This is a genomic window from Simplicispira sedimenti (assembly GCF_022760965.1).
Classification (GTDB): domain Bacteria; phylum Pseudomonadota; class Gammaproteobacteria; order Burkholderiales; family Burkholderiaceae_C; genus Simplicispira; species Simplicispira sedimenti.
Window position 1 is genome coordinate 510661 of sequence record NZ_JAKVIJ010000001.1, and the last position, 48201, is coordinate 558861.

General features: G+C 66.7%; 43 protein-coding genes (1 of these 43 only partly in view). 29 read left to right on the forward strand and 14 right to left on the reverse strand.

From position 1 onward, the window contains the following. The 8 genes from MJ602_RS02305 to MJ602_RS02340 form a co-directional block, all read left to right on the forward strand. Positions 1–1363: the end of an efflux RND transporter permease subunit gene (locus tag MJ602_RS02305; protein ID WP_243019228.1), read on the forward strand. Its footprint begins 1904 nt before the window's first position; the window shows 1363 of its 3267 coding nt (coding positions 1905–3267); its start codon lies off the left edge, out of view; its stop codon occupies positions 1361–1363. A gap of 57 nt (positions 1364–1420) precedes the next feature. Continuing rightward, entirely contained in the window at positions 1421–1780 is a 360-nt protein-coding gene (locus tag MJ602_RS02310) for a carboxymuconolactone decarboxylase family protein (protein WP_162017724.1), read from the forward strand. 23 nt (positions 1781–1803) lie between these two features. After that, entirely contained in the window at positions 1804–3189 is a 1386-nt protein-coding gene (locus tag MJ602_RS02315) for a TolC family protein (RefSeq protein ID WP_243019229.1), read from the forward strand. An 88-nt stretch (positions 3190–3277) separates the two neighbouring features. After that, complete coding sequence (locus MJ602_RS02320; protein WP_243019230.1) at positions 3278–3691, forward strand: DUF302 domain-containing protein; 414 nt, start codon at positions 3278–3280, stop codon at positions 3689–3691. Position 3692: 1 nt separating this feature from the next. After that, positions 3693–4823 (forward strand): NAD(P)/FAD-dependent oxidoreductase, encoded by a 1131-nt coding sequence (locus MJ602_RS02325; RefSeq protein ID WP_243019231.1) that lies wholly within the window; start codon positions 3693–3695, stop codon positions 4821–4823. An 89-nt stretch (positions 4824–4912) separates the two neighbouring features. Then, positions 4913–6262, forward strand: a complete 1350-nt coding sequence (locus MJ602_RS02330; protein WP_243019232.1) for an NAD(P)/FAD-dependent oxidoreductase — start codon at positions 4913–4915, stop codon at positions 6260–6262. A 27-nt stretch (positions 6263–6289) separates the two neighbouring features. Then, positions 6290–6619 carry a hypothetical protein gene (locus MJ602_RS02335; protein ID WP_243019233.1) on the forward strand — a complete coding sequence of 110 codons (330 nt, stop codon included), beginning with the start codon at positions 6290–6292 and terminating at the stop codon, positions 6617–6619. Between the two features lie 149 nt (positions 6620–6768). Next, a complete protein-coding gene (locus MJ602_RS02340) occupies positions 6769–7338 on the forward strand; it encodes a DUF3617 domain-containing protein (RefSeq protein ID WP_243019234.1) in 570 nt (189 codons plus the stop codon). Between the two features lie 178 nt (positions 7339–7516). Here MJ602_RS02340 and MJ602_RS02345 read toward each other — a convergent pair whose 3' ends face one another. Both MJ602_RS02345 and MJ602_RS02350 read right to left on the reverse strand, forming a co-directional pair. Beyond that, positions 7517–8239: a 16S rRNA (uracil(1498)-N(3))-methyltransferase gene (locus tag MJ602_RS02345; RefSeq protein ID WP_243019235.1), complete on the reverse strand. Its 723-nt coding sequence runs from the start codon at positions 8237–8239 to the stop codon at positions 7517–7519. A gap of 70 nt (positions 8240–8309) precedes the next feature. Then, on the reverse strand, positions 8310–9437 hold the full coding sequence (locus MJ602_RS02350) for an aminoglycoside phosphotransferase family protein (RefSeq protein WP_243019236.1): 1128 nt from the start codon (positions 9435–9437) through the stop codon (positions 8310–8312). An 88-nt stretch (positions 9438–9525) separates the two neighbouring features. On the opposite strand from MJ602_RS02350, the gene MJ602_RS02355 reads away from it, so the two are divergent. The 3 genes from MJ602_RS02355 to rsmA are packed head-to-tail and all read left to right on the forward strand — an operon-like array spanning position 9526 to position 14116. Beyond that, complete coding sequence (locus MJ602_RS02355) at positions 9526–11970, forward strand: LPS-assembly protein LptD (protein WP_243019237.1); 2445 nt, start codon at positions 9526–9528, stop codon at positions 11968–11970. Positions 11971–11987: 17 nt separating this feature from the next. Next, positions 11988–13361 carry a peptidylprolyl isomerase gene (locus MJ602_RS02360; RefSeq protein WP_243019238.1) on the forward strand — a complete coding sequence of 458 codons (1374 nt, stop codon included), beginning with the start codon at positions 11988–11990 and terminating at the stop codon, positions 13359–13361. Continuing rightward, a complete protein-coding gene (rsmA, locus tag MJ602_RS02365; protein WP_243019239.1) occupies positions 13358–14116 on the forward strand; it encodes a 16S rRNA (adenine(1518)-N(6)/adenine(1519)-N(6))-dimethyltransferase RsmA in 759 nt (252 codons plus the stop codon). The genes MJ602_RS02360 and rsmA overlap by 4 nt, the downstream gene beginning before the upstream one ends. 51 nt (positions 14117–14167) lie before the next feature. Here the strand turns inward: rsmA and MJ602_RS02370 are convergent, their stop codons facing one another. Next, on the reverse strand, positions 14168–15205 hold the full coding sequence (locus MJ602_RS02370; RefSeq protein WP_243019240.1) for an FAD:protein FMN transferase: 1038 nt from the start codon (positions 15203–15205) through the stop codon (positions 14168–14170). Between the two features lie 16 nt (positions 15206–15221). Further along, complete coding sequence (locus MJ602_RS02375) at positions 15222–15719, reverse strand: c-type cytochrome (RefSeq protein WP_243019241.1); 498 nt, start codon at positions 15717–15719, stop codon at positions 15222–15224. Positions 15720–16071: 352 nt separating this feature from the next. On the opposite strand from MJ602_RS02375, the gene MJ602_RS16780 reads away from it, so the two are divergent. Genes MJ602_RS16780 through MJ602_RS02410 form a run of 8 tightly spaced genes read left to right on the forward strand, consistent with a single transcriptional unit; the run spans position 16072 to position 25262 of the window. Next, complete coding sequence (locus MJ602_RS16780) at positions 16072–16380, forward strand: hypothetical protein (RefSeq protein WP_341474718.1); 309 nt, start codon at positions 16072–16074, stop codon at positions 16378–16380. Next, positions 16377–18308, forward strand: coding sequence for a TAT-dependent nitrous-oxide reductase (nosZ, locus tag MJ602_RS02380; protein WP_243019242.1), 1932 nt, complete (start codon positions 16377–16379; stop codon positions 18306–18308). The genes MJ602_RS16780 and nosZ overlap by 4 nt, the downstream gene beginning before the upstream one ends. A gap of 60 nt (positions 18309–18368) precedes the next feature. Then, positions 18369–20993 (forward strand): NosR/NirI family protein, encoded by a 2625-nt coding sequence (locus MJ602_RS02385; protein ID WP_243019243.1) that lies wholly within the window; start codon positions 18369–18371, stop codon positions 20991–20993. Further along, positions 20990–22267, forward strand: a complete 1278-nt coding sequence (locus MJ602_RS02390; protein WP_243019244.1) for a nitrous oxide reductase family maturation protein NosD — start codon at positions 20990–20992, stop codon at positions 22265–22267. The genes MJ602_RS02385 and MJ602_RS02390 overlap by 4 nt, the downstream gene beginning before the upstream one ends. Beyond that, complete coding sequence (locus tag MJ602_RS02395) at positions 22242–23186, forward strand: ABC transporter ATP-binding protein (protein ID WP_243019245.1); 945 nt, start codon at positions 22242–22244, stop codon at positions 23184–23186. The genes MJ602_RS02390 and MJ602_RS02395 overlap by 26 nt, the downstream gene beginning before the upstream one ends. Before the next feature lie 10 nt (positions 23187–23196). After that, entirely contained in the window at positions 23197–24012 is an 816-nt protein-coding gene (locus tag MJ602_RS02400) for an ABC transporter permease (protein WP_162017688.1), read from the forward strand. Then, positions 24009–24566, forward strand: coding sequence for a nitrous oxide reductase accessory protein NosL (locus MJ602_RS02405; RefSeq protein ID WP_243019246.1), 558 nt, complete (start codon positions 24009–24011; stop codon positions 24564–24566). Before MJ602_RS02400 ends, MJ602_RS02405 begins: the two co-directional genes overlap by 4 nt. Before the next feature lie 21 nt (positions 24567–24587). Continuing rightward, positions 24588–25262, forward strand: a complete 675-nt coding sequence (locus MJ602_RS02410; RefSeq protein WP_243019247.1) for a nitrous oxide reductase accessory protein NosL — start codon at positions 24588–24590, stop codon at positions 25260–25262. A 27-nt stretch (positions 25263–25289) separates the two neighbouring features. Here the strand turns inward: MJ602_RS02410 and MJ602_RS02415 are convergent, their stop codons facing one another. From MJ602_RS02415 to MJ602_RS02435, 5 genes are all read right to left on the reverse strand, one after another. Further along, positions 25290–25592 (reverse strand): hypothetical protein, encoded by a 303-nt coding sequence (locus tag MJ602_RS02415; protein ID WP_243019248.1) that lies wholly within the window; start codon positions 25590–25592, stop codon positions 25290–25292. Continuing rightward, on the reverse strand, positions 25589–27085 hold the full coding sequence (gene creD, locus MJ602_RS02420) for a cell envelope integrity protein CreD (protein ID WP_279235675.1): 1497 nt from the start codon (positions 27083–27085) through the stop codon (positions 25589–25591). Before creD ends, MJ602_RS02415 begins: the two co-directional genes overlap by 4 nt. Positions 27086–27398: 313 nt before the next feature. Then, on the reverse strand, positions 27399–28844 hold the full coding sequence (creC, locus tag MJ602_RS02425) for a two-component system sensor histidine kinase CreC (RefSeq protein ID WP_243019249.1): 1446 nt from the start codon (positions 28842–28844) through the stop codon (positions 27399–27401). A gap of 58 nt (positions 28845–28902) precedes the next feature. Continuing rightward, the gene (locus MJ602_RS02430; RefSeq protein WP_243019250.1) at positions 28903–29604 is read right to left on the reverse strand and encodes a winged helix-turn-helix domain-containing protein; all 702 of its coding nucleotides are present in this window, start codon (positions 29602–29604) and stop codon (positions 28903–28905) included. A gap of 25 nt (positions 29605–29629) precedes the next feature. Beyond that, entirely contained in the window at positions 29630–30265 is a 636-nt protein-coding gene (locus MJ602_RS02435; RefSeq protein WP_243019251.1) for a MarC family protein, read from the reverse strand. Between the two features lie 171 nt (positions 30266–30436). On the opposite strand from MJ602_RS02435, the gene MJ602_RS16710 reads away from it, so the two are divergent. Continuing rightward, on the forward strand, positions 30437–32080 hold the full coding sequence (locus tag MJ602_RS16710; protein WP_341474717.1) for a methyl-accepting chemotaxis protein: 1644 nt from the start codon (positions 30437–30439) through the stop codon (positions 32078–32080). Positions 32081–32107: 27 nt separating this feature from the next. Here MJ602_RS16710 and MJ602_RS02450 read toward each other — a convergent pair whose 3' ends face one another. From MJ602_RS02450 to hemB, 5 genes are all read right to left on the reverse strand, one after another. Beyond that, a complete protein-coding gene (locus tag MJ602_RS02450; RefSeq protein ID WP_243019252.1) occupies positions 32108–33751 on the reverse strand; it encodes a methyl-accepting chemotaxis protein in 1644 nt (547 codons plus the stop codon). Beyond that, a complete protein-coding gene (locus MJ602_RS02455; protein ID WP_243019253.1) occupies positions 33748–36009 on the reverse strand; it encodes a putative bifunctional diguanylate cyclase/phosphodiesterase in 2262 nt (753 codons plus the stop codon). Before MJ602_RS02455 ends, MJ602_RS02450 begins: the two co-directional genes overlap by 4 nt. 293 nt (positions 36010–36302) lie before the next feature. Next, on the reverse strand, positions 36303–36926 hold the full coding sequence (locus MJ602_RS02460; RefSeq protein WP_243019254.1) for an ANTAR domain-containing response regulator: 624 nt from the start codon (positions 36924–36926) through the stop codon (positions 36303–36305). Further along, positions 36916–38817, reverse strand: a complete 1902-nt coding sequence (locus MJ602_RS02465) for a PAS domain S-box protein (RefSeq protein ID WP_243019255.1) — start codon at positions 38815–38817, stop codon at positions 36916–36918. Before MJ602_RS02465 ends, MJ602_RS02460 begins: the two co-directional genes overlap by 11 nt. Positions 38818–38875: 58 nt before the next feature. Further along, positions 38876–39886: a porphobilinogen synthase gene (gene hemB / locus MJ602_RS02470; protein WP_243019256.1), complete on the reverse strand. Its 1011-nt coding sequence runs from the start codon at positions 39884–39886 to the stop codon at positions 38876–38878. A gap of 225 nt (positions 39887–40111) precedes the next feature. On the opposite strand from hemB, the gene MJ602_RS02475 reads away from it, so the two are divergent. The 9 genes from MJ602_RS02475 to MJ602_RS02515 all read left to right on the forward strand — a co-directional run. Further along, complete coding sequence (locus MJ602_RS02475) at positions 40112–40540, forward strand: CopD family protein (protein ID WP_162017674.1); 429 nt, start codon at positions 40112–40114, stop codon at positions 40538–40540. 286 nt (positions 40541–40826) lie between these two features. Further along, entirely contained in the window at positions 40827–41924 is a 1098-nt protein-coding gene (locus tag MJ602_RS02480; RefSeq protein ID WP_243019279.1) for a VanZ family protein, read from the forward strand. 10 nt (positions 41925–41934) lie between these two features. Next, positions 41935–42285: a (2Fe-2S) ferredoxin domain-containing protein gene (locus tag MJ602_RS02485; RefSeq protein ID WP_162017672.1), complete on the forward strand. Its 351-nt coding sequence runs from the start codon at positions 41935–41937 to the stop codon at positions 42283–42285. An 83-nt stretch (positions 42286–42368) separates the two neighbouring features. Next, entirely contained in the window at positions 42369–42998 is a 630-nt protein-coding gene (locus tag MJ602_RS02490) for an alpha/beta hydrolase (RefSeq protein ID WP_162017671.1), read from the forward strand. 43 nt (positions 42999–43041) lie between these two features. Further along, positions 43042–44211 (forward strand): D-alanyl-D-alanine carboxypeptidase family protein, encoded by a 1170-nt coding sequence (locus tag MJ602_RS02495; protein ID WP_243019257.1) that lies wholly within the window; start codon positions 43042–43044, stop codon positions 44209–44211. A 148-nt stretch (positions 44212–44359) separates the two neighbouring features. Continuing rightward, positions 44360–44737, forward strand: a complete 378-nt coding sequence (rpsL, locus tag MJ602_RS02500; RefSeq protein WP_162017669.1) for a 30S ribosomal protein S12 — start codon at positions 44360–44362, stop codon at positions 44735–44737. A 168-nt stretch (positions 44738–44905) separates the two neighbouring features. After that, positions 44906–45379 carry a 30S ribosomal protein S7 gene (gene rpsG / locus MJ602_RS02505; protein ID WP_162017668.1) on the forward strand — a complete coding sequence of 158 codons (474 nt, stop codon included), beginning with the start codon at positions 44906–44908 and terminating at the stop codon, positions 45377–45379. Between the two features lie 152 nt (positions 45380–45531). Continuing rightward, positions 45532–47634 (forward strand): elongation factor G, encoded by a 2103-nt coding sequence (gene fusA, locus MJ602_RS02510; RefSeq protein ID WP_243019258.1) that lies wholly within the window; start codon positions 45532–45534, stop codon positions 47632–47634. A 168-nt stretch (positions 47635–47802) separates the two neighbouring features. After that, positions 47803–48201 (forward strand): GTP-binding protein (locus MJ602_RS02515; RefSeq protein ID WP_243019259.1); only part of this gene is annotated, 399 nt, incomplete at its 3' end.

Below are 48201 nucleotides of genomic sequence, written 5' to 3' on the forward strand. Positions count from 1 at the left end.
TGCCGGCACGGCTGCGCCCATCAACTTCAACGGCCTGGTGCGCCAGTACTACTTGCGCAGCGGTGGCAACGTGGGCGACATCCAGGTCAACCTGGTGGCCAAGGGCGAGCGCAAGCTGCAAAGCCACGCCATCGCCATGCGCGAGCGCGCGGCGCTGCAGGCCATTGGCCAGCGCTTTGGCGCCAACGTCAAGGTGGTGGAGGTGCCGCCCGGCCCGCCGGTGCTCGCGCCTATCGTGGCCGAGGTCTATGGGCCCGACGCCGAAGGCCGCCGCCAGGTGGCCCAGGCCGTGCGCAAGGCGCTGGCCCAGACCGAGGGCCTGGTGGACATCGACGACAGCAGCATTGCCGACGCTCCGCGCACCCTGCTGCTGGTGGACCGGCGCAAGGCCGCGCTGCTGGGCGTGCCGCAGCAGGCCATCGTGACCACGCTGCGCGCAGGCCTGGCCGGTGAGCAGGCCGCCTACCTGCACGACCAGAGCAAATACCCCGCCGCCGCCACGCTGCAACTGCCGCCCACGCTGCACGGCGACCTACAGGCGCTGCTGCAACTGGGTGTGCGCACGGCCAGCGGCGCGCTGGTGCCGCTGCGCGAACTGGTGACCGTGAGCGACAGCCTGCGCGAGCAGCCCATCTATCACAAGGATTTGCTGCCGGTGAACTTTGTCGTGGCCGACATGGCGGGCCGCGTGGACAGCCCGCTGTACGGCATGTTCCAGGCGCGCAGCGCCATTGCGCAGATCACCGCACCCGACGGCGGCAAGGTCGAGGAGTTCTTCATCCGCCAGCCCAGCGACGCCTGGCGCGGCTACGCCCTCAAGTGGGACGGCGAATGGCAGATCACCTACGAGACCTTCCGCGATATGGGCGCCGCCTATGCCGTGGGCCTCATCCTGATTTACCTGCTGGTGGTGGCGCAGTTCGGCAGCTACCTCACGCCGCTGATCATCATGGCGCCCATCCCGCTGACCATCATTGGCGTGATGCCGGGCCACGCGCTGCTGGGAGCGCAGTACACGGCCACCAGCATGATCGGCATGATCGCGCTGGCGGGCATCATCGTGCGCAACTCCATCCTGCTGGTGGACTTCATCAACCTGCAGGTGCGTGAGGGTGTGCCGTTCGAGCGCGCCATCGTGCACTCGGCCATCACGCGCGCCCAGCCCATCGTGCTGACCGGCCTGGCGGCCATGGTGGGGGCGTTCTTCATCCTGGACGACCCCATCTTCAACGGCCTGGCGATCTCGCTGATCTTCGGCATCGCCGTATCCACCGTGCTCACGCTGGTGGTCATCCCCACGCTGTACTACATGGCCTACCGCCACCGGCTGGATCGCCTGCGCCCGGCCAGCATCGCCCAATAGCTATAAAAACAATAGCAGTTTGCGCACTACCCATAAGCCATAGAAGCCAAAAACACCATGACCAGCTACCAGGACATCACCCGCACCACCTCGGCCCAGCTTGCCAGTCTGCGTGCCGACATCCCCGACACGATGCGCGGCTTCTCCGCCATGGCCCAGGCCGCCACCAAGGACGGCGCGCTCGACAAGACCACCAAGGAGCTGATCGCCATGGCGCTGTCCGTGGCCGCGCGCTGCGACCCCTGCGTGGGCTACCACGCCAAGGCGCTGGTGGAACTGGGCGCCTCGCGCGCGCAAGTGGCCGAGGCGCTGGGCATGGCCGTGTACATGGGCGGCGGCCCCTCGCTCATGTACGCCGCCAAGGCCAGCGCCGCGTTCGACGAATTCAGCCAACTCAGCGCCCAGGCCACCGCCTGAGCCCGTGGACAGAAAGGCTCCCAATGCAAGCCCTCTGGCGCACCTCCCTGCTGGCCCTGGCACTGGCCGCCCCCACAGCCCGGGCCACCGACCTGCTGCAGGCCTGGCAGGCCGCGCAACAGAACGACCGCGAACTGGCCGTGGCCCGCGCGGCCCAGGCCACGGCGCAACCCCTGCGCGACCAGGCGCGCGCCCTGTGGCGCCCCGGCGTGGCGCTCACCGCATCCGCAGGCGTGGCCACGGGCGAGAGCGACATGCGCGGCGCGCAGTTCTCGGCCCCCGGCATGGGCACGTCGAACGGCGTGAACTTCAGCACCTCGGTCACCGGCGGCACGGCCACGCGCTGGGCGCTGCAGGCGCGCCAGCCCCTGCTCAACGCCGAGCGCCGCGCCCAGCAGCAGCAACTGGGCCTGCAGGCCGACAGCACCGAGCTGCAATGGCAGGCCGCGCAGCAAGCGCTGATGCTGAGCACCGCGCAGCGCTACTTCGAGCTGGCCGTGGCGCAGGAATCGCTCCAGGTGCTGCAGCGCCAGTACGAGGCCGTGCAGCAGGCCGCCGCCGAGGCGCAGGACCGCTTCGCGCTGGGCGCCGCCCCCATCACCGCCACGCACGAGGCGCGCGCGCGCCAGGGCGCACTGCGCGCCCAGGTGCTGGCCGCCCAGGTGGCGCTGGACCTGCGCCGCCGCGAGCTGGCCGACAGCACCGGCCTGCCCATGGACGGCTTGCAGGCGCACCTGCCCGCAGCGCTGGTGCCCGAGCCCGCGCGCACCCAGGCCGCGCTGGCGCACTGGCAGGCCCAGGCGCAGGACGGCAACCCCCAGATCCGCCTGCAGCAACTGGCCGCCGACATCGCGCAGGCCGAGGCCGACAAGCACCGCCGCAGCGCCGCCCCCACGGTGGATCTGGTGGCGCAAGCGGGCGACGAGCGCCTGCGCGGCAGTGGCGACCACGGCAGTGCGCGCAACCGCAGCGTCAACGCCATGGTGGGCGTGCAGCTCAGCGTGCCGCTGTACACCGGCGGCTGGCGCGGCGCCAAGGAGGCCGAAAGCCTGCGCCGCTGGGACCAGGCCCGCGCCCAGGTCGAGGCCACGCGCAGCCAGGTGGACCGCGATGTGCACGCCGCGTGGCTGGGCCTGCAGGTGGGCGCCGAGCGCGTGCAGGCCCTGGGCCAGGCATTGCAGGCCAGCGAGGCGCGCCTGGACGCCACCCGCACCGGCCTGGAGGTGGGCCACCGCACCGTGCTCGACCTGCTGAACGCCGAAAACGACACCGCCGCCACCCGCCTGTCGCTGGCCCAGGCGCGCAGCAGCCTGGTGCTGGAGCGCCTGCGCCTGGCCGCGCTGGCGGGCCAGCTCGACGAAGCCACGCTGCGCAGCGTGCAGCCGCCAACCCCAGGAGTGGTGCAATAAATGCTATCAAAATAGTAGCTACTTGCGCTTGATGATATTGCCCTGCAGTCCAATTGACCCCAAGTTTATTTGAAAGGAAACCCCGCCCATGACCGCCTACGCCTTCACCGCCGAGCTGGCCCAGCCGCTGCCCCAGGCCCTGGAAACCCTGCGCTCCGCCCTGGCCGCCGAGCAGATGGGCATCGTCAGCGAGGTGGACATGCAGGCCACGCTCAAGGCCAAGCTCGGGCTGGACAGCCCGCCCCAGCGCCTGCTGGGCCTGTGCTCGCCGCGCATTGCCCATGCCCTGGTGAGCGCTGAGCCCGACATCGCCGCGCTGTTGCCCTGCGGCGGCAGCATTGCCGAGCCCACACCGGGGCGCACGCGCATCGTGCTGCAGGACCCGCGCGTGATCCTGCAGGCCAGCGGCAGCACCCAGGCCGAAGTGCGCGACGCGCTGGAGCAGGCCCGCACCGCCGTGCAGCGCGTGGCCCAGCGCCTGGGCGCAGGCCAGGAGGCCTGACGTGGCCGCGCGCATCACCATCCTGGGGGCGGGCTTCGGCGCGCTGTCCGCGGTGCGCGCGCTGCGCCACCGCGACCCGCGCGCCGAGATCACCCTGGTGTCCCCGCGCGCCGAACTGCACTACCTGCCCGGCATCATCTGGATCCCCAGCGGCCTGCGCACGCGCGAGCAACTCATCGTGCCGCTGGGGCCATTCTTCCAGCGCATGGGTGTGCGCCATGTGGCGGCCGAGGTCACCGGCCTGCAGGATGGCGGGCGCACGGTGCTGACCAGCGCGGGTGCGCTGCCCAACGATGCGCTGCTCATCGCCACGGGCGGGCGCTTCATCAAGAAGCTGCCGGGCATAGAGCACGCCATCACGCCCTGCGAGGGCATCGCCGCTGCCGAGCAGATCCGCGACCGGCTGCGCGCCCTGCAGGGCGGCACCATCGCCGTGGGCTTTGCGGCCAACCCGCAGGAGCCCCAGGCCGTGCGCGGCGGGCCGATGTTCGAATTTCTGTTCGGCATCGATACCCAGCTGCGCCGCGAAGGGCGGCGCGACCGCTTCGAGCTGGTGTTCTTCAACCCCAGCACCGAGCCCGGCAACCGACTGGGCCCGGCCACCGTGCGGCACCTGCTGGCCGAGATGGCGCGCCGGGGCATCCGTACCCACCTGGGGCACAAGATGCAGCGCTTCGAGCCGGGCAAGGTGGTCACCGAGGGCGGGGAGTTTGCGGCCGACCTCATCCTCTTCATGCCCGGCATGACCGGTAACGCCTGGTTCGACCAGACCGACCTGCCGCGCTCCCCCGGCGGCCTGCTGCAGGCCGACGAACACTGCCGCGTGCCCGGTACCGAGCATGTGTGGGTGGTGGGCGACTCGGGCAGCTTCCCCGGCCCCGACTGGATGCCCAAGCAAGCCCACATGGCCGACCTGCAGGCCCGGGCCGCCGCCGCCAACCTACTGGCCGCCCTGGCCGGGCGCAAACCCACGGCCCGCTTCAAGGTGGAGCTGGCCTGCATCATCGACAGCCTGGACCAGGGCACCCTGGTCTGGCGCACCCCCACGCGCCAACGCCTGCTGCCGCCCCTGCGCGCCATGCACTGGGCCAAGCGCGCCTTTGAATGGAATTACCTGCGCCCGTACCGCTAGCCCCGCCCCCTGTGGTGCGCCCCAGGCCCGCGCACCGCAGCCATTCCCCCGGCCCAGCCCATGCCCTACACAAACCACAGGAGACAAGCATGAAGCGAGACAAACCCACCACCCACCGCGCACCCCAAGGGGCGCCCACACGCCGTGCCTGGCTGGCCGGTGCGGCTGGCGCCAGCGCCGCCGCAGGCCTGGGCCTGCAGCCCACCGCAGCGCAGGCAGCACGCCAGCCCACGCAGGCCCACATCGTCATTGCGGGCAGTGGCCTGGCGGGCCTTGCCGTGGCGCACCGGCTGCAGGGCCTGCTCGACGGCGCCAAGATCACGATCATCGACGCCAAGCAAGTGCACAACTACCAGCCCGGCTACACCCTGGTGGCCAGCGGCGTGTGGCCGGTGGACAAGGTGATCGACAGCAACGCCAGCCTGCAACCGGCGGGCGTGCAGTGGTTGCGCGAGATGGTGGCCGAGTTCGACCCGGCCGCCAACACCGTGGTTACCGCAGGCGGCCAGCGCATCCGCTACGACTACCTGGTGGTGGCCGTGGGCACGCACCAGGACTGGGCGCAGATCGAGGGCATGGACACCAAGGCCATCGGCCAGGACGGCCTGGCCAGCGTGTACCCCAGCTCCGACGCCGCCGTGGCCACCTGGGCCGCCATGGACCGCTTCCGCCAGAAGGGCGGCCAGGCCGTGATGACGCTGCCCGCCACGCCCCTCAAGTGCGCGGGCGCGCCGCTCAAGATGACCTTCATGGTGCGCGACCGCCTGGCCCAGGCGGGCACGCTCGGCAAGTCACAGGTCACGTTCTACTCGGCATTGCCCAACGTGTTCGGCGTCAAGGCCGTGAACGACAACGTGCTGGAGCGCTGGCAGGCCCTGGGCGTGCAGGTGCAGTACACGCAAAAGCTCAAGGCCATCGACATCGGCGCGCGTCGCGCCACCTTTGTGAACCCCGAAGGCGCAGCCACCGAGGTGCCCTACGACTTCATCCACGTGGTGCCACCCATGCGCGCCCCCGACGCGGTGAAGAATTCCGACCTCGCCTGGAAGGAAGGCCCCATGGCCGCAGGCGGCTGGCTGGAGGTGGACAAGGACACGCTGCAGCACCGCCGCTACAAAAACGTGTTCGGCCTGGGCGACATCAACGGCACGCCGCGCGGCAAGACGGCGGCCACGGTCAAGAAAAGCGCCCCCATCGTTGCGCAGCACCTGGCCGATGTGATCGCCGGGCGCGCGCCGGGCGAAAAGTTCGACGGCTACACCTCCTGCCCGCTCATCGTGCGCGAAGGCTCGGCCATGCTGATCGAGTTCGACTACGACGGCAAGCTCACCCCCTCGCTGCCCATGATCGAGCCGCTGCAGGAAAGCTACTTTGCCTGGCTCATGAAGGTGCGCTTGCTCAAGCCTGCCTACATGGCGGTGCTCAAAGGCCGGGTCTGACCACCACGCAACCCAAGGAGACACACCATGTACGAAATCTGGCTGGCAATGAACATCGTCTATGAAATCGCCCTGGGCATCTGGCCCCTGCTGGCGCTGCTGCTTGCCGTGTGGGTGGCCCTGCTCGTGGCCGCGCGCGGCCGCCTGGGGGCACGCCAGGTGCGCCAGGCGCTGCTGCTGGGCGCGCTGGTGGCGGTGGCGCTGTTCTTCAGCGTGCCCACGCTCACCCAGTCGTCACTGGCCAACATGGGCTACTGGGTGGACTGGGCCAACTTGCTGGCCATTGCGCTGGGGTTGGGCGCGCTGGCGGCGGTGTTCAGCGTGCCGATCCTGGGGCTGGCAGGCGGGCGCAAGTAGCGAGGACCACTGGCGCGCGTGCACCCCGTCACGCAAGTCGTGGGTGCGTGCGGCCGTGGGGCTTGCTGAGAGGTGCCCGTCATGCGATGCTGCGCGCCTGACGCCGCGCTGCAGTGTGCGGCCCCTTCCCCACGAAAGGACAACCACCCATGCGCATCGCACCCTGGACCCTGGCCCTGGCGGCCGCAAGCGTTTTTGCCACTGCAGCCGCGGCACAAGCCACCAAGCTGCGCCCCGGCCTGTGGGAGCACAGCGGCACCATGAAGAGCCAGAGCGGCCAGATGGAAGCCGCCATGGCAGAGATGCAGAAGTCGCTGGCCAGCATGCCGCCCGAGCAGCGCAAGCAGATGGAGCAAATGATGGCCCAGCAGGGCGTGGGCATGACGCCCGGCGGCGGGCATGTGGTGCGCATCTGCATGACGCAGCAGGACGTGGACATGGACCAGCTCCCTGCCCAGGAAGGCTGCACGCAAAAGGTGGAGCGCGTGGGCGCCAACACTGTCAAGGTTGCGTTCCAGTGCAAGGGCGGCAAGGGCCAGCCGCCGTCCTCGGGCGAGGGCACGGTCACCATTGAAAGCCCCACGGCCTACAGCGGCAAGCACCGCTTCAAGACCACGCAGGAAAACGGCCGCCCCGAGCAGATCGACATGGTGCAGAAGGGCCGCTGGCTGGGGGCAGACTGCGGGCAGGTCAAGCCCTTCAATCAGCCCCGGCGCTGAAATGAAACACCCCCTGTGGCGCTGCGCGCCTCCCCCCCGCTCTCGCAGCGCTGCGCGCTGCTGGCAGGGGGACGCTCCCAGCGCGGCGGGGCGGCCCTTGCGCGGGAGCGCTGGCCTGGGGTGCGTCGGTTGCATGCATCGCGGATGCCGCGTTCGCGGAATGGATCACTGAGTCGTTTCAGACCAGCAACGCCGCCAGCGCTGCCAGCGGCGCGGTCTCGGCGCGCAGCACGCGCGGGCCCAGGGTCACGGGGGCAAAGCCGTGGGCCAGGGCCAGGTCTTCCTCGGTGCCGCTGAGGCCACCCTCGGGGCCGGACAGGAACACCAGGCCTGTGTGGCCTGGCGCTGCGGCGTGCAGTGGCTGTGTGCCGGGGCGCAGCGACAGCAGCAGGCGCTGGCCGTCCTGCGGCGGGGCCTGCAGCCAGTCGGCCAGCGTTTGGGCGGGGTGCAGGGTGGGCACGCGGTTGCGGCCGCACTGCTCGCACGCGGCCACGGCCACGGCCTGCCAGTGGGCCAGTTTTTTGTCGGCACGCTCGCCCTTGAGTTTGAGCACGCTGCGCTCGGCCAGCAGCGGGGTGATGCTGACCACGCCCAGCTCGGTGGCCTTTTCCACCAGCCAGTCCATGCGCTCGTTGGCGGTGATGCCGGCCAGCAGGTGCACGGCGCGCGCAGCCTCGCGTTCCACGGCGTGGTGCGTGCCGATGCGCGCCAGCACCTCGCTGCGGCCCATGCGGGTGACGGTGGCCTCGAACTCGCCGCCGGGGCCGTCAATGCTGCCGTGGAACAGCGTGATGGCATCGCCCGGCTGCATGCGCAGCACCTGCACATGGCGCGCGGCGCCAGGCGGCAGGGCGATTTCTTCGCCGGGGGTCAGCGGGACAGGGCAGTGAAAGCGGGGCATTTGCTATGAAAATAATAGCTATTGGCGCCCGTATTCATTGCGCTGGAGGCCAATTTTGCTTAAGGTTTTGCTAGACGCGCCCGTAGGCGAAACCTGTGATTTCCTGCACCTGTTCCACCTCGTTGACCAGGCGCAGCAGTGGCGCCAGCTCGCGGTAGCGGCTGGCCGTGGAACGGATGTATGCGATGAAACGGGGCGTGTCTGCCAGGTACTGCGGTTTGCCGTCGCGCAGCGTGAGGCGCGCAAAGATGCCGGCCACCTTCAGGTGGCGCTGCAGGCCCATCCATTCCACGCTGCGGTAGAAGTCGCCAAAGTCCGCGCCCCAGCCACTGGCGCTGTGGGCGCCCAGCAGACCGGCCTTGCGCGCCTTTTCCCAGTAGCGCACGGTGATGTCGATGACGAAGTCCTCGTCCCAGCTCAAAAAGGCGTCGCGCATCAGGCTGGCGATGTCGTAGGTGATGGGGCCGTACACCGCGTCCTGGAAGTCGAGCACGCCCAGCGGCGCGTCCGGCGTCACGGGCTGCATCAGGTTGCGCGGCATGAAGTCGCGGTGCACGAAGACCTGCGGGGCCGCCAGGTTGTTGGCCACGATGGCCGCGAAGCTCTGCGCCAGCGTCTGCTGCTGGGCGTCGGTCAGCGTGATCTTGCGGTGCTGGGCCAGGTACCAGTCGGGGAACAGTGCCAGCTCGCGCCGCAACAGGGCTTCGTCATAGGGCGGCAGCACGCCGGGGCGCGAGGCCTTCTGCCAGTCGATCAGCAGGTCGGTGGCCTGCTGGTACCAGCGAAAAGCGTCCTGAGGCGCCTGGGGGTCCAGGGCCTGCATGAGGGTGTGTGGCCCCAGGTCGGACAGCAGCATGAAGCCGTGCGTGGCGTCGAAGGCCAGGATGCGCGGCACGTTCAGGCCGGCCTGCTGCATCAGGGCTTGCACCTGCACGAAGGGAGCGCAGTTCTCCTTGTCGGGCGGCGCGTCCATCACGATGCAGCTGCCGCCCGGCGTGGTGGTGTCGATGCGCAGGTAGCGCCGGAAGCTGGCGTCGGCCGAGGCGGGGCGCAGGCTGGCGGGCAGCAGGCCGTTCGCTGCCACCAAGGGGGCCAGCCAGGCGTCAAAGGCGGCGTGGCGGGCGGGGTCGGTCCAGACCACGGGGGCGGACGGGGCGCCCGCCGGGCTGGGGGATGCGGAAGAAGCAGGGTGGCTCATGGATAATCGGATTCTACAAACCCGGCCTTTGGGTTCTGGTGGTTTCAAGGGGCGCTCATGGGCGCGCCGCCATCCGGGCCTGCCACCGATGAAGCCTTTGCATCCAGTGCCTTTGCGTCCAGCGCCCTTCTTCCTGTTGCCCGCCCCTGTGCTGGGTGCGGCAGCGCCTGTGCCTGCGCTGGTGCCCCGTGCCGTGGCGCGGCTGGTGGCGGCGCTGTGCTGTGGTGCGCCGCTGGCAGCGTTGGCGCAGGAGCCCAGTGCTTGGGACGCACCCCCCGTCCTGCGCAATACGCCCTTGCTGGCCGAGACCATTCCACCAGAGGTGCGCTCGCAGTTGCCGGTGTTCGTGCAGGGCGATCGCATCACCGGTCAGCCCGATGTGCGCGCCGAGATCGAAGGCAATGCCGAGCTGCGCCGTGGCGACACCGTGATCCGCGCCGACCGCATGGAATACACCGTGCCTGACGACCAGGCCACGGCCACCGGTCGGGTGCGCATTCACCGCGCGGGCAATGTGTACCAGGGAACGCAGCTGCAGTTGCGCGTCAACGCCTTCGAGGGTTTCTTTACCGACACGCGCTACCAGCTGCTGGCCAACGGTGCCCATGGCGATGCCCTGCGCGTGGATTTCATCGACCGCGACCGGACCCAGGTGCACCAGGCCACCTACACCACCTGCACGCGCGAAGAGAGCGAACAGTGGAAGCCCGACTGGGTGCTGCGCGCCGACCGCATCGACATCGACCAGGCCGAAGAGGTGGGCAGCGCACGCGGTGCGGTGCTGGAGTTCCAGGGCGTGCCGCTGCTGCCGGTGCCGGCCATCAGCTTTCCGCTGTCCGACAAGCGCAAGAGCGGGCTGTTGCCGCCGACCTTCGGGCTCGACAGCACCAATGGTTTTGAGTACGCCCAGCCTTATTACTGGAACATCGCTCCGAACCGCGACGCCACCATGCAGGCGGCCCTGATGGCCAAGCGCGGCGTGCAGTTGGGTGGCGAGTTCCGCTACCTGGAGCCCAGCTACCAGGGCCAGGTGCGCGCCGATGTGATGCCCAACGACCGCTTGCGTCAGCGCACGCGCTGGAGCTATGCGCTGGAGCACAACAGCGCCATTGGCGTGCCGGTGGGAGCGCTGGGCCTGCAGGTCAATCTGCGCCGCGTGAGCGACGATGACTTCTGGCGCGATTTCTCGCGCGATGTGTCATCGGATGCGCAGGTGGTGCGCCAGCGCCTGCTGCCGGGCGATGCCTTGTTCACCTGGGGCCTGGGCGACATGAGCATGCGCCTGCGCACCCTCAAATGGCAGACGCTGCAGGATGCCTCGGCCCCCATCGTGCCGCCGTACGACCGCCTGCCGCAGTGGCAGTGGCGCTATGCGCCGCAACAGTTGGCGGGCGGCCTGGATGCGAGCGTGGAGCTCGACGCCACGCGGTTTCGGGCCGACACGGCGCTCACCGGGCAGCCCAATGCGCAGCGCAGTTACCTGCTGGCGCAGGTCAGCCGCCCGTTCCTGGCGCCGTCGGGCTTTGTCACGCCGCGCCTGCAGTGGCATGCCAGCAACTACCAGTTCGACGGCCTGCTGCCCAGCGGTGTGCGCTCGGTCCATCGCGCCCTGCCCACCTTCAGCGTGGACAGCGGCCTGTTCTTCGAGCGCGATGCGCAGTACTTCGGCCGGGCCTTCGTGCAGACGCTGGAGCCGCGCGCCTTCTACACCTACACGCCGTACCGCGACCAGAGCATGCTGCCCCTGTACGACACGGCGGCCAACGACTTCAACTTCGCCACCATCTACACCGAGAACGCCTACGGTGGCCAGGACCGCATTGCCGACAACAACCTGCTGACCCTGGGTGTGACCACGCGCCTGCTCAACCCGACCACAGGTGCCGAGGCTGCGCGCTTCGGCATTGCCCAGCGGCTGCGTTTTTCGGACCAGAACGTCACCCTGCCCAGTGAAACGCCGGTGAGCGAGCGCCTGTCGGACGTGATGTTGGGTGCGGCCGTCAACTGGACGACGCAGTGGGGCATGGATTCCACCGTGCAGTTCAACCCCAAGACCCGGCGCTCGATCCGCTCCACCCTCAGCGCCCGCTACCAGCCCGGCGCCTACCGCGTGGTGAGTGCGGCCTACCGCCTGCAGCGCGGTACCAGCGAGCAGGTGGATGTGGGCTGGCAGTGGCCGCTCGACAGCCTGTGGGGCGCTGCGGACAAGGCCTCCGGCACGTCGGGCCCCAAGCAGGCGCGCTGGTACAGCGTGGGCCGCCTGAACTACAGCCTGCAGGACCGCAAGCTGGTCGATACGGTGGTTGGCTTCGAGTACGACAGCTGCTGCTGGATTGGCCGCGTGGTGCTGGAGCGCCTGCAGAACAGCCGCAGCACTTCCAACACGCGCCTGTTGTTCCAGATCGAGTTCGTCGGCTTCTCGCGCCTGAGCCTGGGCTCCAACCCCTTGTCCAGCCTCAAGCAGAACATTCCCGGCTACCGCTACCTGCGTGACCAGGTCAGCACCCCCAGCCGTTTCAGCAACTACGACTAACGCACCGCATGCTCACCATGAAACCTCGTGCCATTGCTGTGGGCCTCATGGGCCTGGCCTCCCTCGTGCCGCTGGGCGCCGCAGCGCAGGGCGTGCGCCTGCCAGGGGCGCAACGTCCCCAGTTGTCGGCCCCTGTGGCAGCGCCATCCAACACCCAGCGCCAGGCCGACTTCATCGTGGCCGTGGTCAATGCCGAACCTGTGACCAACAACGAGGTGCGCGCCCGCATGGCCCGCGTGCTGCGCCAGATCCAGCAATCCGGTGGCGCGCAGCCGCCCCTGGACCTGCTGGCGGCGGAGGTCATGGAGCAGCTCATCGTGGAAAAGGCGCAAATGCAGTTGGCCAAGGAAGGTGGCATCACGGTGGATGAGCTGGCCATTGACCAGGCTGCGCAGACCATCGCGCGGCGCAACGAGGTCAGCATGGAAGAGATGCTGCGTCGGTTGTCGGCGGAGGGTGTCTCGCGCGAGCAGTTCCGCCTGGAATTGCGTCGCCAGCTCACGCTGCAGCGCCTGCGCGAGCGCGAGGTGGACGCCCGCGTGCGCGTGAGCGAACCCGAGATCGATCAGTTTCTGCGCGAACAGTCCCCGCAGGGCGCCGACCTGGCCCGTACCGAGCTGAACATCGCCCAGGTGCTCATCGCCGTGCCCGAGGATGCGAGCGAGGCCCAGGTGGCAGCAGCCCAGGCGCGTGCGCAGGGCGTGGCCGACAAGGCGCGCGCCAATGGGGACTTCGCCGCCCTGGCGCGCGAGTTTTCCGACGCGCCCGGCGCCACCAATTCGGGCGGCCAAATGGGCCTGCGCGCTGCGGACCGCTACCCCGAGCTGTTTGTCTCGGCGGTGGCCAGTCTGCCGGTGGGTGGCGTGGCCGGACCGGTGCGCTCCGGCGCGGGTTTCCATGTGCTCAAGTTGATCGAGAAAAGCCGCGCCAGCCTGCCCGCCACCGTGGTGCAAAGCCGCGCACGCCACATCCTGCTGCGTACCAGCGCCCAGCTCAGCGAAACCGCCGCGGTGGAGCGGCTGGCAGATTACCGCCGCCGCATTCTTGCGGGCCAGGCCGACTTTGCCCAACTGGCGCGCGAGCATTCGCAGGACGCCAGCGCCAAGCAGGGCGGTGACCTGGGCTGGGTCAATCCGGGCACCTTTGTGCCCGAGTTCGAAGAAGTCATGGACGCCCTCAAGCCCGGCGACCTGAGCCAGCCGCTGATTTCGCGCTTTGGCGTGCACCTGATCCAGTTGCAGGAGCGGCGCGAGCAACGCCTGTCCGCGCGCGAGCAGCGTGAGGTGGCGCGCCAGGCCGTGCGCATGAAGAAGACCGAAGACGCCTACGCCACCTGGATGCAGGAAGTGCGCGGCCGCGCTTACGTTGAGTACCGCGACCCTCCCCAATGAAGCACGTTCCAAAAAAGCGCTTCGGCCAGCATTTCCTGTCCGATCCGGCCATCATCGATGGGATCGTGCGCGCCATTGCGCCGCAGGCGGGCGAGCCCATGGTTGAAATCGGGCCGGGGCTGGCGGCGCTGACGCAGCCGCTGGTCGAGCGGCTGGGGCGGCTCACCGTGGTCGAGCTGGACCGCGACCTGGCGCAGCGCCTGCGCCAGCATGCGCAGTTGCAGGTCATCGAATCCGATGTGCTGAAGGTCGATTTTGCGCAGGTGGCACAAGCGCTGGGTGCTACCAAATTGAGAGTGGCTGGCAACCTTCCGTACAACATCTCCACGCCCATCCTGTTCCATCTGTTGCAGTATGTGGATGTGATTGCCGACCAGCACTTCATGTTGCAAAAGGAAGTGATCGACCGCATGGTGGCAGCGCCCGCCACGGCCGACTATGGGCGGCTGTCCGTCATGCTGCAGTGGCGCTACGCCATGGAGAACGTGCTGTTCGTGCCGCCCGAGAGCTTTGATCCGCCTCCGCGCGTGGACAGCGCCGTGGTGCGCATGGTGCCGCACCCACTGCCTGTGGCACTGGACGCGGCTGTGCTGGAGGAACTGGTGCAGGTGGCCTTCAGCCAGCGCCGCAAGCTGTTGCGCCACACCCTGGGCCGCTGGCTGGAGGCGCGTGGTTTTGCGGGCAACTTCGATGTGCAGCGCCGCGCCGAGGAAGTGCCGGTGCAGGAATACACGGCGCTCGCTGCGGGTCTGTAAAAAAAGGCCCTGTCGTTCAAAAAGGGCCTTGGTGCCAAGGACGGCAGAGGCTCAGGCAGTGCGCAGCACGGCCGCCATGCCAGGTGTTTGCCAGATGCTGTGGTCGCGCTCGACCACCAAGGCCTGCACGCCAGGGCGCTGCTGCAGCAGCGCGGGCGCGGCAGCGCTGCCCATCACCATCAGGGCGGTGCCCAGGCCGTTCACGCTGGCCGCATCGCGTGCCAGCAGGCTCACGCCGCGGGGGCCCTGCGTGGGACGCCCAGTGGCCGGGTTCAGGATGTGGTGCTGGCGCTCGCCCTGGGCCATGAAGAAGCGCTCGTAGTCGCCCGAAGACGCCACGATGGCCTGGCCCTCCAGCGCGAGCACGCCCAGCAGGCGCTCGGGCGCACGCGGGTCGCGCAGGCCCACACGCCAGGGGCGACCTTGCAGGCGCCCCGCCACCAGCACATCGCCGCCGCCGTTGAGCATGGCATGTTCCACGCCTTGGGCGCGAAGCGTGCGCATGCCTGCTTCGAGGATGGGGAGCTTGGCGATGCCGCCCAGGTCCAGTGCCATCCCGCGCTGTTGCAGGAAGGCGGTGCCGGCCTTGGCGTCGATCACCAAGCCCCGGTAGCCCACCAGGCGGCGCTGGGTGTCGATGTCCTGGGCGCTGGGCAGGTGCTGCTCGGCGGTACCGAACTGCCAGGGCAGTGCGCCCACGGTGGCATCAAAGGCCCCATGGGTTTGCACTGCAATCGCCTGCGCGGCCTGGAGCACGGCCAACACCTCAGCGGGTACGGGCACAGGATGCCGGCCCGCTGCGCGGTGCAGGGCGCTGACGGTGCTGTCCGGGTGGTAGCGCGTCATCAGCGCGGCAAGGCGCTCCATCTCGCTCCATGCACGGTCCATGGCACTGCGCAGGGCGCCAGCGTCAAGACCCTGGGCCACCATGTCCACCTGCGTGCCCATGAGCGTGCGCTGGCTGCGCTCCACCACGGCAGGCGTTGCCGCCTGCAGTGCGGCGGGCGCCAGGGCAGCGGCGCCCAGCAGGGGCAGTGCCATGGCCAGGCGGCGCCGGGTCAGGCCCTGGGGTGCAAGCGGCTCGTGCATGAAGCGCTCCTTTCGATCAGCTTGACAGGCCGACCATGTAGTCCACGGCGGCCTTCACGTCCTCGTCGGACATCTTGGTGTTGCCGCCGCGTGCGGGCATCATGCCCTTGGCGCCGGTGTAGCCTTCGATGGCGTGCTTGTACAGCGTGTCCTTGCCCTGGGCAATGCGCGGACCCCACTCGGCCTTGTCGCCGGGCTTGGGTGCACCAGCTACGCCAGCGGCATGGCACATGGCGCAGGTCTTGTTGTAGGCCGACTTGCCCGCTTCGGGGTTGGCAGCAGGTGCTGCAGGAGCGGCCGGGGCGGCGGCGACTTCAGAGGCTGCGGGCGCGGCAGGTGCTTCCGAGGCCGCAGGCGCTGCGGCGGGGGCGGGTTCTGCAGGGGCGGGTGCGGGTGCGGGGGCTGCGGCGGGAGCCGGTGCTGCGGCAGGGGCTTCGGCGGGCTTCTTGTCACCGCAGGCGGTCAGGAACAGGGCCAGAGCGCTCAGCGCGATGACGGAAGAGGTCTTTTTCATGGTCGTGGATAGGAAGTGGAGAATGAAAGAATCAAGGGGCTACGCGCCTTGGATGCAGCCGCTCCCCAGCCCGAAACAGAAGATCTGCTCCTCGCATGGCGGCAGTCGGGGTGGGCGGACCACAAATCATAGCGCCCTCGCCGGGCGTACGTTGTCTTACCCACACTGCGTGTCCCATAATGTAATCGGCATGGCTGGATTGCCAAGCCGTCAGTGCGGCGGTAGAGCATGACCAAAATCAACCTCGGCCCACTTTGGCTCCCTATACTTGCCATCCATGAAAACCCTCAGATCCATTCCATGGCTTCGGCGCTTGGTCGCAGCATGGTTCATTGTGAGCATGGGGGTGGCGATGGCATCGCCACTGGTTCAGCCCCGGGCGATGGAGTTGGTGTGCTCCGCGTCGGGCTTGACAAAAATCATCATCCATTCAGCACAAGGCAATGCGGTCGATGCGTCCGACATGGGCATGGACTGCACCCTGTGTTTGTTGGCCAACACGCCTCCAGATCCTCAGCAAGCACGGTTGCCGGCCCTGTCGCCGGCGGCCCAGTTGCGTGCCACCCAATCCCTTGATCACATTCCAGCCGCAATGGGGGCTCCGCCACCAGCGCGAGCCCCTCCGTTTTTCACACGCCTTAACCAAGAGAGGTCAACATGAGCGACAAGAAACTGGATACACCCAATGAAACCGTAGGCCTCGGCCGTCGACGTTTCATCAACACCGCTGCGCTGGCGGGCTTGACGGTAGGCGTTGCAGCCTGCAATGACAAGCCGGCGGCAGCTCCTGCAGCGGCCCCTGCGGCACCTGCACCCGCACCTGCACCGACAGCCCACGCCGGTGCCAATGTCCACCTGAAACCCGGCGAACTCGACACCTACTACGGCCTCTGGAGCGGTGGCCACACCGGTGACATGCGCGTTCTGGGCCTGCCTTCGGGTCGCGAACTTCTGCGCATCCCCTGCTTCGTGCCCGACGCACTGGTCGGCTGGGGCATCACCAACGAATCCAAGGCCGTCATGGGCACCAAGCCCGATGGCCACCTGCGTTACACCGTGGGCGATACCCACCACACGCACGCCTCCTACAAGGATGGCAACTACGACGGCCGCTACGCCTGGATCAACGACAAGATCAACAGCCGCATTGCGCGTATCCGCCTCGACTATTTTGTCTGCGACAAGATCACCACCTTGCCCAATGTGCAGGGCTTCCACGGCATCTTCCCCGACAAGCGAGACCCGGTCGATCCAGCCATCAACTACACCACCCGCGTGTTCTGCGGTGGTGAGTTCGGTATCCCTCTGCCCAACACCGGTACCGAAGACCATACCAAGTACCGCTCGCTGTTCTCGTGCGTGGACGCCGAGACCATGGAAGTGCGCTGGCAGGTGCTGATCGACGGCAACTGCGATCTGGTGGCCACCTCGTTCGACGGCAAGCTCGCCGCCACCAACCAGTACAACACCGAGATGGGTGCGCATTACGAAGACATGATGTCTGCCGAGCGCGACGCCTGCCTGTTCTTCAACATCGCCCGCATCGAAGAAGCCGTCAAGGCCGGCAAGTTCAAGACCATTGGCAGTTCCAAGGTGCCCGTGGTGGACGGCACGATCGAAGCCAACAAGGACCCCAAGACCGCTCTGACGGCCTACGTGTCCGTGCCCAAGAACCCCCACGGCGTGAACGCCAGCCCCGACCAGAAGTACTTCATCTGCGCCGGCAAGCTCTCGCCGACCGTCACCGTGATCGAGCTGGCCAAGGTGCTTGACTGGTTCGACGGCAAGTCGGAAAAGCTCGACGACGCCATCGTTGCCGAGGTCGAAGTGGGTCTGGGCCCGCTGCACACTGCTTTCGACGGTCGCGGCAATGCTTTCACCACGCTGTTCCTGGACAGCCAGGTGGTCAAGTGGAACATCGACAAGGCGATTGCCTTCCACAAGGGTGACAAGAACGCCAAGTATGTGGTGGACCGTCTGGACGTGCACTACCAGCCCGGCCACATCAACGCCTCGCAATCGGAAACGATTGCCGCCGATGGCAAGTACCTGGCCGTGGGTTGCAAGTTCTCCAAGGACCGCTTCCTGCCCGTGGGCCCGCTGCACGCCGAGAACGAGCAGCTGATCGACATCTCTGGCGAGAAGATGGTGCTCCTGGCCGACCACCCGGTGCGTGGCGAGCCGCACGACTTCATCATCTTCAAGCGCGATCTGGTCAAGCCCAAGCAGGTCTATGATCTGGATCACCACCCGCTGGCCATCAAGGATCCCAAGGAATCTGGCGTGTTCCGCAGCGGCAAGAAGGTGACGGTCAAGCTGACCTCGCAAGCGCCGGCCTTCAGCATGCGCGAGTTCAAGGTGAAAAAGGGCGACGAAGTCACCCTGATCCTGACCAACCTGGACAAGATCGAAGATTTGACGCACGGTTTCGCCATTCCGAACTACAACGTCAACTTCATCGTCAATCCGCAGGAAACGGCCTCGGTGACCTTCGTTGCCGACCAACCCGGCGTGTTCTGGTGCTATTGCACCCACTTCTGCCACGCGCTTCACCTGGAAATGCGTACGCGCATGATCGTTGAGGCCTGATAGGCAGCCAACCGGAGGCGCTCGCACAGGGGTGCGGCGCCTCCTTGATAGGAAAGTGTGATGTTTCTGCTCGGTCATCGGTTCGCGATCCTCGGGGTCGCTTTTTTTCTGGCGCTGTCGCTTTTTGCTCCGCAAGTCCATGCGGGCGCTTACGAGGCCGAGCTACCGGAGGGTGCCAACACGGCGCCTGATATGTGTGCATTGCTGCCCTGCGCCGAGGTGTTTCCGGGCGCAGGGCATTTTTCGCAGCGCAAGGGGCAGCCACCGTATGTGGAGGCCTATGACAATGATTCGGCCCAGAAGAAGTTGCTGGGCTATGTGATGCTCTCGACCGACATCACCGACACGCCCGCCTACTCGGGCAAGCCGGTGGTCACATTGATCGGGATGGACACCCAGGGGCGCTTCGTGGGCGTCAAGGTGCTCAAGCATTCCGAGCCCATTTTGTTGCTCGGCATCCCGGAGTCGGCGCTGGTGAATTTCAACAACCAGTACCTGGGCAAGTCCGTCACCGACAAGCTGGAGGTCGGTCCCTCGCGCCCCGAGGAAGAAGTGATCGGTGTGGACGCCATCTCCGGCGCCACCGTGACCGTGATCGCGCAAAACCAGGTGATGATGCTTTCGGGCTCCGCCGTGGCACGCCAGACCGGCATCATCGCGCCCACGGTGCGTGATCCCGCGCGTTTTGCGACCAATGGCCAGCGTTACGACTGGGCGCAGCTCGTCGAAATGGGCGCGGTGCAGCGATTGCTCGTCAAGCCCGAACAGGTGGGGCTGGAGCGCAACCCCGAACCGTTCATCGAACTGTGGTTTGGCGATCTCAACCACCCCGATGTGGGTCGCAGCCTGCTGGGCAACCACGGCTTCGATAACCTGCGCTCGCGCCTCAAGCCGGAGGAAAGCGCGTTCTTCATCGTCCGCACGGGAGGGGCCGAGTCCTTCAAGGGCTCGGGCTTTGTGCGCGGCGGTATCTACGACCGCGTGCAGGTCAAGCAGGGCGCGGATTCGTTCACCTTCCGCGATCTGGATTCCTACAACCTCTATGGTCTGGAGGCCGCAGGTGCGCCGCGCTACACCGAGTCGGCCATCTTCGTGATCCGCTCCCAGTCGTTCTCGGCGGCCTACCCCTGGAAGCTGGCCTTCCTGGGTAACCGCGTGGACCGTGCCACCGGGCATCGCAGCTTTGCCGTCTTTGAATCCAAGTACTGGTTGCCCGCTGCCATGCTGGAGGGCGGACGGCCCAAGGTGGACGAGCCGGATGCGCCTTGGGTGCGCGTGTGGAAGTCCCAGGCGGTCTCGATTGCCCTGTTCGCGCTGGTCCTTGTGGCAGTCACGGTGGTGTATGCCTACCGCGAGAAGCTCACGCGACTGTCCACCCACAAGAACAAGTGGCCGGTCAACGGCTTCAAGTACAGCTTCTGGGCCATCAGCATGGCCTGGGTGGGCTTTGGCCTGATGGCGCAGCCCTCCATCACGCAGGTGCTGACCTGGTTCCATTCGATCCTGTTCCAGTGGACCTGGTCCTTGTTCCTGTCCGATCCGTTCATCTTCCTGTTCTGGATCTTCATCATCGTCACCGTGTTCCTGGTTGGGCGCGGCCTGTTCTGCGGCTGGATGTGCCCGTTTGGTTCGCTGCAGGAATCCATTTACAAGATCGCGCGTCTGGTGGGCCTGGGGCGCTTCCAGACCAAGCTGCCGCAAAAGTGGCACGACCGTCTCAAGTGGCTCAAGTACGCTGTCTTCTTTGTCTTGCTCGCGGTGTCGATGTTCTCCATGGGCATGGCCGAGAAGCTGGCCGAGGTGGAGCCGTTCAAGACCACCTTCCTGGTCGGTGTGATGAACCGCGCATGGCCCTACGGCCTGTTCGTGGCGGCCATCCTGGGTGTGTCGATCTTCATCGAGCGGCCGTACTGCAAGTACATCTGCCCGCTGGGCGCGTCGCTGGCCATGCCCAGTACCTTCCGCTGGTTCGGCCTCAAGCGCAAGCAGGACTGCAATAGCTGCAAGGCCTGTGCCGTGGGCTGCGGCGCGCAGGCCATCGATGCCGATGGCCGCATCGACCACCGCGAGTGCCTGCACTGCCTGGACTGCATGGTGCTGTACACCGATGTGAAGGGTTGCCCGCCCCTGGCCAAGGAGCGCAAGCGCCGCGAGAAAGACGGTCTGGAGATCACTCCCATCGGGGCCAACGGCTATTTCATCCCGATCCATCCGGACACCAGCTTTGAGGCGCAGATCAGCGCCAAGGCCGCGAATGGCCCCGACCCACGCATGCCTACCGAACCTGTGGCACCCTTCCACAAGGCGGGTGAATCCCGCCTCAGGTGGATCATGCTGGAGGTACGCGATCACCTCTGGCCCTGGAGCACGGAAGGCTGGCACAGCCAGCGCGCGCTGCAGGTGGCGGGCTTCTCGCTGGCGGTGGCTGCCACTGTGGCCTGGGTCATGGCGGCCCTGGGGCATTTGTCCTCGGGCGCCATCATCGGCTGGTGGTTCGGCTGGAGCGTCTATGAAGTGCTGATCCGGTTGTCAGGTCGCCGCTATGTGAAGGACGGTGTCTGGTGGCGCGGCAACTACCGTGCGGCCAGCGTGATGGACATGATGAGCTACGTCGGATTCAAGAATCTGCTGATCGGTGCAGCACTGTTCCTGGCGCTCAAGACGCTGGGTCTGCTGATCCTATGACAGGTGTCCTACTGCGCACGGCCTGTGCCGTGCTGCTGGGCTGGTGGGGTGCGGGCATCGCTTGGGCGGCCACCGTATCGGTGCAACCGGGCCAGGACCTCGCGGCTGCCGTCAAGGCCGCCGCGCCGGGCGACGTGATCGAGGTGGCGCGGGGCATGTACCACGTCAACCTGCTGATCGACAAGCCACTCACGCTGCGCGGCATTGACCGGCCCACCCTCAGCGGGGGCAACCAGGGCGACACCATCCGGGTCACGGCACCCGACGTGGTGATTGAGGGCCTGATCGTTCGCGATTCCGGCGACAGCCTGAAAGACCAGAACGCGGGCATCTATCTCTACCCCGGCGCCCACCGGGCGGTGGTGCGGCGTTGCGATCTGACCTACAACCTGTTCGGCCTGTGGATCGAAAAGGCCGATGACGTGCTGATCGAAGAGAACCTCATCACGGGCAAGCGGGAGTACGCATCGTCCCAGCGCGGCAACGGCATCCAGCTCTACAACACCAAAGGTGCGCGCATTTACCGCAACAACATCAGCTTCGTGCGCGATGCCTTGTATGTGGACGTGTCGCACCATGCCGTCTTCAAGGGCAACAAGCTGCACCGCAGCCGCTATGGCACGCACTACATGAACTCCTACTACAACCTGTGGGAGGACAACGATACTTTCTACAACCGCGGTGGCCTGGCCCTCATGGAAGTGCGTGAGCAGGTGGTGCGCAACAACCGCGCTTGGGGCAACTCCGACCACGGGATCATGCTGCGCACCCTCCAGGATGCGGTGATTGAGAACAACATCGTGGCCGGCAACAACCGGGGCTTCTTCATCTACGACGTGGAGTACATCAAGCTCAACGGCAACCTGGTGGTGGACAACGTGGTGGGCGTGCACCTGTCGGCGGGTTCCACGCGCAATGAGGTCGAGGGTAATGACTTCATCGGTAACCGCGAGCAGGTGCGCTATGTGGGCTCGCGGGACGAGCGCTGGGGCGTGAAAGGCGGCAACCACTGGAGCAACTACCTGGGCTGGGACCGTGACGGCGACAGCCGGGGCGATGTGCCCTATGAGGCCAACGACATGGTGGACCGTCTCACCTGGAAGCACCCGAGCATGAAGCTGCTGCTGGCCAGCCCAGCGGTGCAGGCGCTGCGCCTGGTGGGCCAGCAGTTTCCCGTGCTGCGTGTGCCCTCGGTCGTGGACCCCAAACCCCGCATGCAACCAACCCACCAACAATGGAGCGAATGGCGTGGCAAGCATTTCCCCAGCCAGTGACACTGCAGCGCAGGACGCCGCAGTTGCACTGCGTGGCGTGAGCAAACATTACGGCGCACTGCACGCCGTCGATGGCGTGGACCTCGACATCCCGCGTGGCGAGATTTTTGGCCTCATCGGCCACAACGGTGCAGGCAAGAGCACGCTGTTCAAGATGATGCTGGGCCTCGTCCCCGCCACGCAGGGCAGCATCATTGTGGGTGGTGCCCAGGTGGGTGGGCGCGACTTTCGCGCAGCCCGACGCCACCTGGGCTACCTGCCCGAGAACGTGGTGCTGTACGACAACCTCAGCGGCCTGGAGACGCTGCGCTTTTTCGCGCGCCTCAAACATGCGCCCCAGACGCAATGCCAGGCCGTGCTCGAGCGCGTGGGCCTGCAGCATGCAGGGCAGCGGCCCGTGCGTGAATACTCCAAGGGCATGCGCCAGCGCCTGGGTTTTGCCCAGGCCCTGCTGGGCCAGCCGCGCGTGTTGTTCCTGGACGAGCCCACCAACGGCCTGGATCCCCAGGCCATCCGCGACTTCTACGCCACGCTGCGCGGCCTGCAGGCCGATGGCGTGACGGTCATCATCACCTCACACATCCTGGCCGAACTGCAGGAGCGTGTGGACCGCCTGGCCATCATGGCCGCGGGCAAGGTTCAGGCCGTGGGCAGCGTGCAGGCGCTGCGCGAGCAGACCCAGATGCCGCTGTGCTTCACCATCGACCTGGCGCCACAGGACGCCACCGAGGCCTGCCGCCTGCTGGCGCAGGCCACGGGGATCACGCCCGAAGTGCTGCCCACCGGCCTGCGCCTGCGCTGCCCGCGCACGCACAAGATGGCGGTGCTGGCGGCCCTGGCGCCACTGGGTGCGCGCGTGCAGGACCTGAAGATGCTCGAACCCTCGCTCGAAGATGTGTTCTTCGGCTTTGCAGACTGAAAGACGGCCCATGGAACTGACGCAGATCTTCACCATTGCCGCCAAGGAATTCCGCGACCGCATGCGCAACCGCTGGGTGCTGGCGGTGGCGCTGGTGTTCACCGTGTTCTCGCTCGTCATCGCCTATTTCGGCGGCGCGCAGCAGGGCGCCGTGGGCTTTCGCTCCATCGAATTCACCATCGCCAGCCTGGTCAGCCTGGTCATTTACCTGATTCCACTGATCGCGCTGCTGCTGGGCTTTGACGCCATCGTGGGCGAGCGCGAGCGCGGTTCGCTCGACCTGCTGCTGTCCCTGCCCATCACCCGCCTGGAGCTGCTGCTGGGCAAATACCTGGGCCTGGCGGCGGCGCTGGCGCTGTCCACCCTGGCGGGCTTCGGCATGGTGGCGGTGCTGCTGTCCCGGCAGATGAGCTGGGCCTCGATGTACCACTACTTCGGCTTCATGCTCAGCTCGGTGCTGCTGGGCCTGGCCTTTCTGAGTCTGGCGGTGCTGCTGTCGGTGCTCGCGCGCGACCGCACGCGTGCCTCGGGCCTGGCCATCGCCACCTGGTTCTTCTTTGTGCTGGTGTTCGACCTGTTGCTGCTGGGCGTGCTGGTGGGCAGCGGCGGGCGCTTTGGCGGCGAATCCTTTGCGCTGCTGCTGCTGCTCAACCCGGCGGATGTGTTCCGCATCCTGAATGTGTTTTCGCTGGAAGACGTGCGCACGCTGTACGGACTGGCCACCGTGGTGCCCCCCGCCATGGGCAGCCCCCTGAAGATGGGCGGCGCCATGCTGGTCTGGATTGCAGTGCCACTGGCTCTGGCGCATTGGAGGTTCAAGCCATGACATACCACTGTTCCTGCCGCCGCCGCCTGCTGGGCTGGGCGGCCATTTCCGCTGCATCCGCCATCGCCCCGCTGGGCTTGTTGTCCGGCTGCAGCGAGCAGGCCGCGCAGCAGCGCTCGCTGGCGCCGGTCGAGGTCGATCGCTCCACCAGTTGCGAACTCGACGGCATGCTGCTGGCCGACTACCCCGGCCCCAAGGCGCAGATCCATTTCGCGGGCCAGGACAAGCCCAGCTTCTTCTGCGACACGGTGGAACTGTTCAGCACCCTGCTGGCGGGCGAGCAGGTGCGTGCCGTGCAGGCCGTGTACGTGCAGGACATGGGCAAGGCCGACTGGAACCAGCCGCAAGGCCACTGGATCGACGCCAAGACTGCCTTCTACGTGCTGGGCAGCAAGCGCCACGGCTCCATGGGGCCGACCATCGGCAGCTTTGCGCAAGAGGCCGACGCCACCAAGTTCGCCGCCGAGCATGGCGGCAAGGTGCTGCGCTTTGGCGACATCAAGGCCGACATGGTGGACCTGAGCGGCGGCGCGCTGCACGACACCCGGATGTAGGACTTCCCCGCCATTCCCACCATGCCCGCTCGCATCGCCAGCCCTGCCTTGTCTGCCAGCACGCTCCGTGTGGTGGCGGGCGTCGCTGTGCTGGCGCTGCTGCTGGGCTGGGGCGGTTGGCAGGTGGGCGTGTGGCAGGGGCTGGGCGGTGGCAATCCCGAAGCGGCGCTGGAGCCCGATGTCTGCATCGTCGCGCCGCCCACGCCGTATGACCGCGCCTCGGGCCTGCCCATGCACGCCGCGCGGCCGGTGCCTGCCGATGTGCGCTGCCCGGTCTGCGGCATGTTCCCCGCGCGCGCGCCCGACTGGGCGGCACAGGTCATCTTCGACAACGGCGACGCACAGTTTTTTGACTCGCCGCTCTCGCTCTTCATGTACCTGCAGGACGTGGAGCGCTACAGCCCAGGGCGCAGCGCCGCCCAGATCATTGCGCGCTACGTCACCGACGTGCCCAGCCGCCAGTGGGTGGACGCTGGCAGCGCCTGGTTTGTGCACGGCTCCACGGCCAAAGGCCCCATGCGCGCGGGCAACCTGCCGGCCTTTGCCACGCGCGAAGATGCCCAGGCCTTCGCCCAGCGCCGGGGCGGCAGCGTGCTGCCCTTTGGCGCCATCGACGCCGCCCTCATTGCGCCGCTGGCCGGGCAGGGCGGTCACTACCATGCAGCCCACGGAACGGCGCAAACGCTATCAAAATAATAGCTATTTGCGCTTGCATGGTGGGCGCTAGAGCCCTGTTTCATATAAATCTTGGCGCAGCGGCAAGCAGGCCGCCATGTGCCACACCAGCAGCCGCAAGGCCTGGCGCAAGGCCGGGGGCGTCTTGGCTGCATAGGCGCTGCGCAGCACCTCCTGCTGCGTGGCGCGCAGCGCGCAGCGGTCGCGCGTTTGCAGGGCTGCGAGCATGCGTTCCTGGTAGCGCTGCACGCGCAGCGCTTCCTGGGGGCTGAGGCGGGTGGGCGCGGCGGGGGCCGCCGCCAGGTGCTGCGCCCAGGCCGTTGCCGCCATGGCAGGGGCGTGGGTGTTCATGCGGCCTCCGTGCGGGCGGTGGGGCGTTCGGTGGGCCGGGTGGCCGTCAGCCCGTACCAGTTGACGCGGCGTGTCAGCACCATCACCGTGGCCAGCGCCGCAAACAAGGCCACCGCTCCCACAGCCAGGGCGGTTTGCTCCAGTTGCAGCAGCACGTACAGCATGCCGTACAGCACCCCAATGCCCGCACCGAACGGCAGGCCCCGGCGCACACTCCCCAGCATGTGCGTGGCGTAGTAGCCCAGCAGCAGCACGCAGGCCATGGCCGCAATGCCATAGGCCGCGCCAAAGGGCAGGTGCTCCGACAGACTCACCAGCAGCAGGAAGAAACTGCACAGCGCGCTGCCCACCAGCAGGTATTGCACGGGGTGCACGCGCAGGGTTTTCATCGCCGGGCCGCCCCAAGATGAAAACGCGGCCGCCTCGGGGGGCAGCGACCCGCGCAGCGGCGCAGCGTGGGGGCCATTTCCCATCAGTTCGAACAGGCCCACGGCCACAAAGGTCAGCGCGATGAACAGCACGCCGTACTTGGTCGCCCGGTCTGACAGCGAATACGGGTTCACCGGGTCGATGAAGGCGACGCTGAAGCTGTCCACGCAGCCGTGTGGCTGGTTCGCTGCGCCTGCGTAGGCCAGGTTGTCTTCCCCTGGGGTACTGGTACACACGGGCTTGGACTCGGCAATGTCCTGCGCTGCCGTGGTGGCCAGAGAGGACAGGCGCCACTGCGCCTCAAAACCGTCGGCGCGCACCGTGCGCTCGGTGGGCAGAAAGCGCCCCGAGAACGAGGGGTGTGGCCAGGGGCTTTGCATCTGTACCTCGGTGCGCCCGCCCAGCGGCACGATGGAGACCTGCTGCGTGCCCACCAGTTCCAGGTTCAGTGTGGCCTGCAGGCCTTCGGCCCCGCCGCGTACCGATTCGGGCAGACTGGCGTGCAGCCCGCGTGCATAGGTGGGGTGGAAGGTGCCCGGTTTGAGCGCCAACTCCTGGGCATTGACCTCCAACTGCGCGGTGCGAATGCCGCGCGCATCGGCCACGGCCAGCATCAGAATGGGCGCGCCGCATTGCATGCGCGAGCCCTGGATGCTGGACTGCGGTTGCAGTGCCGTCAGCGGCCCCCACTGCGCCTGGATGCGCGTCTGCAGGCTGAAGGCGTTGACCTTGTGCACGCCCCGGGCGCGCTCCTGCATCGCGGCGTCGGTGTTCAGGCGCAGTGTCTCCGGCATGGCCGTGAGCCGGAACTCGCGGCGCTGCTCCACCATGCGCCGCTCGTCGCCCTTGCCGGTTTCCACGTCCCAGCTCTCCACGCAGGCGCTGTGGATCACCGGGCCGATCAGCGTCTGCGCGCCCGCCAGGCTGTCGGCCACGCTCTGCTCGGTCAGGTGACGGTAGTGCTGCCGGTCGCGCACCACGGCTTCGATCATGCCCAGGCCGATGACGAGTACCAGCACGATGGCCGCCAGCGCGGCCAGTTTGCCAAACCAGATGTTCTTCAAGATGTCCTCCACGGTGAAAAGTGCAGGGCAGTCTCCCGCTGCACCGTGTGGGCTGCATGAAGTTTGTGAGGCGGGTGTGAAGTGCCCTGCGTTCACTTCAGTCATCCATTCCGCGAACGCAGCACCAGCGACCTATGACACTGGCGTGCCCCGAGCCCGGGCTCCCGCGCAAGGTCCGACCCGACGCGCCGGGAGCGTCCCCTCTCCCCCGACCCCTCCCCCGCAAGGGGGCAGGGGAGGTGTGACCCCTCTCCCCTGGTGGGAGAGGGCAGGGGGAGAGGGGGCGCCGAAGGCGACAAGGGGGTGCTTCGCTTCAGCGGCTGAAGTCGAGCGTCACGCGCAGGCCGGGCTGGGTATTGGCAATGTGCATGCGCCCGCCGTGCAGCGCCATCACGCGCCGCACAATGGCCAGGCCCAGGCCCGAGCCGCTGCGCTCGCCACCGGGCCGCGCGGTGGTGAAGAAGCGCTCTCCCAGCCGGGGCAGGGCAAAGTCGGGCACGCCGGGGCCTGCGTCCTGCACGGCCACGCGGGCGCCGTCCAGTTCCACGCGCACGGTGCTGCCGGGCGGGGCAAAGTCCATGGCGTTGTCCAGCAGGTTGGTCAGCGCGAGGGTCACCAGTTCGGCCTCCCAGGGGCCGCTGTCGCCCTCGCCCTGCAGCACCAGGGCCATGCCGCGCTGCGCCGCGCGTGCCTGGCTGTGCGCCAGGGCGGCCTGGGCACAGTCGCGCAGCGCCACGGGGCCGGGGCTGTCGGCGTGGTGGCGCTGGTCGAGCTTGCTCAGCTCCAGCAGCCGGTCGATCAGGCGCTGCAGGCGTTCGCTCTGCTGCACCACTTGCGTGGCAAACACGCTGCGGTCGGCGGCGGGCAGCTCGTCCTGCAGCAGCTCGCCCGCGCCGCGGATCGCGGCCACCGGGCTTTTCAGTTCGTGCGTGAGCGCGCGCACATAGGCCTGCACGTAGTCGTGCCCCTCCAGCCGTTCGCGCATGCGGTCCATGGCGCGGGCCAGGTCGCCCAGTTCGCCCGGTACGGCGGGCACGGCCAGGGGCTGTGGGGCGGCGCTGGCCGCTTCGCCCAGCGCCGGGCCCTGCACGCTCAGGGCGTAGTCGCGCAGGCGGCGCACGTTCCACACCATCCACAGCGTCACGCCCACGCCGACGGCGGCCGACAGCAGCAACAGCAGCACGCCGCCCATCAGCACCTTGTGCTCGGCGCGGTCGATGAAGCGCTGCACCGCGCGCACGGGCTTGGCCACGGTCAGCACGCCAATGGTGCGGCCCTGCGCCACCACGGGTGCGGCCACATGCATCACGCCGCTACCGTCGTCCTGCGGCACCTCGCGTGTCATGCGGGCGCCGTACTCGCCACGCAGCGTGCGCGCCACGTCACGCCACTGCGAAAAGTCCTGCCCTTCGGCCTCGTGCCGCGAATCGAACACCACCTTGCCCTTGGCGTCGGTCACATAGACGCGGTAGTCCAGCGACTGCTTGGTGAAGCCCCAGATCGGCGCCTGCACCGGGTGCTGGGCATAGCGCTCCACCTGGCGCGCAAAGGCGCTGCGTGCGCCCCCCTGCGGCAGGTGCCCGGCGGCCAGGTCCTCGCTGGCCAGTTCGGCCAGCAGGTAGGCGGTGTCCACCATCATGTCCTCCATCACCTCGCGCACGCTGGGCTTGATCTCGGCGGTGAACACCCGCAGCACAAAAAAGGCCGCAATGCCGTTGATGAGAAAGAACGCGAACAGCAGGCGGATACCGAGGCGCATGGTTCAAAAAGGATAGCTGCTTGCGCCCGCCAGATAAGCGCTGGAGGCCAATTTGGCTTCAAACATCCAGGCAGTACCCCATGCCCCGGTGCGTGCGGATGTAGTCGCGCGTGGGGTCGAGTTCGCGCAGTTTGGCGCGCAGGGTTTTGATGTGGGTGTCCACGGTGCGGTCCTGGCTGTCGCTGTCGTCGCCCCAGGCGGCGGCGAGCAGGGCTTCGCGGGTGTGGATGCGCCCGGCGCCCGCCAGCAGGTGGGCCAGCAGCAGGTATTCGCGCCGCGTCAGTGCCAGCGCCTGACCGTGCAGCAGGATGCGTTGGCCGGCCTCGTCGTGCTCCAGTCCCTGGCCCGTGGGGGCGCTGTGGGTGGTGCGCGGCAACTGACTGCGGCGCAGCAAGGCCTTGGCGCGGGCGGCCAGTTCGCGTGGGCTGAAGGGTTTGGGCAGGTAGTCGTCGGCGCCCAGTTCCAGGCCCAGCACGCGGTCGATTTCCTCGCCCTGGGCGCTGAGCATGAGCACGGGCGTGGCGGTGGCCGTGCGCAGGCCCGCCGGCGCGTGGCGCAGTTCGCGCAGCAGGTCCAGACCGCTGCCGTCGGGCAGGCCGACGTCGAGCACCAGCAGGTCAAAGGCCTGCAATTGCAGTTGGCGCCGCGCGTCCTGCAGCAGCAGGCTGTGCAACACCTGCAGGCCCTCGCGCTCCAGGCAGTAGGCCACGGTGCGGGCGATGGCGGGGTCGTCTTCGAGCAGCAGCAGGCGGTGTGCCATGGCAGGGTGGTTTGGCGCCAGCCTTTCAGCCGGGGTGGAGTACAGGGAACAGCTTGCCCAGGCCCTCGGCCATGACTTCCACCGCCAGGGCTGCGAGGATCAGGCCCATGAGCCGGGTCATGACGTTGATGCCGGTCTTGCCCAGCACACGCGCAATCGGCTCGGCGAGCGAAAAGCACACCGCCGTGGCGGCGGCAATCACCACGCCGTAGCCCACCAGTGCGGCGTGCTGCCAGAAGGTCTGTGCGCGGTCGGCGTAGATCACCACGGTGGACATGGTGGCCGGGCCGGTGAGCAGCGGAATGGTCAGTGGCACCACCGCAATGCTGGAGCCCGTGGCGGCCTTCTCGGCGCCTTCCTCCAGGTCGTGCGTGTTGGCCTTGGCCTCGGCGGGCTGGGCGTTGAGCATGTTCATGGCGCTGATGAGCAGCAGCATGCCGCCGCCCACCTGAAAGCTCTGCAGCGAGATGCTGAAGAAGTCCAGGATTTGCAGGCCCAGCAAGGCGCAGGCGGCGATCACGCAGAACGCGCTGAACGAGGCCGTGCGGATGGTGCGCTGGCGCTGCTCCTGTGAGAACCCCTGCGTGTAGTGGATGAAGAACGGCACGATCGCCAGCGGGTTGACGATGGCCAGCAAGGTGATCAAAGGTTTGAGATCCATCGGTGGGGGCTTTCGGGTGCGTGGGGTTCGATGCTAGCGGCAAACCGGTACGGGCAGGTGGCCTGCGGGAGGCGTTGCGGGAGCTTCACACAAATAACTTGTCTTTGAAATAAAACGGCGTTACAACGTCCTCCTGCAACTCAACGCCCTGTACCCGCGAGGAGGTGTTCCGTGAATCTGAGCGACATGAAGATTTCGGCAAGGCTGATTCTGGGTTTTGCCATCATGGGTTTCCTGATCATGGCCCTGGGGGCCGTGGCACTGTGGCGCAGCAGTGCCATCCAGGATGACTTTCGCACCGTGACCGACCAGCGCATTCCGCGCGTGGCCATGCTCAACGAGGTCAAGGGTCAGCTCAACCAGATTGCCATCGGCATGCGCAACATCGCGCTGGTGGAAGACGCTGCGGAGCAAAAGCGCCAACAAGGCGCGATTCTGGCCTCGCGCCAGAAGATCGGTGAGCTGCTGGGGCGGCTCAAGAGCGAGATCACCACCGCGCGCGGCAAGGAACTGCTCTCCGCCATCGAGGCGCAGCGCGCACGCTACACCGAAGCGCAGAACCGCTACATGGCCCTGATCGGCGAAGGCAACCCGGCGGGTGCGCGCACCTTCCTGATGACCGAAGTGCGTCCGGTGCTGGACGCCTATTTCAGCAGCATAGACACCCTCGTTGTCTTCCAGACGGAGTTGCTGGACGGCTCGGTCAAGGGCGCACAGGCACAGGTGCTCGCCATCCAGAACGCCGTATGGATCAGCATCGTGCTGGCGCTGGTGGTGGCAGGGGTCTTGGCCAGTTGGATCATCCGGGCCATCACCGTGCCCCTGCAACGTGCGGTGGACGTGGCGCGTGCGGTGGCCGCTGGTGACCTGGGCGTGCAGATTCAGGCCCAGGGCCGCAACGAGACGGCTCAGTTGCTGCTTGCCCTGCAGCAGATGTTGCAGAGCCTGCGCACCGTGGTTTCGCAGGTGCGCTCGGGCTCGGAGGGCGTGGCCTCGGCCAGCAGCCAGATCGCCCAGGCCAACAACGACCTGAGCGCACGCACCGAGCAACAGGCCAGCGCCTTGCAGCAAACGGCAGCGTCCATGGAGCAGCTCAACTCCACCGTGCGCCAGAACGCCGACAATGCGCGCCAAGCCAACCAGTTGGCCATGTCCGCCACCACGGTGGCCGTGCGCGGGGGCTCCGTCGTCGGGCAGGTGGTGCACACGATGAAGGGCATCAACGAAAGCTCCCAGCGCATTGCCGACATCATCCAGGTGATCGACGGCATTGCCTTCCAGACCAACATCCTGGCGCTGAACGCCGCCGTGGAAGCCGCCCGCGCAGGCGAACAGGGCCGGGGCTTTGCCGTGGTGGCCAGCGAGGTGCGTGCCCTGGCGGGGCGCTCGGCCACCGCGGCCAAGGAGATCAAGCAGCTCATTGGCACCAGCGTGGAGCGCGTGGAAGCGGGCACCGCGCTGGTGGACCAGGCCGGCGCCACCATGCAGGAGGTGGTGGCGGCCGTGCGCCGGGTGACCGACCTCATGGGGGAGATCAGCGCAGCCAGCACCGAGCAGAGCCAGGGCGTCAGCCAGGTGGGGGAGGCCGTGGTGCAAATGGACCAGGTCACGCAGCAGAATGCGGCGCTGGTCGAGGAGATGGCCGCTGCCGCCACCAGCCTCAAGGGCCAGGCGCTGGAGCTGGTGCAGTCCGTGGAGGTATTCCGTCTGGGGCAAGAGCAGCACAGCGCTCCCGTCCCAGAGGCAGTGCAGCAGGCGGGCAGCCGCCTGCCTGCGCAGGGGCTGCACGTTCCCTTGCAGCGCCTGCCTGCGTAGCCCTTGTGCGGCCCGCTTGGGTAGCGATCAGGCCGCCAGCGCGGGCCGATGCGAGGGGGCGCGCAGCGCGGGCAGGGGCTGCGGCGCAGCAGGTTCAGGACTCAGGCGCTGCGGCTCAGTGTGCGCGGCCCCGGCCAGCCTGAAGACGGTCAACGCCTGGACCTGGGCGGCAGTCTGGTCTTGCAGGCTGCGCGCCGCGGCGGTCAGTTCTTCGACCAGGGCCGCATTCTGCTGCGTGGTTTGATCCAGGTGCTGCACCGCTTCGCCGATCTGGCCCATGCCGGTGCTTTGCTCTGCCGCGGCTGCGCTGATGTCGCTGACCAGTGCGGTCACACGCCCGATGGCCTGCACTGCCTGCTCCATGGTGGTTCCGGCCTGGTTCACCAGCTCGGTGCCCTGGGCCACGCGTTCCACACTGGCGCCAATGAGTTGTTTGATCTCGTGCGCGGCGTCGGCCGAGCGCTTGGCCAGGGCGCGCACCTCGCTGGCCACCACGGCAAAGCCCCGGCCCTGTTCGCCTGCGCGGGCGGCTTCCACGGCGGCGTTCAGCGCCAGGATGTTGGTCTGAAAAGCAATGCCGTTGATGACGCCAATGATGTCCCCGATGCGGCCGGACGAGGCATGGATTCCCTGCATGGTGGCCACCACCCGGTCCATCATCTCGCCCCCACGCTCGGCCACACCGCTGGCATCCAGTGCGAGCTTGCGCGCCTCCTGGGCGTGGGCCGTGTTTTGCTGGACTGTGGCGTTGAGCTGCTCCATGGCGGCGGCAGTCTGCTCCAGGGCACTGGCCTGCTGTTCGGTGCGGCTGGCCAGGTCGTGGCTGCCGCTGGAGATCTGGTCTGCAGCACTGGCCACGCTCTCGCAACCCTGGTGGATGGTGCGCACCGTGTCGGACAGCTGCTGCTGCATTTGGGTCATGGCATGCAGAACCTGGGCCGTTTCGTCGCGTCCCTGTACGACCACCGGGTGGCTGAGATCGCCCTGGGCCACGGTTTGCGCTGCACTGATGGCTTGCCCCAGGGACTGCGAAATGCCTCGCACCAGAGACAGCGCAAACCATGCCGCCAACAGCAAGCCGCCGACGATGGCGCCCAGTGCCAGATTGCGCACCAGCGTGTAGCGTTCCACGGCGTTCGCATAGGCCTGCTGGCCCGCCTGGGCTTGCCATTGCACCAGCGCTTCGATGCCTGCCCCTACGGGCTCATACAGTGGCCGCACCTTTTGCACCACCAGGGACTGTGCCAGGGTCACATCGCCCGCACGCAGTGCTGCCACCGTGGGCAGCAGGCCCTCCTGGACAAAGCGTGTGCGGTGGGTGAGGAAATCCTTGGCCAGGCGCGTTTCGTCTTCGGCGTGGGGGCGCGATTCATAGGACTTCCATATCGATGTGATGGAAGCGATGTTTGTCTCGACCATGGCCGTATTGGTGCGAATGGTCGCCTCGTCCGGCGTGACCAGAGAGACCGCCAACAAAAGACGTTGCTGGATGAGCAGGGCCTGTATCTTGCCGATTTCGGCCGTGGCGGCCATGCGCTCGGCATGCAGCGTTTGCAGCGCCTGGTTGGCCTGGGCAATGCCCCAGAGACCCAGAGCGCCGACGAAAACGGTCAGCAAGGACAGCAACAGGGCCAGAACGCCGACCCGGGTGGAGATTTTGAAGCGGCTCATGGTTGGTCTCTCGTGGCAAGGGAAATGCTGGCGTGGAGCCAGTTGTCAAATTCGGCCAGGGGCAGGGGCCGGGAAAACAGGTAGCCCTGAAAGCAGGGGCATTGCTGTGTGCGAAGCGCCTGGTGCTGGGCGAAGGTCTCCACGCCCTCGGCGACCACCTGCAGGCCCAGGTCGCGTGCCAGGCCCATGATGGTGCTCACGATGGGGGCACTGCCACCGTGCGATGCGATGTCGCGCACAAAGCTGCCGTCGATCTTGAGCACCTGCAGCGGCAACTGCCGCAGCACGGACAGCGAAGAAAAGCCGGTGCCGAAGTCGTCCAGTGCAAAGCGGATTCCATGGGAACGCAGCAGCTCCATCTTGGTGGTGGTGTCGTCCAGATCTTCCATCGCCAGGCTTTCCGTCAGCTCCAGTACCAGGCGTGAAGGATTGGCACCGGTCTCCTGGAGGGCCTGCACTACCTGCATGGCGAAATCGGGCTGGCGGAATTGGCGCGCACTCACGTTCACTGCCAGCTCCAGTCGCTCCGTGTGACGCTCAGCTTCCCAGACCTTGAGTTGCATGCAGGCCTGTCGCAACACCCAGTGGCCGATGGGGACGATCAAGCCGCTTGATTCCGCCAGGGGAATAAAGCGTGAGGGCGGTATCAGCCCTTGCTGTGGGTGCTTCCAGCGCAGCAGCACTTCGGCGCCCAGCGGGTGACCTTGGGCATCCACCTGGGGCTGGAAGTGCAGGGAAAACTCAGCGTTCTGCAGCCCCTGGTGCAGGGCGGCGGTCAGCGCGGTGCTCTCCTCCAGCCGGGCTTGCATGGCCGGGTCAAAGGCGCACGCCTGGTTGCGCCCTTCACTCTTGGCCTGGTACATGGCCAGATCGGCGCGCTTGAGCAGCTCCTTGATGGTCGCGTTGCCCGGGCGGAACATGCACACACCGATACTGGTGCTGCCGTGGAGCGTGTGTCCCGCCATCTGGCACGGGGCCGCCAGGGCCGAAAGAATCTGCTGCGCCAGGGCATGGGCACAGGCCAGTGCGTGGCTGTAGTCGGTATCCAGCGCACCGGTCAACACCACAAACTCATCACCCCCAATGCGCGCGACGAAATGCGGCGGTTGAACGACCGCCTGGAGGCGCTGGGTGGTCTCGCGCAGGAGCTCGTCGCCCACCTCGTGCCCCAGCGTGTCGTTGATGGTCTTGAAGTGATCCAGATCCAGCAGCAGCAAGGCCCGGTGTGCCAAAGGCGCGGTGCGTGTCTGCAGTGCGTCTTCGATGCGCTCGCGCAGCAGCCGCCGGTTGGGCAGGTCGGTCAGCACGTCGTAGTAGGCGAGTCGGTGGATGGCGCGTTCGTTGTCGGCCAGGCGGTACTGAAGCGTTTGAAGTTCGTTCAGCAGCGTGCTGACCTCGTCGCGTCCGGGAACGGCAATGGCCGAATCGAGCCTGCCCTGGGCCATGCGGTGGAACACGGCAATCACGGCTCTGAGCGGATGTGTGATGGAGCGTATCTGCCACAGCCCCAGCAAGCCCAGTGCGAGCATGGCCGTGGGCAGCGCGATCAGGGCCAGGGTGCGCGTGTTCTGGTAGCGCAGCATGCCGGTCTCGTAGGCGGCCAGGGCACTGTCAAACTGCAGGTCGATCAGCGCTTGAATGTCTTCATTGGCGCGCTCGTAGTACTGGCGTGCGCTGGCCGCGCGTTCCAGGGTTTGCGCGGCGTCCAGGTTGCGCAGCGCGGCCAGTGCGGGCGCCATGGCGAGTTGTAGGTAGTCGGCGCGCTTGCGGGCAAAGCGCTCGGCCAGTCCTTGCTCGGCACTGTTCGGTGCGATGCGTTCCACATAGGCGTGCCACAGCGTGTCGATGGTTTGCACATTGCGCTCGATGGCGCTGGCCGCATTGTGTGCGGTGGCGGCATCCAGTTGCGCGGCGCTGCGGCCTGTGGACGGATGGCCGGAAAGCGGCAAACGTGCCAGCGCCATCTGCAGTTGGTGCTGATTGGCGAGCATGTGCTGGGCGATCTGCGACAGCATGCGCACCGGCTTCATGCGCTCCTGGTACACGCGGTGCAGGCTTTCGGCCGACTCGCCCAGGCCGCGCACGCCCCAGGCGGTCAGCGCAACGGCGACCGCAGCGGCCAGCGCCATCATGGCGGCCAGGCGCGTGCCTATGCGCCAGCGGTGGATCTGGGGTGCCAGGCTGCGGTGCCACAGCCCATCCAGCCAGGCCGCCCCTGCCTGGGCAGGGACGTCTGCGGTACTGCGCTGGGTCAGCATCGGCAGGACCATTCCATGCGAGGCGACGCCGCAGCGCATTCACAGGCAACGCTGTGTGCGCGTGGGAGGGCTGGGTTGTGGCGTTGGATGGGACAGAACATGCGAGCGCAACCTGGTTGGGTGCTGCCGTTCGCGGACCACGGCAGCGGTTGCGAGGCATGTTCGGGGCCTCAGGGCGGCGGCGCAGCAAGGGCCAGGGCAGCGCCGCGAGTACATATGCTTACACCGGGCGTATTAACCGGCAATCCGTGTAAACGCGCAAGCCCCCGTGTCGCCCATACGACTGAGCTGGATCAAACGCCCTCATCTTTGCTGCCGTGCAACACGCATTCGCTGGTCTGGATGACCTCTTGGGCCAGCACCGCCAGTTTGCGGCGTTGGGAGCGGGCGGCGGCGCGCAGCATGTCGAACGCTGCCTGGCGCGTCAGGCGGTACTGAACCATGGTGATGCCGATGGCGACGTTGATGTCGCGGTCGTTGTGCAGTGCGGTTTGCAACTGGTCACGGTTCAGGCGCAATTGGGCCTGCTCGCGTGCGCGCTGCAGGGCGGCCTCCAGCGTGGGGCGGATGCTGGCGGTGTCCAGCGGCTTGACCAGATAGCCCAGCGCCCCCAGGTTGGCCGCACGTTGCACCGTGGCCTCATCGCTGTAGGCGCTGAGCATGACGAAGGGGATGTGGTCCAGTTCGCACAGCCGCTGCGCCAGGCTCAGGCCGTCGGCGCCGGGCAGGCGCACGTCGAGCAGGGCCAGGTCGGGGCGCAGCCCGCTGGTGAGCATTTCCTGGGCTTCTTCTGCGGATTCGGCGCAACTGACGCGGTAGCCGACGTCTTGCAGGCCCCGGGACAGCGTTGCCAGGATCAATCGGTCGTCGTCCACCAGCAGCAAGTGGGCGGGGTTCGCGGCGGATTCAGAGGTCATGGAGGATGCTTTCGGCATGGATCACGGGAGGGGACAGGACAAGGTGGACCACAGCGCGGTCAGCGGCCTGGCTGCGGGAGATGCTGGCGCCCGAGCGCGGCAGCAGGGCCTGCACCAAGTCCAGCCCGCGTCCGGTGGCGGGCGTCGGAGGGTGTGGCGCGGGCCAGCGGCCGGGGTTGGAGAGCGTGATTTCCACATGCTCCTCGTCTTGCCCTTTGCGCAGGCGGATGCGCACGTCCTGGTGTGCCTGGCCGCCGTGTTTGACGGCGTTGACGATCAGCTCGTTGAGCACCAGGGCCACGGGAACGGCCTCCTGGTTGGATAACCGGCAGGGTCGCCAGGGCGATGGAATGTCCACGTGGATGGGCGTGTTCCAGTTGTGCGCAACGCCTTCGGCCACAGTGCGTGTGAGTTCGCACAGTCGCACCTCTTCGGAGGTGCGGCTTGCCTGCAATCCGTGAATGGCGGCAATGCTGTGGATTTGATCGACCATCTGGTTGATGGGGCCGTGCAGTGCCGGGTGTTGGTGGTCCAGCGCACGCAGCATGCCGATGATGCCCTGCAGGTTGTTCTTGATGCGGTGGTGCACTTCGCGCACCAGGGTGTCGCGCTGGGCGCGCTCTTGTTCCCTTCGGCGTTGTTCCAGCTCTTGCAGGTCCGTGATGTCGCTCATGCTGATGACAAAGTGGCTCACGTGGCCGTTCGGGTCGGCTACCGGGGTCACGGTGACCCAGGCCGGGAAGCTCTCTCCGGACTTGCGTGCAATGCGCGTGCGCCGTTGCACATTGCGCCGGGGGGTGAAGGCCGAGGCCAGATCGGCGGGTTTGGCTTCATGCCCTGCGGCGCACAAAAAATGGGGTGTACGGCCCAGCACCTCAGACAGCTCGTAGCCGGTCAGGTGCAAGAGGGCCTGGTTGGCTTGCAGGATCAGCCCATCGCGGTTGGTGATGAGCATGCCCTCCTGGCATTCAAAGGCGGTGGCGGCAATGCGCAGGCCCGTGGTTTGCAATGCGCGCTCGGCCATGTAGGCGCCCAGCGACAGGCCTGCCGTGCCGAGAATCATCATGTACGACCAGTAGCCAAAGCCATGGGTGGTGGCCAGATCGGAGGCAAAAAAGCCCGTGCCCTGGTAGGTGCCCCACAGTGCCTGCAATCCGACCAGGCTCACCAGCCCCATGGTGGGTAGCAGTCCCAGCCGCGCACCTGCCCAGCTCACGAACAGGAACATCCAGTAGGCGTTGGCGATGGCGGCAATGCGTTCGTTCTGAGGGTTGCCGAAGATCAGTACCCCAGCGATTCCTGCACCCAGCCAGACGGCAAGGCCTTCCTTGACTCGCCGCAGTGGTTGGGGTGACTTCAGGGCACGTCGGTAGCCCAGTACCAAGGGGCTGAACAGCAGCATGCCCAGGGATGCGCCCATCCACCACTCCATGGCATGCAGCAAGCCGTGCCGCAGGGACACCTCGCCTGTCAACAGCAGCATGCCGCTGGCGACGAGCGCGCCCACACCGGCCCCCAGGCCACAGGCGCCCAGCAGCACGTGGCGCACCACGTGGAAATTGGGGTGGTCGCGGTCAAAGCTGCTGCGGCGTTGCAGGTAGTGGCTGGCCACGCCTGCCGCGACCAGGCTGCCCATGGCTTCGGCCAGCGCCGCCCAGGGCGACAGTCCCGCCAAGGCAGCATCCAACAGGGCGCCGACCCACAGTCCCGGTGCCAGTCTGGCGCTGCCCCAGATCCAGAGCGCCAGGGCCAGGCCTGGCCCTGGGTGCAGCAAATGGGTGTCGCTCTGCCCGTGGAGCGGTGTGTCCATCGCCTGCACCACCGCCATGTACAGCAGTGCGGTCGCTGCCAATGCAGCGAGCGAGGGGCGAGCAGTTGCGGGGTGGGTCATGGCGCCCAGGGAATTTGGCTCAAAATGGCCTTGGCGCTCATGAGTAAAGCGCCAACAGCTATTGTTTTTGTAGCAACCGAGCGGCTTCGCGTGCGAAGTAGGTCAGTACCCCATCGGCGCCTGCGCGCTTGAAGGCCAGCAGGCTCTCCAGCATCACCGCGTCGTGGTCCAGCCAGCCGTTCTGCGCGGCGGCCTTGAGCATGGCGTATTCGCCCGACACCTGGTAGGCGAAGGTGGGCACGCGGAACTCGTCCTTCACGCGGCGCACGATGTCGAGGTAGGGCATGCCGGGCTTGACCATGACCATGTCGGCGCCCTCGGCGATGTCCATCGCCACCTCGCGCAGCGCCTCGTCGCTGTTGCCGGGGTCCATCTGATAGACCTTCTTGTTGCTCTTGCCCAGGTTGGCGGCCGAGCCCACGGCGTCGCGGAACGGGCCGTAAAAGGCGCTGGCGTACTTGGCGCTGTAGGCCATGATGCGCGTGTGCACATGGCCATGGGCCTCCAGCGCATCGCGGATGGCGCCAATGCGGCCATCCATCATGTCGCTGGGTGCGACGATGTCCACACCGGCGTCGGCCTGGGTCAGCGCCTGGCCGACCAGCACTTCCACCGTGGCGTCATTGAGGATGTAGCCGGTGTCGTCCAGCAGGCCGTCCTGGCCGTGGCTGGTGAAGGGGTCGAGGGCCACGTCGGTCATCACGCCCAGGTCGGGGAACTCCTTCTTCAGGGCGCGCACCACGCGCGGCACCAGGCCGTCGGGGTTCAGCGCTTCCTTGCCGTCGGGCGTCTTGAGGCTGGCGTCAATCACGGGGAAAAGCGCCATCACCGGGATGCCGAGCTTCACGCAGTCTTCGGCGACGGGCAGCAGCAGGTCCAGGCTCAGGCGTTCCACGCCAGGCATGGAGGCCACGGCCTCGCGGCGGTTGGCGCCGTCGAGCACGAACACCGGGTAGATCAGGTCGTTGACCGTGACGGCATGCTCGCGCACGAGGTTGCGGGTGAAGGTGTCGCGGCGCAGGCGGCGCGGGCGGCTGGCGGGGAAGGGGGTGGGGCTGGAGAGGTGCATGGGGAAAATTGTGCCTGATTGCACACCGCATGGGATTGCATTCCCCCGGCTTGGGTTGAACCGCGCTGTCCGTGGTGCTAGATTTACATCGGGCAGCGCTGCTGCCCCCCGCTTTTTCCTCCCTGAGCGGGGCCTGGTGGCTTTTTCGGCCCTGGGCTTTACTGGCCCGGCAGCCACCCTGTCGGGCCTTTTTTTCGGTGGGCCCAGCGCGCTTACACTCGCGCGATGCTCTGGGTCAAATCCTTCCACATCGTGTTCGTGGCCAGTTGGTTTGCGGGCCTGTTCTACCTTCCACGCATCTTTGTGAACCTGGCCATGGTGACGCCAGGTTCGGTGGCCGAGCGTGAGCGCCTGCTGCTCATGGCGCGCAAGCTGCTGCGCTTCACCCACATGCTGGCGGTGCCTGCCGTAGGGCTGGGCCTGTGGCTCTGGGCGGGTTATGGCATCGGCTGGGGGCCGGGTCAGGGCTGGATGCACGCCAAGCTGTTGGTGGTGTTGCTGGTGCTGGCCTACCACGGCTACTGCGCCGTGCTGTTGCGCCAGTTCGAGCGCGACGCCAACCAGCGCAGCCACCGCTGGTACCGCTGGTTCAACGAGGCGCCGGTGCTGATGCTGGTGGCCGTGGTCGTGCTGGTGGTGGTCAAGCCGTTTTAGAACGTGTTCATGGTCTTTTCATGGTGCCCGCAAGGCAGCAAAAAGCCGCAATCGAGGCGCGTGCCGCAGTCCATGCTGGTGGCCTGGACAAGGCGCGCAACGCTGAGTGCGGCTTTTTGCTGCCTTGCCCGAAGGGTTGCCCCACAAAAGGGGCATCTGCGGCGTTGCAAATGCTCGCCGGGCCACCAGCCCGGCTGCGCTTTGCGCCTGGCATCTGCCCCTTTTGTGGGGCAACGGGCACCATGAAAAGACCATGAACACGTTCTTAGAGGAGCGGCGGGTGCCCATGCACAAGACCTCGGCCTGGCCCCTGGCGTTGGTGTATGCGGCGCTGATCTTCTTCGCCAGCCTGTTTCCGTTCAACGGCTGGCGCGCGCAAGGGATCGAGCCTGCGGTCTTCTTTTTGGCGCCGCTGCCCCCGCCGTATTGGACGGGGTTCGACGTCGGCACCAACGTGGTGGGGTATGCCCCCCTGGGTTTTCTGCTGGCCCTGGCCTTGCTGCGCACGGGGCGGGGGCGCTGGGCGGTGCCTCTGGCGCTGCTGGCGGGCGCACTGCTGTCGCTGGTGCTGGAGTTCTTGCAGATCTACCTGCCCCAGCGCGTGCCGTCCAATCTCGACTGGTTGCTCAACACCGGCGGAACGCTGGCGGGTGCGTTGCTGGCGCTGTTGCTGGAGCGCCTGGGCGCCATCGCGCGCTGGAACCGGTTTCGCACGCGCTGGTTCCTGCCCGATGCGCGGGGGGCGCTGGTGTTGCTGGCCCTGTGGCCCTGGGCGTTGCTGTTTCCGGCGGCCGAGCCCTTCGGTCTGGGCCAGGTGTTCGAGCGCCTGCAGGGTGCGCTGGCCCAGGCGCTGGAGGGGACGCCCTTTCTGGAGTGGCTGCCCCTGCGTGAGGAACCGCTGCTGCCCCTGTCGCCCTGGGCGGAGCTGTGGTGTGTGGCGCTGGGCCTGTGGGTTCCGTGCCTGCTGGCCTGCAGTGCCACGGCACCGGGCTGGCGGCGTGCGGTGCTGGCGCTTTCCGCTGTTCCGGTGGGGTTGGGCGTCTCTGCGTTGTCGGTGGCCTTGAGTTTCGGTCCTGCGCATGCGTGGGATTGGCTCAGTCCCCCTGTAGCAGTGGGGGTGGTGTTGGGGGCCGGCTTGGCGTTGCCCGCTTTGTTTCTGCCGCCGCGGGCCTGCGCCATGCTGTTGCTCGTGGCCTTGCCCGTGCAGCTGGCATTGCTCAACGATGCGCCCGCCAGCGCGTATTTCGCGCAGACCCTGCAGGTGTGGGAGCAGGGGCGGTTCATCCGGTTCTACGGTCTGGGCCAGTGGCTGGGCTGGCTCTGGCCCTATGCCACGCTGGTCTATGTGCTGTTGCGCGCCTCGCGGCGCGGCGGTGCTTCCTAGAATAGAGGGCATGAGCGACAACACCCCGTCCGCGCCCGGCTATTTCGAGCGCCACATCTTCTTCTGCCTCAACGAACGCGCCAATGGCGAGGCCTGCTGCGCCCAGCATGGCGCCCAGGAGGCCTTCGAGCGCTGCAAGGCGCTGGTCAAGGCCGCTGGCCTGGCCGGGCCCGGCAAGGTGCGCGTGAACAAGGCAGGTTGCCTGGACCGCTGCGCTGCAGGCCCGGTGGCCGTGGTGTACCCGGAGGGCGTGTGGTACAGCTATGTGGATGCGGCCGACATCGACGAAATCGTCGAATCGCACCTGAAGAATGGCCAGGTAGTGGAGCGCCTGCGCACGCCGCCGGAACTTGGGCGCTGAACGCGACTCCATCGGTTTCAAGCATTTTTTGGCTGTTGGCGCTTTATGGATAAGCGCCAACAGCTATACAATTGATAGCAAATATGAATGCCCAGACCGAAACCCTGCTGCTGGAGGGCGCTGCGGGCGCCATCGAGGCGCGGCGCGACCTGCCCGCGGGCACGCCGTGCGGCATCGCAGTGATTGCGCATCCCCACCCCCTGTTTGGCGGCACCCTGGACAACAAGGTTGTGCAGACCCTGGCGCGTGCCTTTGTTCAGTGCGGCTGGGGCGCGGTGCGTTTCAACTTCCGGGGCGTCGGCGCAAGCGCGGGCGTGCACGATGCAGGCCAGGGCGAACGCGAGGACCTGCTGGCCGTGGTGCGCCAGGTGGCGCCCCAGGGGCCGTTGGCGCTGGCGGGGTTTTCCTTTGGCGCCTTCGTGACCAGCCATGCGCTGGCCGCCCTGTGGTCGCAGCGGGATGTGCGCCATGCGGTGCTGGTGGGAACGGCGGCCAGCCGCTTCCAGGTCGCGCCCGTTCCTCCCGAGGCGCACCTGCGCACGCTGGTACTGCACGGCGAGCAGGACGACACCGTCCCTCTGGCCGATGTGCTGGACTGGGCTCGGCCCCAGACCCTGCCGGTCACCGTGATCCCTGGTGGCGGGCACTTCTTTCACGGGCAATTGTCCCTTCTCAAGAACCTGGTGGTGCGCCACCTGCAATCGGCGGTCTGAACCGCACGGCCCCCGCAGCGGGGCCTTTCCTGGAATCCTTGGCATGAATCGACTTATTTCCACCTTCCGATCCTGGGCCCTGGCCGCAGGCCTGTCTGCCCTGGCCTGGGGCGCGATGGCGCAGGCGCCTCAGCCGCCTGAAATCGCGGCGCGCGCGTACCTCCTGGTGGACGTGACGGCCGGTCAGGTGCTGGCCTCGCGCGATATGGACGCGCCGGTAGAGCCTGCCTCGCTCACCAAGCTGATGACGGCCTACCTGGTCTTTGACGCACTGCGCGCCAAGAAAATCGCGTTGGACCAAAAGCTGCCCGTGAGCACGCGCGCCTGGAAGATGCCCGGTTCGCGCATGTTCATCGACCCCAAGATGCAGGTGCCGGTGGACGACCTGCTCAAGGGCATGATCGTGCAGTCGGGCAACGACGCCACCGTGGCCCTGGCCGAGGGCGTGGGCGGAACGGTCGAGAACTTCGTCAAGCTCATGAACGACCAGGCGCGTGCGCTGGGCATGACCAACACCGGGTTCAAGAATCCTGAGGGCCTGACCGAAGCCGGCCACACCACCACGGCGCGCGACCTGTCCATCCTGGCCACGCGGCTGATGCAGGAGTTCCCCAGCTACATGCACTATTACTCCACCAAGCAGTACCGTTACGAAGGCACGCCTGCCTCCAACAGCAACAACCGCAACCTGCTGCTGTACCGCGACCCGTCGGTGGACGGACTCAAGACCGGCCATACGCAGGCGGCGGGTTACTGCCTGGTGGCAACGGCCAAGCGCGAGTTCCCGGGCCTGGGGCAACGCCGTCTGCTGTCCATCGTGCTGGGTGCGGCCAGCGAAAATGCGCGCGCCAACGAAAGCCAGAAGCTGCTCAACTGGGGTTACACCGCCTTTGATGCGGTCAAACTGTTTGATGCGGGCCAGGCTGTGCAGACGCCGCATGTCTGGAAAGGCGCGGAGTCCAGCGTCAAGCTCGGCCGGGCCGAGCCCATCGTCGTCGCCGTGCCTGCGGGCAGTGGCGGCAAGATCAGCACGCAGGTGTTGCGCCCCGACCCCCTGGTGGCCCCACTGGCCCAGGGCCAGGAAATCGGAAGCCTGAAGGTGGTGCTGGGCGACCAGACGCTGCGTGAAGTCCCCCTGGTGGCGCTCGAAGGTGTGGCGCAGGCGGGGATTTTTGGGCGCACCTGGGACGCCATCCGTCTCTGGATCAAATAGCCGACGTGCCTGCTTCAAGCCGAGCCGACGGCCGACTTGGGCCGCGGCCTCCCTTGCGTCGGCGGCATCAATCTGCTACATTCGAGGGCTTTTCGGAAATTCCGAAGGGATTCACGTTTTCGTTTTTCACGTAAGGGACGAACAGTTCATGCCAACCATTAATCAACTCGTGCGTCACGGGCGCGAGGTCGAAAAGACCAAATCCAAGAGCCCGGCGATGCAAAACTGCCCCCAGCGCCGCGGCGTGTGCACCCGTGTGTACACCACGACGCCCAAGAAGCCTAACTCCGCTCTGCGTAAGGTCGCCAAGGTGCGCCTGACCAACGGCTTCGAAGTCATTTCCTACATCGGCGGCGAAGGCCACAACCTGCAGGAACACAGCGTGGTGCTGGTTCGCGGCGGTCGTGTCAAGGACTTGCCCGGTGTGCGTTACCACATCGTCCGCGGTTCTCTGGACCTGCAGGGCGTGAAGGATCGCAAGCAGGCGCGCTCCAAGTACGGTGCGAAGAAGCCCAAGGCCAAATAAGCCCTGGACTTGTCCGTCTGAATCATTCGGTGCTGTTCCCCGCGTGGCGCGGAGTCCAGCGTAGTGACCCCAAACGCAGATGTTCTGCGCGGGTCGAGTAAGTGGGAGTCCTGAATGGCTCTCGCGGTACCGGAAACGGTGCCAACTGAAGCAAGATAGAGGTAAAAAATGCCACGTCGTCGCGAAGTCCCCAAACGTGAAATCCTGCCGGATCCCAAGTTCGGCAATGTAGAGCTGTCCAAATTCATGAACGTGATCATGGAAGGCGGCAAAAAGGCAGTGGCAGAGCGCATCATTTACGGCGCTCTGGAACTGATCCAGAAGAAGCATCCGGACAAGGATGCTCTGGAAGCGTTCACCGTTGCCATCAACAACGTCAAGCCCATGGTGGAAGTCAAGTCCCGCCGTGTGGGTGGCGCCAACTACCAGGTGCCCGTGGAAGTGCGTCCTGTGCGTCGTCTGGCCCTGTCGATGCGCTGGATCAAGGAAGCGGCCCGCAAGCGCAGCGAGAAATCCATGGCCCAGCGCCTGGCCAACGAAATCCTCGAGGCCACCGAAGGCCGAGGCGGCGCCATGAAGAAGCGTGACGAAGTGCACCGCATGGCCGAAGCCAACAAGGCATTCAGCCACTTCCGCTTCTAAACCGGCTGACCTGCCTCTTCCTGTCTGCGCAAGGCTGCCGGCTCTCTTGCCTGCAGCCTTGTCGCGATTGAGGCGGTCCCGAAATGGCCGGGTGCCAGCCAGAAGCTGACGCAAGGCCGCCCCCGAATAACACGACCCATCAAGGATCCACCATGGCTCGCAAGACCCCCATCGAGCGCTACCGCAATATCGGTATCTCGGCCCACATTGACGCCGGCAAGACCACCACGACCGAGCGTATTCTTTTCTACACCGGCGTGACCCACAAGCTGGGCGAGGTGCACGATGGCGCCGCGACCACGGACTGGATGGAACAAGAGCAAGAGCGCGGCATCACGATCACCTCGGCGGCCGTGACCTGCTTCTGGAAGGGCATGGACATGTCCTACCCCGAGCACCGCTTCAACATCATCGACACCCCCGGCCACGTGGACTTCACCATCGAGGTGGAGCGTTCCATGCGCGTGCTGGACGGCGCCTGCATGGTGTACTGTGCCGTGGGTGGCGTGCAGCCCCAGTCGGAAACCGTGTGGCGTCAGGCCAACAAGTACAAGGTGCCCCGTCTGGCCTTCGTGAACAAGATGGACCGCACCGGCGCCAACTTCTTCAAGGTCTATGACCAGATGAAGTTGCGCCTGAAGGCCAACCCCGTGCCCGTGGTGATCCCGATCGGCGCCGAGGAAAACTTCAAGGGCGTCGTGGACCTGATGAAGATGAAGGCCATCATCTGGGACGAGGCTTCGCAAGGCATGAAGTTCGAATACCAGGACATCCCTGCGGATCTGGTGGAGTCGGCCAAGGAATGGCGTGAAAAAATGGTGGAAGCTGCTGCTGAAGCCTCTGAAGAGCTGATGAACAAGTACCTGGAAGAGGGTGACCTCAGCGAAGCGGAAATCAAGGCGGGCCTGCGTCAGCGCACCATCGCCACCGAAATCCACCCGATGCTGTGTGGTACCGCGTTCAAGAACAAGGGCGTGCAGCGCATGCTGGATGCCGTGATCGACTACCTGCCTGCGCCGACCGATATTCCCGATGTGACGGGTACGGACGAAGACGAGCAGCCTGTGAGCCGCAAGGCCGACGACAACGAGAAGTTCTCGGCCCTGGCGTTCAAGCTGATGACCGACCCCTTCGTCGGCCAACTGACCTTCGTGCGTGTGTACTCCGGCGTGCTGACCAAAGGCGACACGGTGTACAACTCCGTCAAGGGCAAGAAGGAGCGTATCGGTCGTATCGTGCAGATGATGGCCAACGACCGCGTGGAAGTGGACGAAATCCGCGCTGGCGACATCGCCGCCTGCGTGGGTCTGAAGGAAGTGACCACCGGCGAAACGCTGTGCGACGTGGCTTCGCCCATCGTGCTTGAGCGCATGGTGTTCCCCGAGCCCGTGATCTCGCAGGCCGTGGAGCCCAAGACCAAGGCCGATCAGGAAAAGATGGGCATCGCCCTGTCGCGCCTGGCTTCGGAAGACCCATCGTTCCGCGTGCGTACCGACGAGGAATCCGGCCAGACCATCATTTCCGGCATGGGCGAGCTGCACCTGGAAATCATCGTGGACCGCATGAAGCGCGAGTTCGGTGTGGAAGCCAACGTGGGCAAGCCCCAGGTGGCCTACCGCGAAACCGTGCGCAAGTCGGTGGCCGATGTGGACGGCAAGTTCGTGCGCCAGTCGGGCGGCAAGGGCCAGTACGGCCACGTGGTGTTCCGCCTGGAGCCCAACGAAGCCGGCAAGGGTTTCGAGTTCCTGGACGAAATCAAGGGTGGTGTGGTGCCGCGCGAGTACATCCCTGCGGTGGAAAAGGGCGTGATCGAAGCACTCAACAGCGGTGTGCTGGCCGGCTTCCCGGTGGTGGACGTGAAGGTCGCGCTGACCTTCGGTTCCTACCACGACGTGGACTCGTCCGAGCAGGCGTTCAAGATGGCTGCCATCTTTGGTTTCAAGGAAGCCGCCCGCAAGGCCAATCCCGTCATCCTGGAGCCCATGATGGCCGTGGAAGTGGAGACGCCCGAAGACTACGCCGGCAACGTGATGGGTGACCTGTCCAGCCGTCGCGGCATGGTGCAGGGCATGGACGACATGGTCGGTGGCGGCAAGATCATCAAGGCCGAAGTGCCCCTGTCGGAAATGTTCGGCTACTCCACCACGCTGCGTTCCATGTCGCAGGGCCGTGCCACCTACACGATGGAATTCAAGCACTACAGCGAGGCGCCTCGCAACGTGTCTGAAGCCATCGTGGCCGCACGCGCCAAGTAAGAAATTGGCCTCTGGCGCCCGATAGCAGGGCGCTGGAAGCTATGTTTTTGATAGCAATTTCGCAAAGTCTGCGACCCGGCGCCATCCCGTTGCCCTGTGCGGGGTGAACCAGCAGCCGAGTGCAGACGTAAAACCCCAACACAGGCATTGCTCTTTGGAGAGATTGACATGGCAAAAGAGAAATTTGAGCGGACCAAGCCGCACGTCAACGTTGGCACGATCGGCCACGTGGACCACGGCAAGACGACGCTGACGGCGGCCATCGCTACCGTGCTGTCGGCCAAGTTCGGCGGCGAAGCCAAGAAGTACGACGAAATCGACGCAGCGCCTGAAGAAAAGGCGCGCGGCATCACCATCAACACCGCCCACGTCGAGTATGAAACGGCCAACCGCCACTACGCCCACGTGGACTGCCCTGGCCACGCCGACTACGTCAAGAACATGATCACCGGTGCCGCCCAGATGGACGGCGCCATCCTGGTCTGCTCCGCCGCTGACGGCCCGATGCCCCAGACCCGCGAGCACATCCTGCTGGCCCGCCAGGTCGGCGTGCCCTACATCATCGTC

Bases quoted from the DNA above. Each gene is read 5' to 3' on its own strand.
- MJ602_RS02310 (WP_162017724.1), top strand. From the start codon at position 1,421: ATGACCAGCTACCAGGACATCACCCGCACCACCTCGGCCCAGCTTGCC.
- MJ602_RS02315 (WP_243019229.1), top strand. From the start codon at position 1,804: ATGCAAGCCCTCTGGCGCACCTCCCTGCTGGCCCTGGCACTGGCCGCC.
- MJ602_RS02320 (WP_243019230.1), top strand. From the start codon at position 3,278: ATGACCGCCTACGCCTTCACCGCCGAGCTGGCCCAGCCGCTGCCCCAG.
- MJ602_RS02330 (WP_243019232.1), top strand. From the start codon at position 4,913: ATGAAGCGAGACAAACCCACCACCCACCGCGCACCCCAAGGGGCGCCC.
- MJ602_RS02335 (WP_243019233.1), top strand. From the start codon at position 6,290: ATGTACGAAATCTGGCTGGCAATGAACATCGTCTATGAAATCGCCCTG.
- MJ602_RS02340 (WP_243019234.1), top strand. From the start codon at position 6,769: ATGCGCATCGCACCCTGGACCCTGGCCCTGGCGGCCGCAAGCGTTTTT.
- MJ602_RS02345 (WP_243019235.1), bottom strand. From the start codon at position 8,239: ATGCCCCGCTTTCACTGCCCTGTCCCGCTGACCCCCGGCGAAGAAATC.
- MJ602_RS02350 (WP_243019236.1), bottom strand. From the start codon at position 9,437: ATGAGCCACCCTGCTTCTTCCGCATCCCCCAGCCCGGCGGGCGCCCCG.
- MJ602_RS02355 (WP_243019237.1), top strand. From the start codon at position 9,526: ATGAAGCCTTTGCATCCAGTGCCTTTGCGTCCAGCGCCCTTCTTCCTG.
- MJ602_RS02360 (WP_243019238.1), top strand. From the start codon at position 11,988: ATGAAACCTCGTGCCATTGCTGTGGGCCTCATGGGCCTGGCCTCCCTC.
- rsmA (WP_243019239.1), top strand. From the start codon at position 13,358: ATGAAGCACGTTCCAAAAAAGCGCTTCGGCCAGCATTTCCTGTCCGAT.
- MJ602_RS02370 (WP_243019240.1), bottom strand. From the start codon at position 15,205: ATGCACGAGCCGCTTGCACCCCAGGGCCTGACCCGGCGCCGCCTGGCC.
- MJ602_RS02375 (WP_243019241.1), bottom strand. From the start codon at position 15,719: ATGAAAAAGACCTCTTCCGTCATCGCGCTGAGCGCTCTGGCCCTGTTC.
- MJ602_RS16780 (WP_341474718.1), top strand. From the start codon at position 16,072: ATGGCATCGCCACTGGTTCAGCCCCGGGCGATGGAGTTGGTGTGCTCC.
- nosZ (WP_243019242.1), top strand. From the start codon at position 16,377: ATGAGCGACAAGAAACTGGATACACCCAATGAAACCGTAGGCCTCGGC.
- MJ602_RS02385 (WP_243019243.1), top strand. From the start codon at position 18,369: ATGTTTCTGCTCGGTCATCGGTTCGCGATCCTCGGGGTCGCTTTTTTT.
- MJ602_RS02390 (WP_243019244.1), top strand. From the start codon at position 20,990: ATGACAGGTGTCCTACTGCGCACGGCCTGTGCCGTGCTGCTGGGCTGG.
- MJ602_RS02400 (WP_162017688.1), top strand. From the start codon at position 23,197: ATGGAACTGACGCAGATCTTCACCATTGCCGCCAAGGAATTCCGCGAC.
- MJ602_RS02405 (WP_243019246.1), top strand. From the start codon at position 24,009: ATGACATACCACTGTTCCTGCCGCCGCCGCCTGCTGGGCTGGGCGGCC.
- MJ602_RS02410 (WP_243019247.1), top strand. From the start codon at position 24,588: ATGCCCGCTCGCATCGCCAGCCCTGCCTTGTCTGCCAGCACGCTCCGT.
- MJ602_RS02415 (WP_243019248.1), bottom strand. From the start codon at position 25,592: ATGAACACCCACGCCCCTGCCATGGCGGCAACGGCCTGGGCGCAGCAC.
- creC (WP_243019249.1), bottom strand. From the start codon at position 28,844: ATGCGCCTCGGTATCCGCCTGCTGTTCGCGTTCTTTCTCATCAACGGC.
- MJ602_RS02430 (WP_243019250.1), bottom strand. From the start codon at position 29,604: ATGGCACACCGCCTGCTGCTGCTCGAAGACGACCCCGCCATCGCCCGC.
- MJ602_RS02435 (WP_243019251.1), bottom strand. From the start codon at position 30,265: ATGGATCTCAAACCTTTGATCACCTTGCTGGCCATCGTCAACCCGCTG.
- MJ602_RS02450 (WP_243019252.1), bottom strand. From the start codon at position 33,751: ATGAGCCGCTTCAAAATCTCCACCCGGGTCGGCGTTCTGGCCCTGTTG.
- MJ602_RS02455 (WP_243019253.1), bottom strand. From the start codon at position 36,009: ATGCTGACCCAGCGCAGTACCGCAGACGTCCCTGCCCAGGCAGGGGCG.
- MJ602_RS02460 (WP_243019254.1), bottom strand. From the start codon at position 36,926: ATGACCTCTGAATCCGCCGCGAACCCCGCCCACTTGCTGCTGGTGGAC.
- MJ602_RS02465 (WP_243019255.1), bottom strand. From the start codon at position 38,817: ATGACCCACCCCGCAACTGCTCGCCCCTCGCTCGCTGCATTGGCAGCG.
- hemB (WP_243019256.1), bottom strand. From the start codon at position 39,886: ATGCACCTCTCCAGCCCCACCCCCTTCCCCGCCAGCCGCCCGCGCCGC.
- MJ602_RS02475 (WP_162017674.1), top strand. From the start codon at position 40,112: ATGCTCTGGGTCAAATCCTTCCACATCGTGTTCGTGGCCAGTTGGTTT.
- MJ602_RS02480 (WP_243019279.1), top strand. From the start codon at position 40,827: ATGCACAAGACCTCGGCCTGGCCCCTGGCGTTGGTGTATGCGGCGCTG.
- MJ602_RS02485 (WP_162017672.1), top strand. From the start codon at position 41,935: ATGAGCGACAACACCCCGTCCGCGCCCGGCTATTTCGAGCGCCACATC.
- MJ602_RS02490 (WP_162017671.1), top strand. From the start codon at position 42,369: ATGAATGCCCAGACCGAAACCCTGCTGCTGGAGGGCGCTGCGGGCGCC.
- MJ602_RS02495 (WP_243019257.1), top strand. From the start codon at position 43,042: ATGAATCGACTTATTTCCACCTTCCGATCCTGGGCCCTGGCCGCAGGC.
- rpsL (WP_162017669.1), top strand. From the start codon at position 44,360: ATGCCAACCATTAATCAACTCGTGCGTCACGGGCGCGAGGTCGAAAAG.
- rpsG (WP_162017668.1), top strand. From the start codon at position 44,906: ATGCCACGTCGTCGCGAAGTCCCCAAACGTGAAATCCTGCCGGATCCC.
- fusA (WP_243019258.1), top strand. From the start codon at position 45,532: ATGGCTCGCAAGACCCCCATCGAGCGCTACCGCAATATCGGTATCTCG.